We start from the raw sequence: 56,857 nt of genomic DNA, 5'->3' as shown, positions 1-56,857 counted from the left end.
CTGATCCGGCTGGTCTCCAGCCGTTCCGCGATCACACTCGGCCCCGCGCCGTCCGCCGCCAGCAAGACGGCGCGCAGGCGGAGCGCTCGTCCCATGGGCAGCGTGCGTTGGCGCAGGTGTCGGTGAATCTCACGACGTTGCTCCTCCAGGACCGTCAGGGGCGCGGCGGGTCGGCTCATGCATGGAGCATACACCAGCCATCGTTAAGTATCAATACATTTCGGACATTGCACTAGCTTATCGGGTTAGGGGGGTGGCGGACATTTTCGGCGGCAATGAGAGGCCATCCGGGTTTTGGGGTCGATTTGAGAAGGTGAGCATCGTGAAGTTGGACCTGCGGCCACCCCATGCCCTGATGGGCCGTGGGGGCAGGGGCGAGAATGCATAACGATATGCGACACTACGCCTCGTTTCAGCCGACCATCGCCTTCGGACAGTGGCGACCGGGTCCCGTGACCCCGAGCGAAATACAGCGGGAACGGGTGTCAGAGTTCATTGACCGTCTTGACTGTCTGTTGGCTGTGTGGATCGCTGAGGCGATCCTCGAGGGCCCCGACGGGGTGGGGGAAGGAGAAAACCCTACGTCCGTCTGGCTCTCTCGCGCATCGGGATTGGAAGGGTGGTACGTGGGGAAGAAAATACGGTAGGGCACAGTCAGAGGGCCAGCGCCATACCTGAGCGGGTGACACCGGCGCCTCAACTGAAGGAACGGGAACCAATCGCACCGGGAGAAGGAGGAGACAGATGATTGCAGCCAAGGACTTCAAGAAGTATCGTGGCGTGGTTGAGCAAGCTGTCGCCGCCCTCGGCCGGGATGATGTTGGTGTGGGGAGCATCGAAGTCACCGGCGACGATACGTTGATCGTGACCTTTTCGCGGGGAACATACGTACATACAGCGCACATTCCTGTCGGGGCGCTTGGGGGTCAGGAGAGCGCCAATGCTGCCGTCAATGTTGCGCTGCTAGGGCTGAGCAAGCGGATCTCGCAAGACGTGCTCTCGAAGGCATCACGGTGATCCCGGCGATGAATATTGCACCCGTAGCCTGTTGGCGGGGGCGCTCGACCCGGCGCGTCCTTATCGGGATACTGATCCTCGGCGGTGTGCTGGTAGCGGGAGCGCTCGCTGAAATCATCTCGCGTCCATACGACTGATTGGGGATTGTAGGAGCGCACCGACCCGTTCGGCCCGGGGGCGAGCTATCGCATTTCTCTGCCCTCAATCCGCGTGATCGCAAAATATCCCAGTCCGCTGTGGGGGAGCAGTGGGAGGAGAATTTTCCTTGCATAGAGCTCGGCTTCCTCTTTCGATTGGGCAACCACGCGGACGAGGATCGCCAGCAGCCCAAACCCACTGAGAATGTCAATCAGGCGATCGCCCAAGTCCTGACGCAAATTGACCATTGCGTTCGGAATCGCAGGTGACGGATATTCGTGCCGGACTTCGAACCGTACTCGCCACTGCTTGTCGGGCGGCATCTTCTCGGGTTTGTGCTGTGGCCGCTGCATGGAATCACCTCTCAGGTCGTCGAGGAGATTGGAGCAAGATCGGTGAGATCTGAGGTTCCGCCGTGGGTGGTACACGCAGGATCTCCGAGATCAGGGGTCGTCTTCAACCCTGTTCGGCCGACCCTGCGTGTATTTTTTCCCCTTAAAGCGGCGAGACAAACCTGGGAAGTCCGCGGTTGACGCGACGATTGCCGAACCATGCGCCCGGGTTTCTCTGCGGCAGAGAGATGGTCGTATCTTCGAGCGAATGGATCCGAGGGACACCCGTGCATCTCCGATCTGTGGGTGGGCAGGCGATTGAGAGGGGGGGCGCCGACTTGCGTTTCTGCGATCTGCGAAGCGTGTCCGGAGCTTACCGAACAGGATGACCTACCCGCGCGTTACGTGTTTAGCCACCTATGCCACCGGGGTAAGATGTTAGTGTGCCAGGTACGTTTAGGCGTGAGATCTACTGGCGTCCGGGGCAGGGGCGTCGAGATGAGGTGATCACCCCGTGAAACGTATTGATGCGGTGCTGGCTGCCGTGGTCACAAGTGGCGCCATCGCGGTGTCTATGCCTGGCGTACTTCAGGCGACCACGCTCAAGAGCGTCCATGACCCGCTGAGCCGGTTTATGATTGCTGTGCCGGCCACCTGGAATGTCCAAACCTCTACGTCCACCCGGGCCGCGGCCGTGACGGCGAAGGCGCCCGCCGGGTCCGGAGGGCTCCCCGACAGCGTCGACGTGATTGTTCAGGACACATTTTCGCCGCTTTCTCCTCAGGCTTGTGTTGGGGAAGCGGACACGGTGATGCGGTTCTCAATCCATAGGTGGACGACAATTCAGCAGGGACCAACCACGATCGGAGGGTTCCCTGCATACGCCCGATCCTACACGTGGCGCGCTCCGACGGGGGAGCAGCGACGCAGCATTCAGAGCTGCGTGACCATGGGTCGACGGGCGTTCATGATCGTTGGCACGACCGCAGACCGCCCGGAGAATGTGCAGCGGGATCTGCCTCAGCTGCAACAGATCATGGATACGTTTCGCCCGATCTCGTCGACGCTTCCCCAAGCGCCAGCAACGCGCTCTTTGGGAGGGAAATAAGATCGGGACGCCCCCACGAGGAATCGGGGGAAACGTTGGGAAGGAGTTGATGTCGTTTCCCCCACATGCATTCCGGACCCGAACGTCAACTCTCGTCGTTTCCCGTGCACTCCCCACTGCGGTTAAACGAGATTGTGAATTCGCGGTCATTTAGCCCGCGGCGCCAACGCAAGCGAAACCGCCGCCTCCCGCGATACCGTGTGGCACCTCCGCCCCTGGGCAGTCTGCGACATGAGTCGCGGCGCCCGAGCTCAATTCCCACCTGAACGCAGATTTGATGCACACGTCACCGCGTAGAGCGTTCCCGGATCAACCCGAGACGGCTCTTGAGGGGCGGTGAGTCGACGTCGTCTGTTTCCAGGTCTGTGGCAGTGTCATGCGGGGTATCTGCAGTACAAGAAGGAGGTGGTGACGAATGCAACGATCCATCACTTTCGTGACGTTACTTGTGTTCGCAGCGCTACTCATTGTGCCAGCCGGCGCTCAACCCGCGCCTTCGATTCGGATCGTCTCTCCGCGGAATAGTGCCACTGTGTCTGGGAGCCAGATGGTCATCGAGGCCAGGGTGCAGAACTTCGATCTTAATCCGGGTGCGATTGGAAAACCTGCCAAGCCGGGGGAAGGTCATTGGCACGTTTATGTTGATGGGAAGCTCGCTGGGCTTTCCGCCGATGAGGTCGTGTCCATTCCGAATGATACCTTTCCCATCCTTACCGCCGGGAAACATATCATCAAGGCGGAATTGCACAACAACGATCATACTCCGGTGGCGGGTGCGGCGAGCTCAGAAATCACCATTACCATCCCTCCGAAAAGCGCCATGCACTACGTTCCGACTTCCGGGCAACCGGGAATTAAGATCCTCGTCCCGCATAATCACTCTGCGGTGAGCGCGTACCTGATCGTGTGGGTCAAGGTCAAGGGATTCAAGGAGAATCCGGTCGCCATGGGGACCGCGGCGAAGGCGGGGGAGGGCCATTGGCGGCTCTACGTGGACGGCAAACTCGCCGGCATCTCGGCATCGAATGTTGCCGATGTTCAGCTTACGCGCGGCAAACACACGTTGAAAGCCGGTCTCTACAACAACGACCATACGCCAGTGCGGGGGGCATTGAGCGATCAGGTCGCTGTTTCGGTGCAGTGAAGTGTTGGGAGTGCTTCTTTGCCTCGGCACCCCGCTGCTCATGGGTTCGCCATCGGGACTCGCGCGTGCAGCGAGCGCTCTTCGAGACCGGCTGAATGCCGCCCTTAGAGGAAGCCATGAGTGCCGGGGGTGCGACGTGAGCAAACGGGATGCGGGGGAGGACGGTTAAGGAGATAGCCCCCAACTTCGCACGTGCTGTGCGACGATCCGGAACATCACCCGGTCCTGCGGCATCACTCCACCTCCCCACCGGTGCCGGAGGTCCGGGTGGTACTTTTCCAGAAGCGCTTCGACCAGCGCCTGTTGCTCCGTTGACTCAGGGAGGAACTCTGCGTATCCACGGATGATGACGCCTTGATTGTCCGATCGTGTCCCGGAATCCGCGACCACGCAGACCCGGCGATCGCGCCGGAGATTCCTGACCTTCTGGGTGGCTGTCTCGCTGATCATCGTCAGGGTATTCACCCGGTGCAGGAACCACACCGGCGTGGCAAGGGGAGAGCCGTCCGGCTGGACCGTCGCGAGCACAACGACTTCCTTTGTCGCGAGAAACCGGTGAATGTGTGCGTCACCCAGCTGTTCAGCCACCATTCTCCCTCCCCGACCGAGGCGTGGGTAAACTCCCAAACTCGCTCTACCCCGCGGCGCGCCCATTTACAACTTTGCCGCAGATCGATGCGCGCTCATTTCGGGATGTGCCGCCCCTCCAACCTTCAATGTCCCGCCGGTGTGTCCACGCTGGAATGGTGTCCCCCGCCGATGTGTGTACATCATGTCCGTTCCTTGCACGGGATTCGTCTTGATCGTTGAGAGACCTTGTGGCGGCGAAAATCGCCCACTTTCCGTAGAACATTGCATTCACACTGACCAGTGCCGGGCAATTCCTGGCGGCGCCGGTTTGGTCTGTCAGCGCATGCGTGCGGCACACCTGAGGTCTATCCGGCCTGCGCGTGGGGCATGTTTCTTTTGGCCGCCATGATACAATACGGGATGAGCAAGACCCAAGGAGGGCCGCGAATGACAAAATCGTTGATGACTGTAGTGGCCGTCGCCCTGCTCTTCGCAGCGTTAGCGCCCGGCGCGCTGGCGCAGACCCCGTCTACGCCTCCACCTGCGCAACCGGCCCAGCCGTCCCAACCAGCTCCGCAGCCGAGCCAGTCAGCGCCTGGACAGGCGCCGCAGGCCCCGGCGGCCCCCGTTCAGGTGCCGAGTTATTTTGTCGGGCCGACGGTAACGCACCCCACTGGCGGGCGGTGGCCGGACGTCACGGGTCTCCAGCCATACACCCCAGAGACAAACGGCATGTCGCTCGCCGGGTTTCTGCGCTACTTGACGTTTCAGCAGACCGGCATTTGGATCTCCCAGGACGACGCCGCGCGGGTTGTCAGGCAGGAAGAGTCGCAGTAAGACGACCGTCCAAAACGGCGTCCCCCGTCACCCAGTGGTGGCGGGGGGCGTTTTCATTTCGCGCAGGTTGGGAGAACCCCGGCGCCCCCGGGTTCCGCGAATGGGTTCGACAAGCACGCCGAGCCCTGAGCCGACCCGAACCCGCTTGAGGCGAAGCCTGCGAAGTTTCGGGATCCGTCATTCCCCCGGCACACCCCACCGGCGTGTGAGGGAGATGGGGCTCCGCGATCGAGATCTCACTTCCCGACCCCGGCCCACCAATGTCGCGGGTGATCGAACGCGGTCCCGCGTCCCCCCTGGGAGTTTGTTCACCGCGTCCTGCTTGCGACAATCTTCCCGAAATCCGCCCGTCTAAAGCTTGGGCGTTGAGGGCAGTCACACGGGTACACCAGTGCCATCACACGTGCCGCTGTGTGGTAGAGGTGATCCAATGTACCACCTCAAGGACAGGGTGCTTTCCGTGGCGTTACTGCTTCTGGTCGGCGTCACCGTCGCGCGAGCAGACCCGTCCCTCAGCGTCCGCGCGCTTATCCAAGACCCCGAGCAATTTGATGGGAAAATCGTCACCGTGACGGGGACCGTGAACGACTACCAAGAGCGAATGTCTAAAGCGGGAAACCCGTACACCACGTTTCGCCTCGCGGATAGAGCGGCTACGGTGGCGGTGTTCGCCTGGAACCATCAGGGGCTCTCGAACGGGGATAGGGTGCAGGTCACCGGTACGTTCGAGAAGGTCAAGCGGGTGGCCGGTTACACCTTCGGCAACGAGATCGAAGCCAACCGCATCGAGGGGCTCAAGTAGACGCGTCTTCGCGGGTATGAGGTCGAACGCCCCCGAGCCAATCGGTCACGCCATTCGCCCCCGCGGCCGTCCGGAAAGTGCGGTCCTGGGTCCGGTCGCAATTCTCCCCCGCGCGTCCCTGCGCCAGGAAATGGCACTGTGCCGTTCGGCCAACGAAGTGCCGTAGTGCCGCCGGGCACACTCGGTAGAGCAGAAATCATCGCCTTGTTCAATAGCGAGCGGTGGCCTGGGCCGACCACATCCCTTGCACGGTTCACGGCGCATTTGGATGCCTCCCTCGTCGCTGTTCAACCGGTCATCGGCCGCTCACGAGGAAGAGGGGGTGGGTATGAACCCACCCCCTTCCCGGCCAAGACCTTGCGTCGGCTGTTTGCGCTATTAGAGCGTCAGCACTTGCGAACGTAGGTTGCGCGTCCCCGGGCGATCTCCGGGTTCCTCTCGATCTACCCGAGCACCCGGACGTTGGAGGCTTGTGGCCCCTTCTGCCCAGCGGTCTCTTCGTACTCGACCTTTTGGCCCTCGTTCAGCGACTTGTACCCGTCGCCCTGGATCGCGCTGTAATGCACAAACAGATCCTTCGTGCCGGAATCTGGGGTGATGAATCCATAGCCTTTCTCCGAATTGAACCACTTGACCGTTCCCACTGCCATGCCGCACCTCGTCATGATCCGTGCTACCAACCGACTTTTCAGCCTGCTGATGCCCGTACAGTATGACATATAAAAGGGGCAAACGCAAAGGGTTCCTGGCCCTATGGGGCCCCCGCAGGGGCGCGGGAGGGGTACGCGTCCAATAGCGCCTGGAGGGTGCGGCAGGCTCCGTGGCTCGTGAACCTCAGTTCGGCTCCCCCTGGCTTCTTCGACACGACGCCCGAGATGCCCCAGAGCCGCTGGATCATCGATTTGATCCCCGTGAGGATCTCCGGACTACCGTACCATACACACCGATCGTCCTTCCGGCCGTTGGGTGAGTGCGGCGGTTTCCGGCTCCCATCCGCATAGCCGCGGATGAATGGGCCGGCTAACTCCTTGGGAAGGTCGTCGAGTAGCGCGGGGTCGTCGCCCTGGAGGGCCGAGGGGACACCCCATGGAAACAGGGCCTTGCACAGTGCTTCGTCTCGCAGGTAGACCTGCCAGCCGAGGATATTGCTGCGGCAAAACTCGTACCGCACATGATCGGTCGCGAGGTCGGCGATCAAGGTTTCGATCGAGTCGCGCGACTCCTCGCCCAACGTGACGACGAGGGTGAGGGAGGAACCCTGGCCCCAGATGTGGCCCGCCGCCGTGAGGAATCCGAGCCAATACATTTGGACGTCGGCGGGAGCCATTCCCGGTTTCTCCCGGTGAGTTTGAAGGAGATCTGCGGGATCGGACAAACGAGGATGATCGACCCGGGCGAGCATTCGGCCCACCGTGGCAATGGGGAGTCCCTGCACCTCGGCGATTTCGGCCGGTGTTTTGCCTTTGCGGGCAGCGGCACGAATGCGAAGGGTTCGCTCGCGCCATTCGGGATCCGGCCCGTTCGGGCCTCGCGTCCGCATGCGTCTAGAGTCGGCCCCGGAAGACCGACCGGGCCCGGGTTCGATTTGGGGAGCGCGTCATCGGCCATCTCCTGCACATGCGCGTAGTTTGGCGTCAATGGGGCGGCGGTCTGCCTCGAGACGACCAAGTAGAGCGGGGTACTACTGCAGTGTAACATTCCGCGCGTGGACTGTCGAATCGGATCGCCGTCGCGGGCACCAACTGGCGTTGCATGATATACTGAAACCACTCGAGGTCAAGGGAGCGTGCCCAATGGCCCGCCCGAACTATTCCAGTCTTAAGCGGACGAAGGAGCTTAAGCGAAAGGCGAAGCGGGAGGCCAAGTTAGCCCGCAAGCACGCCCGGAAAGTTACCGGAGACCAAGGAGACCCTGCCGCAGGCTCCATTCCCGAAGACCCATCGCCCGTGAGTGCGCCCGGGACCGATCCCTCTCAGGGGACGCCCGGATAACCCGATCCCGCGGCCTGCCGACAAATTATCTAGGCAGGCGATTTCACTTCGAGGGTGCAGCTCGTCTGAGGTAGCCCCCGCCACTACGTTCCGGTGGCCTTTTCAACCTCCGCGATGATCGTGTCCCGCTGCTCACGGGTTAGATGCAGCCTTGCCCAGGTTGCCACCGCCGAGAGCCACGCCCGCCGGGTGGGAAGGACCCCCGCGATCAAGCGCCCCGCCCCGCGGAGGTTGAGGGGGAGCGCGATCCGGCGCACCCGGAGACCGGCAACGACCCCGGTAAAGGAGCAGACGCCGTGGGCGCACGCGTAGCTGCCGAAGGCGAAGGTTGCCTTGTGGGTGGTAAGGGTTAACACGCCCAGGGATGAGGTCCCCCGGAAACTTCCAATCACCGGGACCCCTCCGAACCGCCCCGCCACGATCCCCGAAGTGAACCAGGGTGCCGGGACTGAGTCCGCGGCGAGTTTATATGGAAGCGCTACCGTCGGCGCCCCGCTCGCGGGTACCGCGATGGCCAGGACGAGGGTGATTGCCGCTAGGGTGTGTCGCATCGCGACCTCCTGCTTCATGTGTCATTTCCGCGCCTCGCACTCACCTTTGTGTACTATAGTTACCCAGATCAACACGCTCCCTGACCGGAGGTTTTCCTCCCGTCGTCCCCCTGAATGATTGCCGGCGGGTTGGGGGAATTCCGTGCGAGGATTTCGTCGCGAAGGGGGTTGGCGCGCGGGGGCGGAAGACGCCATGAGAGTACGGGGGCGCGGAGGGGGGGATCGTGGAAGGGCCTGGCCACTCTGCAGCACGACGGTCGGTCATCCTGGATTGTGATCCCGGTCACGACGATGCACTGGCGATCCTGCTCGCGGCGCGGCACTTCGATGTGCTGGGGGTCACGGCGGTTGCCGGGAACGTGGACGTTGAGCGAACGACGCTCAACGCGCGGCGCATCGTTGATCTTACCCGGCTCCCCATCCCGGTGGCCCGTGGGTGCGCACGTCCGCTGGCCGGGGAGCCCAGACACGCCCCCGAGATCCACGGCCAGAGTGGATTGGATGGGTACGAGTTTCCTCCGCCCCGCGCGCGGCTCGACGGACGCCATGCGGTGGAGTTCCTCATCGACACGGCGCGCGCCCACGATGGGGTGACCCTGATCGCCACCGGTCCGCTGACCAATATCGCCGAAGCGCTGCGCCGGGCCCCGGACCTGATCCAGCGAATCCGCGAGATCAGTGTGATGGGGGGGTCCGTCACGCTCGGGAACGTGACCCCGGTCGCCGAGTTCAATATCTGGTTCGATCCGGAAGCGGCGGACGCGGTGTTCCGCAGCGGGATCCCGCTCTGGATGTGCGGGTTGAACCTCACCCGCCAGGCCACGGTCGACGCCCCAATGATCGAAGGCCTCGCCGCTCTCGGGACGCGAACGGGGGAGACCATCGCGGCGCTGCTCCGTTTCTACCTTGAAGGAGTCCGGCGGTCGACCGGAGCGGCTGTGGCCCCCCTGCACGACCCCTGTGCGGTGGCTATTCTGCTGGAACCGGCCCTGATCTCGTGGGTCCCGATGCACGTCGTGGTGGAGCGCGAAGGGGAATACACACGCGGCATGACGGTCTGCGATGCGCGGCACGTCCCCGCATTCAACCCCACGGCCGCGATCGGCGGCTCTCCCCGTGGCCTGCCCCCGAACGTCCGGGTGGCCGAGGCGCTTGACGTGCCGGGGTTTGCCCGGCTGCTCAACGACGCGCTGGCAGCATTTCCCTAAGAGGAGAAGACACCACTGCCGGCGTACGGCCGGAGGAGGATTGCGGATGAGCGAGGCGGGGCCTCTGACCATCGTGATCACCGGGGCGGCGGGGGGGATCGGGCGCGCGACCGCGTAGAGATTCGCGGCGAGCGGGGCGCGGATCGTCGCCGCGGATCTGCAGCCTCCAAAGGAGACGGCCGACGCGATCGCATCGCAGGGCGGCCGGTGCGTTCCGGTGGCGGCCGACGTGGCAGATCGCGCTCAAGTTGAGGCGATGATCCGGACCGCGGTCGAGCAATGCGGCGGGGTGGACGTCTTGGTGGCGAATGCCGCGATCGGGTTCCCCGACCCGTTTCTGACGATCTCGGAGGAGAATTGGGACCGGGTGCTCTCCGTGAACCTGAAGGGCGCCTTCCTCTGCGTACAGGCAGCGCTGCCCCATATTCTGCGCCGCCGGGGATCGGTGGTGCTCGTGTCATCGATCGCCGGACGGCGAGCCAGCCTCACCAACGGTGCCCACTACACCTGCTCGAAGTACGGTGTGATCGGCCTGACCCGGCATCTCACCGTGGAATTGGCGGGGATGGGGGTTCGCGTCAACTGCGTCTGTCCGGGTCCGGTTGAAACCCCGTTGCTCTCGCGTGTCATGACGCCGGACCAGCGGGGGGCGATCGCACGTAAGACCCCGCTCGGACGGATCGCTGAGCCGGAGGACGTCGCCGACGTGGTCGTGTTTCTCGCCGGGCCGGGCGCCCGCCATATGCACGGGGCGATTGTGGACGTAAACGGCGGTCTCTACTGACGTCGATCCGGTGCCCGCCGAACCCCACGCCCATTGGCGCGGGCCGGCACGGTACCAACGTCGTTGGCGTTGCGCGGTTCGACGTTCGCCGCGCGACCCGAGGGCGACCGCCAGGAGCTACGGCTTGGGCGGCGGCAGAACGCCGGTGAGAAGCCAGCGCACCTTCGCGTGCAAGTCGTCCATATCGGGGATCCAGAAGCTCAGCGGCATCCGCATGATCGCATCGAATTGCGTGGCGGGGTGGCCCTCGATGGTCTGGGCCGAAACGGCATCCGTGGCGAGGTGGTCGACCTCATGGGCCCACCCCAGGAGATCCTCGCTCGTCAGGTCGGTTCCGAGGTCGGCACGTGCCGTCGAAATGATCTGCGGCAGCCGGACCCACACCGTTGGCCGATGGACCGCCTGAAGTGCCGCGCGCACGAAATGCTGCTGGCGGCGGATGCGCCCGATGTCGCCTTCGGGATCGTTGCGGAATCTGACGTACTGTTCCGCCCGCGGCCCATCCAGCACCTGGGGTCCGGGTTGGAGGTTAATGAAGAGATGCTGCTCCCGGTCATTGTAGAACATGCGCTTTTCTACGGTGAGCGGGACCCCGCCGATCAGATCGACGAGGTGGCGCATCGCGGGGATGCTGAAGACGAAGTAATGGGCGATTGGGATGTTGAGGAGCTTGACGACGGCGGCGCGGGTTCGACCGATGCCGCCCGTCGCGTAAGCGTGGACGAGCTTCGTGTACCCGATCCCTTGAATGACGACGCCGGTGTCGCGGGGGACGCCGAGGATGCGGGCCTGTTGGCGTGCCGCATCCCACTGCACCACCATGATGGAGTCGGTTCGGTGCAGATCCTGAGTCAGTCCCACGATCAGGAACCGATCGCTCCCGTGCGGGATGGCTGACCGGGGGGGTGCCCCGGTGCCCCTGGCCGATGGGCCGGATGGGGCCGGGGTCGGCGCCCGCATCCCCCCTCGCGTGGCGACCAGGGTGAGCAGCAGGACGCCAAGGAGCAACGCTCCACGGCGGTTCAACCCGCGGCGCCCCCACGAGCGGACCGGGCCAAACCATTGAAGTTGTCGGTGGAACCTCGGCATGAACCCCCCGGGGTGGACCCTTCGGGAGAGACCGTGGACCGGCGTGACCCCCCACTTCCCTCCCAGTGTTTACCCAGTTTTCCCCACAGCGTTCGCTAAACGTTGGCAGGTTCCCTTGAGATCGTGCGAGCAGGAGCCCCTCGGGCGGGGCTGGAAACAGTCAAGCGCCCCCAGCGTGCCGCCGCAGTTCATCGTGTGTCTGGGGGACAACGGGTGAGGGGCATCGCGCATGGCGTTTTCGGCGATCGGACGGTCGCTCCCGCGGGTCGATGGGGAGGAGAAAGTCACCGGTCGTACACATTTTGTCGCGGACGAGGAGATGCGCGGGCTGCTTCACGCCCGTCTTTTTTTGAGCCCCTACGCGCACGCTCGAATCCGTCGCCTCCCGGTCGCCGCCGCGCTGGCGGTGCCCGGGGTCGTCGCGGTGATCTGCGAGCAGGATCTGCCCTTCGGGGACGCGGTACCCAACGCGCGCGGACGCTATCTGCTCGCGAAGGGAGAGGTGCGATTTGTCGGCGAGCCCGTCGCCGCCATCGTCGCGGAGAGCGAGGCGGCGGCGGCGGACGGGTTGGAGCGGCTTGCCGCCGCTGCGGAATTCGGCGCGCTGCCTGTGTTGATCGATCCGGTCGCTGCGGCCGACCCCGCATCTCCGCTTGTGCAGCCCGATCTGGCGGGAAAGAGCGGCGAGGCGAGCCTCCACGCGGCGCTCAAGGTCGACGAGGGTCCGGCGGACCAGAGGCCCAGCAACGTCACGAGCCGGGTTCGATTCGCGCGCGGCGACATCGACCGCGGGCTGCGCGAGGCAGACCTGGTGATTGCGCGGTCGTTCCGGACCTCGGTGATCCACCAAGCCTATCTCGAGCCTCACGCCACCATCGCGGATTACGATTCGGCGGCGAGGCGGCTTACGGTGTGGACGGCCACCCAGGCGCTATTCTACTCACGCGAAAACGTCGCGCAGGTGCTCGGGCTCCCGGAATCGGCCGTGCGCATCGTCCCGATGGCGGTCGGTGGCGGCTTCGGGGCTAAAATCCTGCTCCTGGAACCTATCGCCGGGGCGATGGCGATGGTGCTGCGGCGGCCGGTACGCGTCGTGCTGACCCGTTCCGACGAGTTCCGGACCGCCACGCCCGCGCCCCAGTCGGCTCTGGAGGTTCGGGTTGGCGCGCGCCGAGACGGCTCGGTGACCGCGATCCAGGCGCGCCTCCTCTTCGACGCGGGCGCGCTCCCCGGCGCGCCGCTGAACATCGCTGCGTTGATGCTCGGCGGCAACTACCAAGCTCCCCACCTGGATATCCAGGGGCGTGAGGTCCTGACCCACAAAGCGCCGGTCGGCGCCTATCGGGCCCCCGGCGCTCCGCAGGCGGCGTTTGCCCTCGAGTCGGTGATGGACGATTTGGCACGCTCGCTGGGGCTCGACCCAATCGAGTTCCGGATCCGGAACGCCTCCCAGGGCGGGGACCCCATGCCAAACGGTGACTCCTGGCCGCGGATCGGGCTCCGCGAGGTGCTCCGCGCCGCGCAGGAGACGCCGCTCTGGCGCAATCGCGACCGCGGCGGCCGGGGGGTGGGGGTCGCGGCCGGGGGGTGGCTCGGCGGTCTCGAGCCGGCGAGCGCCTGCGTGAAGATGAACCCCGATGGCACCGCGCAGGTCATCGTTGGCTCGGTCGACATCAGCGGGACGGCCACCGGGCTCGCGCAAATCGCGGCGGAGATGCTCGGGCTTCCGGTGTCACGAGTCCGGGTGGTGGGGGCCGACAGCGACAGCGCGCCGGCTGCCGGGATGTCCGGCGGGAGCAAGATTACCTACACGGTGGGCTCGGCCGTGGTCAAGGCGGCCGAAGAGGCGCGTCGTCAGCTCCTGGGGTTGGCGGCCACACAACTCGAGGCGGCGGAAGCGGATCTGGAAGTCGTCGACGGCGCGGTGCGCGTCCGCGGCGTCCCCACGCGCAGCGTTGCGGTGGCCGAGCTCGTGAAGCTCACCTCTGGTTTTGGCGCAGCTCATCCACCGCTGTTCGGCGTCGCTTCCGAAGCGATCGTCCAGCGGGCGCCGGCGTTCGGCGCGCATGTGGCCCGCATCCGGCTGGACGCGGATTCGGGTCGGGTGCGGGTTGTCGACTACGCCGTGGTCCAAGACGTCGGGCGGGCGATCAACCCAGCGGCGGTGCGGGGCCAGATTCACGGGGGGGTGGCGCAGGGGATCGGCTGGGCCCTGCTCGAGCGGATGATCTACGACGAGAACGGATCGGTCGCGACCGGGACGTTCCTCGACTACGCGCTCCCCCGCGCCGCAGACGTCCCGGCGATCGAGGTGACCCTGGTGGAGGTTCCGTCGGAGCGGGGTCCCTACGGGGCGAAGGGGGTGGGGGAGCCTCCCGTCGTGCCGGTGGCCGCCGCGGTGGCGAACGCCATCATGGATGCCAGCGGCGCCCGCGTCGAGGAGTTGCCGATCGTGCCCGAAGCCGTCGTGGCGGCCCTGCGGCGAACGTCGTCACCGTGACCCCGATTCGGGTCCAAATCGCCGTTGTGGGCGGCGGTCCGGCCGGGCTCGCCGCCGCGGGCGAGGCGCGGGCCGCGGGGGCGCGCGTGCTCCTGATCGAGGAACGTCCCGTGCTCGGCGGACGCGCGGTGATCGTCCCCGGCGCGCGGGGGCTCGCCGAGGGACTGATGCGCGACCTCCGGTCGGTCGAAGTGTGGAGGGGGAGTACAGTCTGGGGGATCTTCGGCCGTTCCCTGGCCGTGCTGCGCGCCGGGCGGACCCGCGAGGTCGCCGCCGACGCGATCGTCCTGGCCCCCGGAGCCCACGAGTGGCTCGTCCCCTTTCCGGGGTGGACGCTGCGGGGGGTCCATACCCTGGAGGGGGGTTGGGAACTGGTCCGCGCCGGCAAGGTCGATCCGGCCGCCGGACCTGCCGTGGTCGTCGGGGGAGCCGACGCGGCCACGCTCGCGACGCGAATGTCCGAGCGAGGGACCCAGGTCCTGATGGTGAGCGCAGAGCGCCCGAAGGGACTTCCTCAGGAGATTCCCGTTATTCCCGGCCCCGTCGCCGGGGCGAGAGGGGAGGAAGCGCTGGACCGGGTGGTGCTCGCGGACGGGACCGAGCACGAGTGCCGGCTGCTGTGCGTGGAATCTCCACGCGAGCCGCTCACGGATCTGGTCCGGCTCGCGGGGACCCCGTGCGTCTATCATCCCAGGCTCGGCGGATTCGTCCCGCGATATGATCGGACCCTGGCGCTGCACGGCCCCACCTCCGAGATCTACATCGCCGGGGACGGCGGAGGCGTGGACACGCCGCGCGCGGCGGCGGAGTCGGGGCGGCTCGCCGCGCGGTCCGCCCTCCGCGGGCTCCATCTCCTTCCCGATCCCGAGGCGAAGATCGAAGAATCCTGGGGTCAGCTCCGGGCGATGTCGGCGTCCCTGTGCGCAAGGGCGCGGGAATCGATCGTGATCGGCGCAATGCCCGACGCGGTCGTCGAGCGCTGGCAGGGACCGCCTGAGACCGTGGTGTGTCCGTGTCAGGGCGTGACGCTGGCGGCGCTGCAGGCCGGGCTGGACGACGGCGCCCGGACGCCCGACGAGTTGAAGCGGTGGACCCGCTGCGGGATGGGGGTGTGCCAGTGGCGGCGGTGCGGTCCTCCGGTCATGCAGTGGCTCAGCGGAGCGCTGGGGGTACCGATCGGGCAAGTGCCGTTACCTCGGGTGCGCCCGCCGGTTCGCCCGATTCCCCTGTCCGCTCTTGCCGGCCCTGACGGCGAGGCCGCGGCTCGGCCCGGGGTCGATGGCTGAACCGTCGACCTTCGACGTCGGCATCCTGGGGGCGGGGGTCGTCGGATGCTCGATCGCCTATCATCTGGCGCGCCGCCAGGTTTCCTGCATCCTCCTCGATCGCGAAGGGCCGGGAGGAGGAACGTCGTCCGCCACCTCCGCGTGGGTGTGGGTTCACACGAAGGCGCCCGCCGCCTATGCTCGAGCGAACTTGCGCAGCGCGGAGCGCTTTCCGTCCCTTCAGGAGGCCATCGGCCCTATTGAGTACCTTCGGACGGGGGGCCTCGCTCCCGCACTGACCGAGGAGGACGCCCACACCGCCGGGGTGCTGGTGGATCGTCAGACGGCGGCCGGGATCGAGGTGCGCTGGCTTCCGCGCGACGAGGTCCTGCGGCGGGAGCCGGCGCTCTCCCCCGGCATCCTGGGCGCGACCTATTCGCCACTCGACGGCAGCGTGAATCCGTTCCTCTTGGTGCGGCGGTTGTCAGCCGCGGCGCGTGCCCACGGGGCCACCGCCTGGTATCACTGCGGCCATGTCTCCACCCGCGCCCTCGCCAATGGCTTTCTCCTCGAGAGCCCCCGGGGCGAGGTCGAGGTGCGCTCCTTGGTGCTGGCGGTGGGGCCGTGGGCCCCGCAGATTGGTCGGGAGATCGGTGTCGCGATCCCCATCCACCAGGTGCGGGGTCACGTTCTGGTAAGCGAAGCCCTGCCCCCGCTACTTCGTCACACCATACACGGCGCCCGGCAACTGGTCACCGGAGAGGTCCTCTTCGGTTACACCCAGGAAGAGGTGGGCATGAGCCGGGAGGCCGCCTTGGACCAGATCAGGCAGGTCGCGCGTGCGGGCGTCCGGCTGCTTCCACCGCTCGGGACGGCGCGGGTCATCCGCGCCTTCGCCGGGATCCGGGCGGTTCCGGACGATGGGTTGCCCATACTGGGAGCGGTGCCTGGTGTTGACAACTTGTTCGTGGCCGCAACTCACAGCGGTGTGACCCTCTGTCCGTTGATCGGGGAGGCGATGGCCGCGGTGGTCGTTGGCGAGACGCTCCCCGAGGACCTCCGGGGGTACACGCTGGAGCGCTTCGGGGAAGCGGGGGGGTCCCTCGGGGGAGGCTTTGCAGGCAGGATTCGCGGAGGTGCCGTGGTATAAAGGGATCGGAATCAGGGCAACCGGCCCCCGGGGGAGGAAGAACGAGCGTATGCCAAAGGGTACTGTGAAATGGTTTAATCGAGAGAAAGGTTATGGATTTATTACGCCAGAGGAAGGAAAGGACGTGTTCGTTCACTACACCGGGATCGCCGGGGAGGGCTTCCGCAACCTGGAGGAGGGCCAGATCGTCGAGTTTGAGATTACCCAGGGGCAAAAGGGGCCGCAGGCCCAAAACGTCCGAGTCGTCGGTTAACTCCACCCTACATTCAACCCGTTCATCCCATTCGTGGCGATTGAGGACACCGGAAGCGCCTCTCCGGTGTCCTCGGTGTTAACCAGGCTTTCGTTCTTTGGCGCTGTTTGATTTTTGACCAAATTCGGCTGAATATCAGATATATCCCACGATTTTCCATCAGTACTCATCCTGGCTCCATATATTGCCATTCCTCGCTTTCAGTCATCTGCTGGTGCGCTGTCTAGAGGCCTCAGAGGCCTGGTAGCCCCATAGGGGATTGCACCTACTATACAGCCATGCTAGATTAATTCGAGGGAGTTCATACATGCCAGGTGCATCCACAAAATCGCGCGTGCGGCGGCCTAGTTCGCCGCGTCGGCCCAAATCTTCGGCCTCCCGGGACAAATCCGGCGCCAGACGGCGGCGGATTGTCAGAAATCGCCCGTCGCCGAGGACCCGAATCAAAGTGGTACGATCGCGGTCCACAGGAGCCCGCCGATCAAGGCCGTTGCCCGCCCCTGAGTCCCTGAGCGAACGAGTGTTCACCGGTAGCTTAGAGCGCAGCCTTCGAGACTACCGAACGGTCTGGGAGGCGTTGGCGAAACGATGAAATACCTTACGGTTGAACAGCTAAAGACGGTTAACCAGCGCATGATCCATGCCACGGGAGGACTGTACCTCGCGGGGGAGCAAAACGTGGTTTATCCCCCGAGCCTGGACTCGCTCGTAAACTTCGTCCAGACCCGGATCGCCCTGCGCCCCCAACCGTCGGTGTGGGACATGGCGGCGTTCTATCTGGACCGGCTGACCCGAGACCAGGTCTTCCACGATGGCAACAAGCGCACGGCGCTCGAGGCCGCCAGGCTCTTTATTGAGGGAGCCGGCTACCGGCTTAGCTTGACCCCGGCCCACGAGTCGGTCGAGTTCATCACGAACGTTGCCCGGGGGACCTCCACCCGCGACGGCATCGCCGTATGGTTGCGGGCGCACTCGAAGAAGCGATAAGCATCGGGGCAGATTAGATGCCCACGTTCCCGCTCGGCGAAACAACCCTTGACGCAGAGGGGCGTGGGCGTCATGATTGTGGTTAGTTACAAAAGGAGGTGATGCGGATGGATCATAGTAGACGCTCCTCGCTGTACCGTCCGATCTGCCGCCAGTATTCGCAAAGCGAGGTGGTGACCGGGTAGCGCGTTCGCCTACACCGGCCGTCGCCCACGCTGCGGCTCAGCTGGACGTCGACGGTACGGCTGGAGGGCAGACCAGCGCTTTCTCTGCTCGCAGATCCTTAGGAAGCGCGTAAGAAACGATCGATCGGAAACGCACGTGGACGCGGAGGGGCCTCTCGCACGCCGAGGGGCCCCTTCCGATTATGGCGCGTCCGCGCTGGGAACACCCGGCCACAGATCGTCCTCGTTCAGATAGACGAGGTCGAAGAGCATCGTCCCCCGGGTCCAGACTTGCGACGTCCGCACCGCCCGCGCCAGCCGATTGGGTGCCCCGTCGTACAGGGAGACCAGGAGTGAACCGACAACGGGGGTGGCTCCCTGGACCAGCGAGGTTGCGAGCCACGCCCCTCCCTCGATGCTGGTTTCGGGGTTGGCGTGCTGCGCGCGTGCGTCCCACACGGTGATCGGGCGGTAATAGAGGCCGATCATGAGGTAGTCGAGGAGGGGTGCCAGGCCGGACCGCACCCACTCCGGGCCGATCCAGGGGTAGGGGGGGTGCACCTCCGGACTGGCCCAGTTGACCCCTTCTTCGTAGTACACGGGATACCAGGCGCCGACATACATCCCGACCGCCATCTGCGGTTTCAGCGAGTGGACCATCCCGGTCACGGCGCGTGTAAACGTCAGGATCGAGTGCGCACGGTACCCCAGCCATTGCCGGTACAGCCGGCCGGGCACGCGCTTGACCCAGTACCCGCTCGCCTCATACGCGTAGATGTCTTGCGGCCAGTGTGCCACGGGGTGCCCCACGAACGCCTCGAAGCGCGCCCGGCTGAGGGGGGAGAAGTCCTCGGTGATGTCCTGGTACCTTGTTCGGTCCAGGATGATGCCGTCCAGGTCGTACCGGGTCACCAGTTCATAGATCACCGCGAGCTCGTACCCGTAGACCCGCGGATCGGCCGGGTTGGCGAACGCGAAAATACTGTGCGCCGCGGACGGCACCATCCGGACCTCCGCCGGGCCCAGGGTGACCGCGGCCCCCACGGGAAGGGCGCGCGCCAGCCAGCGTGCCGCGTCGCCGTGCGCGGAGAGCACGTACCCGTGGCGTGGGATGGGGGTGGGGCCGGGATCGGCGGCGCCCGCCGCGCGGTCTCGCGCATCGGTGACGTGTCCCCCCTCTACCGCCACCTCGACTCCCCAGCGGGAGGAAGGGGCGGAGGGGCCGGAGGCGGGGGTGTAGAGCACGAGCGCGTTCGCCTCCCGGGGAACATCTACTCCGGCGAGTACGTAGGATGTTCCATCGGGCGCCAGAATCGATCGCGTGCCGAGGTACGCGGTGGCCTGCCACTCCGGGTGCGCAAAGGCAGGCCCCACGCCGAGCGGTGAGTAGCCTTCGCCAAAGGTGTTCACCGCGGCGTCGACGCGCATCCCGCGCGCGTGAGCTTCTCGAACGATCGTACCCAACATATCGTAGCCGTGCGGATACCACTCCGTCGGCGGCGGGTAGGCCGGGGGGGCCGAATGGGGGATTGGCGACGTATCGATGGTGGGCGCGAACGCGCTGGGATAGGTGACGTATCCCCAGGCGTTCTTGGCCTCGGGGATGACCACATCGACCCCAGCGGCACGCGCGCGATCGAGGGTACGCTCCACACCGTCGACGGTCGTGAGGATTCGAAGATTGGCCCCGGGCTCCATCCACAACGCAAGACGGGGAGGGGTGTGGCGGGCCGCCGCCACCGGCGTCGCGGCCGTCGCGAGGTCGACCACGAGGAGGGCCACGACCAGGATGCTTCCGAATTGCATCGGCATGCGCATGGAGAAGCATTCGCAGGTCGGAACGCAGCTCCTCTCCCCCCTTGCAAACATCCGGCACTCCAGATTAGGATAGAGGCTGTTCGCTTGCGGCCTCCTCCCTGGCATTCCTGCGATCCGATCGCGGTTTGGCCGGGGCATTTCAGGCCGCGCGAAAGGGAGTCAGGATCGTGATCCAGGCCGACTCATTGTCCCGCAACTACGGCGAGCGCTGGGCGATTCGAGACGTGTCGTTCCAGGCGAAGCCAGGCGAGATCCTTGGATTCCTGGGACCGAACGGAGCGGGGAAGACCACGACGATGCGGATTCTCACCGGGTTCCTCGCCCCCACCGCGGGGCGGGCGACCGTGGCGGGATTTGACGTGGTGCAAAAACCCCTCGAGGCCAAGCGGCATTTGGGGTACCTGCCCGAGACCGTGCCTCTCTACGACGACCTGACCACCCGTGAGTACCTGCGGTTCGTGGCCAGGCTGAAGGGGGTGGAGCGGCGCCGGGTCGACGCGGCCGTGGACCGGGCGATCTCGCTCTGCGCGGTCGCCGAGGTCGCCGATCGGCTGCTCCGCAACCTCTCCCGAGGGTACCGCCAGCGGGTAGGACTGGCCCACGCGATCGTGCACGACCCCGACGTGCTGATCCTCGACGAGCCGACGTCGGCGATGGATCCGCGCCAGATCGTTGAGATTCGAAACGTCATCAAAGGCCTGCGCGGGAACCACACCATCATTCTCAGCACCCACATCCTCCCCGAAGCGACCGCGGTGTGCGATCGGGTGATCATCATTAACCAGGGCAGCATCGTGGCCGTCGACACCTACGAGCAGTTGGCCGCGCGGCTTCGACGATCGGAGAAGACCCTGGTGCGGGTCGCCCGCCCCGACGGCGGACTGAGCGGGCGCCTCGCGGCGCTCCCGGGAGTGGTGCACGTCACCCACGGCGCCGCGAAAGGGGAGGTTATCGTCGAAGCGGCCCTGGGCAAAGACCTGCGCGAGACGATCGCCCGGATGATCGTTGAGGCGGGGGTGGGCCTGTTGGAGCTCCGTCCGTTGGCGATGAGCATGGAGGACGTGTTCTTGAAGTTGGTGACGCACGAGGAGGCGCCGGAGGATCACCGCACATGAGGGGGACGTTGATCATTGCCCGCAAGGAGCTCCGGCAGCTGTTCAGCTCACCGATCGCCTACGTGGCGCTCGCGATGTTCTTTGTCATCATGGGGTGGCTGTACTTCTCGTTGGTCGGGGTCTACACGTTGCAAGTCCTGCAGCTGCAGGGAACGCCGCCGCCGGATTTCAACCCGACACGGATCATCTTCAGCCCGCTCTACGGCGATACGGTGTTCATCTTGATGCTGCTCGTGCCCGTGCTCACCATGCGGCTGGTCTCCGAGGAGGATCGGGCCCGCACCATGGAGTTGCTGGCGACCTCCCCGGTCACGACCACGGCGATCGTGTTGGGGAAGTACCTTGCGGTCCTCCTCCTCTTCGGCGTCCTCTTGGCGATCAGCACGTACATGCCTCTCGGTCTCGCGTTGATCGGGCGGTTGGATTGGGGATTGCTCGCGGCGACGTATCTCGGGCTGGTGCTGCTGGGAGGGGCGATGCTCGCCATCGGATTGTTTGCCTCGACCCTCAACGAAAACCAGATCGTGTCCGCCGCGATCGGATTCGGGCTACTGTTGATGTTCTACGTCCTGGGCTTCGCTCAGCAGAACTCCAGCACGGGGGTGCAGCAGGTCCTCTCCGCGTTGTCGGTCTCCTCACACTTCCAGAACATGGCGACAGGGGTCATCGACACGACGGATATCGTCTTCTTCCTCAGCCTGGGAGGATTCTTCTTGTTCCTGGGGATCCTCGCGCTCGAGTCCCGGAAGTGGAGGTAGGGCGATGCAGCGGCGCAACACCCTGTTGACGGCCAACGCACTGGTCTCCGCGGTGCTCATCGCGGCCCTTCTCGCCGCCTTGAACTACCTGGGAAGCGAACACCACACGCGCTGGGACTTGACCGCAACCCGCGAGCACTCGCTCTCGCCCCAAACGATCAAGGTGCTCCGATCCCTGCCCGGTCCGGTGGACGCGGTGGCCTTCCCCAACGCGGACACGGCGTCGAGTTACCGGCAGTTCCTCACCATCTATCAATACTACTCGAAGAACTTCCAATACCGGATCGTGGACCCCGATCGCAATCCCGCGGACGCCCAGAAGTACAAGATCACCTCCTACGGGCAGATCGTCCTCACCCGCGGGAAGGCCTCCTACACCGTCGATTCGGACACCGAGGAACAGCTGACGAACGGGCTGCTGCATCTTCTGCAGACGTCAAAAAAGGTCGTCTATGCGCTCCAGGGCGAGGGCGAAGCCCCGCTCGATGACTTTACCCGGAACGGGATGGGGACGGTGAAGCAGGCGCTGACGGGTAAGGGGTTTGACGTCAAGCCCCTGCTGCTCGTTCAGACCGGCCAGGTGCCGGACGATGCGAACGCGGTGGTGGTCCCTTCGCCCACCCGAGACTTTCTCCCTCAGGAGCGGGACGCCCTCGACCGGTACTTCGCGAACGGGGGGAAGCTACTGATCTTGATCGATCCCCAGACGCCCTCGGGGATCCGGACATGGCTCGAAACCACCTTTCATGTTGCCGCCCCCGGCGGCGTCGTCATCGACCCCGTCTCCCGGCTCCTGGGCGGGGACCCGCGGGTTCCGATCGTCACCCAGTATCCGTTCAACGACATCACGCAGAACTTTACCGTCGCCACCGCGTTTCCGCTGAGCACCCCGCTGGCCCCGCAGGCCAAAACGCTGGGACTGACGGTGACGCCGGTCGTGAAGAGCTCGGACGCGAGTTACGTCAAAGTCAATCTGAACACCGACAACCTCCGGTTCGAACCGGGGACCGACGTCAAGGGCCCGGCCACGCTGGCGGTTGAGGTGGCCCCCGCGCCCAGCGCCCCCCCGACCCCCGCCAAGAAACCGGACGCGACCGCGTCCGGACCCCAGCCGCCCGCAGCGGCGGCCCCCAAGGGATCGGCGGTGATTTTCGGCAACAGCGCGTTCATCCGAAACACCTACATCGGACTGGTGGGGAACCGTGACCTCTTTACGAGCGCCGTGGCGTGGTTGACGCAGTCCGGCGACCTCGTGAGCATCGCCCCGCGCACCTCCCCCTTTGACGCGTTCATCATCGCGGGGACCCAAGGGCGCTACCTGTTTTTGGGCAGCGTGGTTGCGCTTCCGCTTGCCCTCCTGCTGCTTGGCGGCACGGTCTACTTTAGAAGGAGAAGCCTGTGAGCCCCCGGATCACGGTTGGCCTTGCCGTTGCGCTCGCCATCGTCATCGGATACATCTTCCTCGTCGACCGACCGCAAGCGCAGCGGGCGGAAGAGGCGAAGCACCTCGTGCAGCTGGCGAGCAAGGATATCACCACGATCGCCCTGGTCTCTTCCAAGGGCCAGGTCGAGCTCTCCCGCCGAGACGCCACCCACTGGGAGCTGACCCGTCCGATCAAGGTCCCGGCGGCGTCCTTCGCGGTGAGCGGCCTGCTCGACACCATCACGGGTGTCGTGCCGACGCAAACGCTCGGCACGGGGGGTGACGTTCATGCCTACGGACTCGACGCCCCCACCGCGCAGATTACGCTCGGCGCGTCCAAGGGACAGACCGTTTCGCTCGAAATCGGCAAACCCGCTCCGGTCGGGTCGGTGTCGTACGCGCGCGTGCAGCCGGGGGGGAAGATTTATGAGATCGACAGCTCCACCCGGGATGCCTTGGCCAAGTCGGCGACCGACCTCCGTCAGAAGACGGTCGCGGACTTCGCGAACGCCGACGTCCAGAAAGTCCGAATCGTCTCGCCGACCGGGACGCTGGTCGTCGATCGGCTGGGCCCGGACCGGTGGAAGATCGAGGGCCCGCACGCATGGCCGGCCGACGATTTCAAGGTGACGGACCTCTTTTTCCCGCTCACGACCACCGAGGCCAAGGTGTTCCACGACGGGACGACGGACCTTTCCGCCTACGGACTGGATCACCCCGCGGTGACCATCGATGTGACGGTGAAGGACCATCCCGAGCCGCTGCGGATCCTCCTCGCCCAGCGGGGGAAGATCGCCTACGCGGCGGCCGCCGGCTCGCAGGCGGTCCTGGAGCTCGACGGTTCGATCGTCGGAAAGGAGACCCCGGATGCGCTGTCGCTCGTCAGCCGGCGACTCCTTCCATACAATAGCCAGGACCTCACCAGCCTCACCTGGCGCCGCGGCGCCCAAACCCTGGCCGTCCGGCGCCAGGGGCCGGGCTTTACCGGCGGCGGGCTCTCCGACGCCGACATCTCTTCTTTGTTCTCGACCATGAACCTCACCGATGCCGACAAGGTGGAGCCCCTCGCCTCGGCGCCGTCCGGGACACCGGCGTTTGAGATTCAGACCGACGGTGCCGCCGACGCGCAGTTTCTCGTGCAGGTGTACAAAGAGCCGAAGGGCGGGTGGCTCGCCACGGATCCGGCGCTGGCGCTCCAGTACCACTTGGCCGCGAACGCCTTCGACAGCCTCCCGGGCTCGGTGAAGACGTTCCTGGGGCTCGCTCAGCCGGTGAAGCCGACCCCGCAGTCAGGCGCCCCGACGAAGACGGCCCCGGCCCCGGCGGCTCCAAAGAAGAAGTAGCCCGCCGCTTCACCGCGGCGGGGAAATTGGGAAGTTGCTGACAAGCGCGAGGCCGCTCGGGGTGATGGCGAGGACCGTGGGCGTGGGCAGGACGGGCGATCCTGCGGCGGCCTCCGGCACGATGGCCAGGACGCGTCCCCCCCGCCAGGCTCGGGCGAGCGTATCCCCGTTCACGAACTCGACCGGCCTGTCGATGTAGTAGTCGGCGAACTCATTGAATGCCCCCAGGACCAGCACCTGAGCATCGGCGACCGGGATGGCGTTGATGATCCGCGCGAGCGGTCGCCACGGTGAGATCTGGTCCCACGTTCGGGCCAGCATCGCCATCGCCAGCCCGTAGGCGAGCAGCGTCATCGCCGCCAGCACCACGATCGCCCTCCGCGGACGGCCCAGAAACGTGAGGGCCGCATAGCTGGCGAGCGCCAGAGCGAACGGTGGGAGGAACGCCCAGAAGAGCGGGGCGTAGTGTCGAGACTCCTCGGGAAACTTCCAAAAAGGGACGACGGCCACGACGCCCAGCAGCGGCAGGGCCGCGGCGAGCGAAACCGCGGCCGCCTGTTTCGCCCACCGGGGCTGGCCCAGCGCGTGCCCGGCCAGCACCGCGAGCGGGGGAAAGACCGGGAGGATGTACCGGCTCGATTTGTCTCCCAGGGAGAGGGACAGGAACCCCAGCACCACGATGACCCACAGCGTGCAGGTCCAGAGCAGGGGTTCCTCGCGCCTGGCTGCCCACCCGCCCCTCAGCGCCGGCCACAGCCACCCGGTCCACGGAAGGAATCCGAGGGGGACCAGCAGCACGTACGCCCCGAACCCGGCCCACCAGGGTACCGTGGTCGGCGAGGTCTGCACGTGATGGAAGTACCGTCCCACGCCGAGGGTGCCGCCGAGAAAGAAGGTGTCGGCAAACGGTCGGCCCTGGCGGAGGATCCCGATGACGAACCAAGGAGCGGTCAGGCCGAGGAAGACGAGGACCGCGAGGATGGCCACGGGGAGCGGGCGGGGGGGGAGACGGGGGCGGTCGACCATGAGGTGGGCGCCGACGATCAGCACCGGCATCACCAGGCCGGCGAGGCCGATCGACAGCACGGCGCAGGCCACCGCGCACGAGGCGAGGACGGCAGCGGCGCCGGGGGCTCCGCGCTCCCACCGAAGGAACCCGTAGACGGCCAGCGTGACGAAGAGCGTGAGCGGAATGTGTTGCTCCGGGACAAGGCTTTGATAGAAGAACTGCATCGTCGTCAACAGAATGAGGGCGGAAAGGAGCGCCTGAGGCCGGGGCAGGGCGAGGCGGGCCAGCGCGAACGTGGTCAGCACCGTCGCGATGGCGAGGCCGATGTGCCAGACCCGGAGGACCCACTCCCCGGTGCCGAACACCGCCATGCAGGCGCTCATCAGCCAGAACGTCATGGGCGGTTTGTCCACGACCGGCATGATCCGGTGATGGAGGGTGAGCCAGTCGCCCGAGGCGAGGATGTTCTTGGCGATCTTCCCGTAGAAGGCGGTCACGCCGTCGGTGAGGGGCAGCGGCATCCCGGCCAGCAGCACAGTCCCCCCTGCCAGCAGGAGCCAAAGGGTCCAGGCCGGGGCGTGGCGATCTTCAGCGGACACTCGACGGCGCTTCGTCGGGATGCCGGCGGTCTCCTGGTGTTGCGAGCGATCGGCGCCGCAAAAATCGTCGCCAAGGCAGGACGGCGCCGCCGAGCGGCGAATGGATCGGTTGACGCAGACGTTGCAGCATCGGACGGGTCGCCGAATGTGCTCACCCAGACATCGTCGTTTCCTCGGTTGGCTGGTGTTCGTCTCATGCCTCGGTCTCGCCGGTCGGGGCCTGGCGCAGTCGCTCCCGGCCAACTGGCCGGCGGTGCTGTTCTCCTCAGGCTTCACCGTCCCCGTCGCCTCGGGCGTGCTCTACAGCCACTTCGGCCTCACCACGACGGACGGACCGCTCGAAATCCACCACCTCCGGGTGGACCTTAACAACCCCACGGTCCGCGTGACCACGGCGCTGGCCCACGACCGGTTGATGAGCGATGATGAGACGACCTCCTCGCTCGTGCTGCGGAACGGGGCGATCGCAGGCGTCAACGCGGACTACTTTGATATCGGCGGGTCGGGGATCCCGCTCAACATCCTCGTCCGCGACGAGGGGTTGCTCCGCAGCCCGTGGCGGTTCGTGGCCCTGGCCATCGGGAAGGACGGGACCGCCCGCATCGTCCGGTTCCGGTGGACCGGGACCGTCGCGCTGCCCGAGACCGGAGAGACGCATCCCCTCGACGGCTACAATAGCGCGTTGCCGACGGACGGGGTGGTCGCCCTCTCCGACGTGCGCGGGTTTGGCGCTCCCCCGCCGGATTCGGGCGTGCGACAGATGGTCGTGGAGCTGAGTCCGGCCGACGATTCCAGCCCCTTGCTCGTGAAGCCGGATTCGGTGACGCCTCTGGCCGGGTCGGGCCTGCCCGATTCGGGCCGGTACTTCGTCAAGCAGGTGTGGCCGCAACAGGCGTTCTACGCGCCTTTCCCCAAGGGCGAGGTCATCCTTCTCGGCCGGGGGAGCGGTGCGGATTGGCTCACGCAGAAGCTCACCGCCGGCGCGGTCGTCCAGCTGAACCTGACGACGGATCCCGACTGGCGGGACTTCCAGGGGATCATCGGGGGCGGGCCGGTGCTCGTGCAGAACGGGCAGGTGGTCGACGACCCCGATGCCCCGTCGCCGCAGGAGCGCGACCACCGCAACCCGGTGATCGCCGTCGGCATCGCGCGGGACGGCCGCACGCTCACGTTCGTCGAGGTCGACGGCCGCCAGCCGAACCTCAGCATCGGGCTCACCCGGCCCCAGTTCGGCGCCTACATGCAGTGGCTCGGTGCCTACCAGGCGATGGCCTTTGACAGCGGCGGATCGGCCACCCTCGTCGCCCGGCTTCCGGGGCAACCCGCGCCGACCGTCGTCAACTCCCCCTCCGACGGCCGGGAGCGCCCGGTCGCCGATGCGCTGCTCATCCAGAGCACGTCCGTGCCCGGTGCGGCCGTCAGGCTCATGGTTAACGCCAACCAACCGCTGTACCTTTTCGCCGGGGCGGCGGCATCCCTGCTGACGATCGGTGTCGACGCGCAGGGCAACCCGGTGCCCCCGCCGGAGCCGCTTCAGGTCTCGGCGCTGCCGCCAATTGCGACGTACACCAACGGGGTCCTCACCGCGGGCACCGCTCCCGGCGACGGTGTGCTCCAGGTGCAAAGCGGACCGGCAGCGGGATCGGTCCGGGTTGTCGTGGTGAATCGCCTGAGGCGCGTCGTGGTCAGCCCGGAGTCGGTCACGCTGGTCCCGGGCGCCGGATGGAGTTTCGCGCTCTCGGGACTCGACGCCGAGGGCCACCCGGTGATCTTGCCGACCGCTTCCGGAACGTGGGTCGTGAACCCGCCCGCCCTCGGCACCATCGCGGCGCCTGGAGAGTTCGTCGCGGGGGACAGACCCGGGAAGGGGACGATCAGCGTTCACCTCGGCGGTGTGGCGGCTCAGGTGCACGTCGCGATCGGGAGCGCCGCGCGGCCTGTGTCCCAATTCGATCGCGGAGACTGGGCGTTTCGTGGGTACCCGGACAGCGTCACCGGCTCGGTTGCCCTGGTCACCGCCCCCAGTCATGCGCATCGTCCATCCGCGGAGCTGGCGTTCCGTCTCGATGGGCCGACCACCCGAGCGGCGTACCTGATGACCCGACTCGGCCTCACCGGCACGCCCACGGGGATGACGCTCTGGGTACATGGCGATGGGAGCGGGGTCTGGCTCCGGGGGACGTATGACCAGGCCAGCGGTCCCCCCGGCACCGTCACCTTTGCACGCCGCGTGACCTGGGTGGGATGGCGCTCGGTGACGGCCCAGCTGCCCGCGGGGCTCACCTACCCGATCACGTGGACGTCGTTTTACGTCGTGGAGACCGATCCGACCCGCGCCCCGCACGGCGTGCTCTACCTCAGCAGCCTCCGGGCGATCTACTCGCAGGGCGCCGGCAAGTAGCGCGCCCCACCCGGGCCCTCCGCAGGGGGGGCCGCGAAGACCGTCGAACACCTCGACCGAGATTTTGACACCCGGCGCCGCCCGGGTTTCCTCTGATTCATTCGACCCCGACCGCCGGATGGTGTTCCCACGGTCTATCGCGAGCGCGATCATGGCACTCATAGGAGGTGTGGGGACGCGCACCGTTATCGCCGTGGGGTTGATCCTCGGACTTGGGCTGACGGGGCCCATCCGTGCGCTCGCCACGCCTGACGAAGACCTCAAAAACGCCGTGGAGGCGTACAGCCTCGGTCACCTCGCTCAGGCCCGCATCGTGCTCGATGCTCTGGAATCGGACCCCGGCGTCAACGGCGGCCGGGCGGCCTATCTGCTCGGGATCATCAACCTGCAGATGGAGAAGTTTGCGCTGGCCGAGTCCGCGTTCAGCGAGGCCGAGACGAAGCTCCCCGTCCTTGCCGATCACGCGATCTACTACCGGGCGGTGGCCGCGTTTCACGCCGGTGATTACAACGCCGCCGCGCAAGAGTTTCAGGATCTCTTGACGCGATTCGCCACGAGTTCGCTGCGCGGCCTCGCGCTGTTCTGGGAGGCCGAGAGCCTCTGGGGCATCCATGCCCCCGACACGCCGGACGCCTTCCATCGATACCTGGAGGCGTACGGGCAGGGGGCCCACGCCGCGCAGGCGTGGTTCGACATGGGCGAAGCGCTGTTGCAGTCCAATCGTTGGGCGGAGGCGGCGCAGGCGTACCGCCGGGTCCGCTGGGGATTCGAGGGCAGCCCATTCTGGAAGCCGGCGTGGACCCGTCTGCAGGCCCTGGCGGCGGTCCATCCTCTGCCGTCCGACACCACCCCCCCCGAGGTGTTCTACGGACGCGCGCTGGCCGACATGGGCGGGGGAAACTTCGCTCCGGCGCGGGCCGAGCTCCAGCGCGTGCTCGGCATGCCCGACGGTTGGCGGGTCGCGGACGACGCCCTGTACCAGCTCGGGGTCATGGCGTTCCAGAGCGGCCATCTCGATGACGCCGGCTCCGACTTTCGCAGGGTCGTGAACCTCCATCGATCGCACGGCGACGACTCGCTGTACTATCTCGAGCGGATCGCGTTGCGGCGGGATCGCGAGGGCGACGCGCTGGCAATCGCCCGAGAGCTGATCAAGGACTATCCCGGCTCCTCGCTCGCTCCGCGGTCCCTGTTCGCGATCGGGGAAGTGCGCCAAGATCGGGGGGCGCTCGGCCCGGCGATGGGGCTTTTCCGCGAGGCCGGGGAGCGGTTCCCCGGCACCCTGTGGGGGCAGCGGGCGTTGTGGGCGGTGGGGTGGGTGCGGTTCCGGTCGCACGAGCTCGGCCCCGCCCGCTCCGCCTGGATGCGCGTGGCCCAGGAGCGGGGCGGGGAGGCCGCCCCCGCGGCGCTGTACTGGGCGGGGCGCGCGGCCGAGGCGCTCGGGCAGAAGGACCAGGCGCAGGATGGGTACCGGCGCGTCGCCGCCGAGTACCCCGATTCGTATTACGGACAGCGGGGAGCGGCGCGGCTCAACCAACCGATCAGGGCGACCGTGACGCCGCTTGCGGATCCGCCTTTGGGAGAAGTCCCGTCGTTCGACAAGTTTCGCGAGCTGGACGCGCTCGCGCAGATCGATGACGCGACGATGGAGTTGACCGCGGCCGCGGCATCGGTCCCGTCGAAGTATCGTGAAAGCATCGGGGCGCGCCTCAGCCAGCGCTACGCCCAGCAAGGCGATGTCGGTCGAGCGATTGCGATGGCCGAGCAGGTGCGCGACGCCGCCGGTGGCTCCGGACGCGGGCTGCCGCTGCTGCTCTGGGAAGGCCTATACCCGCAGGCGTTTTGGGAGACCGTGACGCGCGCGGCCGGGCGAACCGGGGTCGATCCCTATCTCGTGGCGGGGATCATCCGCGAGGAGAGCCGGTTCGATCCCAATGCCGTCTCACCCGCCAACGCGTATGGACTGATGCAGCTGCTGCCGGGAACGGCGAAGGGCGCGGCCCGTCTGGCCGGGATGCCGGCGCCGGATCTGCGGGGACTCGTTGACCCGCAGACCAACATCTCGTTGGGGGCCGTGGTGTTGGAGGAGCTCCTTCACCTGTTCAACAGGGTCGATCTGGCCATCGCCGCCTACAACGCGGGCCCCGAGGCGGTCCGGGGCTGGGAGGCGCGGCGGGGCGTGTTTGACCCCGATGCGTTTGTCGAGGAGATTCCGTACACCGAAACCCGGTTGTACGTGAAGACGGTGCTCCAGTCCGCCGGCATGTACCGGTGGCTCTATCGGGACGGTCACCCCTCGGCGACCCCCTAACCCGTGAGCGTCTGTCGGCACTGACAGCTTCTTCTCTTCACGTCGATTTGGGGCATTTCACAGCGCAGGACCGCGCGCCGGCGGCGGCGTAAGCATTGTCGTCGCCGCGTGGGCGGCTCCGTCCGGCTGGCGGTCGGCATGATTCGGTCCTGACCCGATCGGCTTTCAAACCCGGCGTGGTGCTGTCCAAGGTCTCCGCCTCCACCCCGTGCGGCCGGCTGAACCGGGCGGTGCAAGATCCGCCCGCCATCCATAGGCAGAGGAGCACTCGCATGCCCGATCGCCGCATCGCGCCCCACGGTTCGTGGAAATCCCCCGTCACCTCAGACCTGATCGTATCCCACACGGTTGGGCTCGGGGAGATCGCCGTCGACGGCGAGGACATCTATTGGGTGGAGACGCGCCCGACCGAGGGCGGCAGGAGCACCGTTGTCCGCCGCACGCCGGACGGGCGGACGCAGGATGTCGTCCCCCCCCAGTTCAACGCCCGCACCCGCGTGCACGAATACGGCGGGGGGGCGTTCCTCGCCGCGGGAGGGACCGTGTACTTTTCGCATTTTGGGGACCACCGTCTGTATCGACGGGCCCCCGGGGGGGCCCCCGAGCCGCTGACCCCCCCCGGGCAGTGGCGGTACGCCGATGCGATCATCGACCGGCCGCGTGAGGGCCTGGTCTGTGTGCGCGAGGACCACACCGATCCGGCGCGCGAGGCGGTGAATACGCTCGTGCGAATCGACCTGCGCCGTCCCTCTGCGGGGCGCGTGCTCGTCTCCGGCAACGACTTTTACTCCAACCCCCGCCTCAGCCCCGACGGGTCGCGATTGGCTTGGCTCACCTGGCGCCATCCCAACATGCCCTGGGACGGGACCGAGTTGTGGACCGCGGAGGTCCGGGACGACGGGGGATTGGGGCGGAGCGAGTTGATCGCGGGGGGCGAGCGGGAGTCGATCTTTCAGCCGGAGTGGTCGCCCGACGGCGTCCTCCACTTTGTCTCCGATCGGACGGGGTGGTGGAATCTCTACCGGTGGCGTGGCGGGCAGGTCGAGCCGCTGTGTGGCATGGCCGGGGAGTTTGGGACGGCGCAGTGGGTGTTCGGGATGTCTACCTACGGCTTCGACGGCCCCGGCCGCATCATCTGCGCCCACAAGGCACGAGGGATGTGGCACCTGGGGGTGTTGGACGCGGCGCGTGGTGGACTCGAGGCGATCGAACCGTCCTTCTCCGAGGTGTGGAGCGTGCGCGCCGGGCCGGGATACGTCGTCCTGGGGGCCGGGTCCCCGAGCGCCGCCACGGCGATTCTTCGGATCGATCTGGCTTCCCGTCGAACGGAGGTGCTGCGCCGTTCGGGGGAAATCACGGTCGATCCCGGATACCTCTCTCTGGCGGAACCGGTCGAATTCCCGACCGAGGGTGGGCAGACGGCGCACGGGTTCTTTTACCCCCCGCGCAACCGGGACTTTGCGGCGCCCGACGGCGAGAAGCCCCCGCTCCTGGTCCGGAGCCACGGCGGCCCGACCGGCGCGGCCTCCGCCACGCTCGACCTGGGGGTTCAGTACTGGACCAGCCGGGGCTTCGCCTTCCTCGACGTGAACTACGGGGGTAGCACCGGCTACGGCCGCCGGTACCGCGAGCGGCTCAACGGGGAATGGGGCGTGGTCGACGTGGATGATTGCGTCAACGGCGCGCGGGAGATGGTGCGGCGCGGGCTGGTCGATGGCACCCGGCTGATCATCCGCGGGGGGAGCGCGGGAGGGTACACGACCCTGTGCGCGCTGGCGTTTCGATCCGTCTTCAAGGCGGGGGCGAGCCACTTCGGCATCGGCGACCTCGAGGTCTTCGTGCGGGACACCCACAAGTTCGAGTCCCGCTACCTCGAGCGGTTGGTCGGCCCCTACCCCGAGATGCGGGAGCGCTACCGCGAGCGGTCGCCGATCCACTCCGTCGATCGGATTGCCTGCCCGATGATTCTCTTCCAGGGGCTCGACGACAAGATCGTGCCGCCGAATCAGGCGGAGCTGATGGTCGCGGCGCTCAGGGCGAAGGGACTCCCCGTGGCCTATCTGGCCTTCGAGGGAGAGCAGCACGGGTTTCGCCGCGCGGAGAACATCAAGCGGGCGCTGGACGGTGAACTGTACTTTTACTCGCGGGTGTTTCGATTTTCGCCGGCGGACCCGATCGAGCCCGTCCCCATCGAGAACCTGTAGCCCGCCCCGGCGTCCCGGGGCGGGGCGGCACGCGGCGCGTCGATCGTCACGGGCACACGGGCGTCAACGGGGAGCCGATCCCCGTCACCGCGTGAGCATCCGGTGCTCCCGGTTCGCCGCGGTGCTCGTCGCAGCGGGGAGCGGGTCGAGCAGGTGCGCGGTGTTCCCGCGGTGGTTTGGACCGTGTCCGCGGCGCCGGCGGCGAGTGGTCCGCCTGCCGTCAGATCGCCGCGGCGGCCGGGGCGTGTTGCTCCATGAGCGCGTGCAGGCAGGCCGTGAGACCGGCGCCGAGGGGCAGGCGGATGCCGGCCACGGCACATGCCATCTCCATTCCGCCGATGGTGGCGAGGACCTCAAGCTCGTTGAGGGCGCCGAGGTGCCCGATCCGGAACGCTTTTCCTTTGAGGCGGCCGAGCCCGGTCCCGAGCGCGAGGTTGAGGCGGGCCGCCCCCGCGCGCACCACGGCGTCGGCGTCCGCGTGCTCGGGGACGAGCACCGTGGTCAGGCTGGGCGAGGAGAGCACGGGGTCGCGGCACAGGATGGACAGCCCGGTGGCCGTGACCGCCCGGCGGACGGCTCCCGCCAGGCGGCGGTGCCGGGCGAAGACATTGGGGAGCCCCTCTTCCAGAAGCATCCGGACCGCCTCGCGCAGACCGTAGAGCAGGAGCGTCGCCGGCGTGTAGGGGAAGTACCCGCGCCGGCTTTCCTCCAAAACCGGTCGCCAGTCGAAGAAGTACCGCGGCGTCGTGACCCGCGCGCTCGCCTCGATCGCCCGCGGACTCGCGCACAGGATCGCCATCCCAGGGGGCAGCATCAGCCCTTTCTGGCTGCCGGTGAGGGCGACGTCGATCTCCCACTCGTCGAAGCGGAGATCCACGCTCGCCAGGCCGCTGACGGCGTCGACCAATAGCAGGGCGGGATGTTTCGCCGCGCGCATCGCTTCCCGGATCGCTTTGAGGTCGGAGGTGACCCCGGTCGAGGTTTCGTTGTGCACCGCGAGGACCGCCTTATACGTCCCCGCGGCGTCCTGGGCGAGCAGGTCGTGCACCAGCCGGGGCGGGATGCCGTCTCCCCAGGTGAGATCGATTTCGTTCACCACTGCCCCCAGCCGCCGGGCGACCTCAGCGTAGAGGTGGCTGAAGTATCCGTTGTTGAAGGCGAGCACCCGGTCGCCCGGGCTGACGGTGTTCACCAGGGAGGCTTCCCAGGCGCCGGTTCCCGACGCCGGATAGAGGACGATCTCCCCGCGCGCGGTCTGGAAGACCCGCTTCAGCCCGGTCAGGATCTCGGCGACGAGCGGCGGGAGCTCAGGTCCGCGATGGTCGGGCACGGGGCGGTCCATGGCCCGGAGGATCCGATCCGGGACGTTGGTCGGGCCGGGGATCTGCAGGAAGTGACGGCCTGGCATGGGCGCGCTCCTCTCTGCGTCGTGACCGCTATGCCCTTCGAAGCACGGCCGCCGTTTCCCTTGGGGGGAGGGGAAGGCAGCGGGCATCCAAGCCTCGAAGACTGCGCCATGACCGATGGATCGGCGCGCCCCGGCTGGTATCCGGGGTATGCGCTCGACCTCGACGGCACCGTGTATCTCGGCGACACCCTGCTGCCCGGCGCGGCGGAGACGATCGCCGGGCTCCGGGCCGCGGGGAGCCGGGTGGTCTTCCTCTCGAACAATCCCCTGCGCTCCCGGGCGGCGTACGCTGATCTGTTGACCGCGCTCACGATTCCGACGTCCGCCGATGACGTGCTGAATTCTTCCGGGGTCATGGTCGAGTACCTGCGCAGTCGGTTTCCCGGCCGGCGCTTGTTCGTGATCGGGGAGCCGTCGTTTCTGGACGAACTGCGGGCGGCGGGGTTCTCCCTGACCGAGGAGGCCGGCCGGGTCGAGGTCGTGGTCGCCGCGTTCGACCGGGGGTTTGACTACCGCAAATTGCAGATCGCGTTCGACGCGATCAGGGCCGGCGCCCGATTCGTCGCCACCAACCCGGATCCGTACTGCCCGGTGCCAGGGGGAGGCCTGCCGGACTGCGCCGCCGTGGTGGCCGCGATTGAGGCCTCGACGGGAGCGAAGGTGGAAGAGGTGGTGGGGAAGCCCTCGCCCGTGATGGCCCGCGCCGTCCTGGCCCGCCTCGCCCTTCCGGCGGGGCTGACGATCATGGTGGGCGACCGGCTGTCCACCGATGTGGCGATGGGCGTCGGCGCCGGCATGCACACGGCCCTCGTGCTGACGGGTGCGACCCGACGGGCCGACCTCGCCGGCGCGGCCGTCCGCCCCGAGTTCGTGCTGGAGGACCTCCGCGGGCTGCTGCCCACCCCCACCCCGGGAAGGGGGCCGCGTTGAGCGGGCGGGGGACGGGCAGGGACGCGGGGGATGCGGTGCGGCGGCGGGCCCGTGCGCGGGGCCGCCGCGATCTCCTGGGGGCCCTCGCCTACCTCCTCCCGTCGCTCGCGGTCTTTGCCGTCTTCGTCTTTTACCCGCTGCTGAAGAACGTCCAGCTCAGCCTCTACGAGACCAGCCCCCTCGGAGGGTTGGGGTTGTTCATCGGCGGCAGCAACTACTCCCAACTGCTGCAGGATCCGGCGTTCCTGAACAGCCTGCGCGTCACCTTTCTCTTCGCGCTGTACACGGTTCCCGCCGGCATCGTCCTGGGGCTGCCGCTCGCCATGCTGGCCAACCGGAAGATTCGGGGGGTGGTCGCGTACCGCACCGCCTACTCGTTCACGATCGCGGTGAGCATCGCGGCGGCGGCACTGATCTGGGAATGGCTCCTGGATCCGAACGTCGGCATGCTCAACTACCTCCTCGGCCTCATCCATCTGCCGAAGGTGGGATGGCTCACCGATCCGCGATGGGCTCTGATGGCGGTGGCGGCGACGACCGTCTGGAAGGACCTCGGGTTCAATGTCGTGGTGCTCCTGGCCGCCCTCCAGGGCGTGCCCGACGAGTTGACCGAGGCGGCCCGGATCGATGGGGCGGGCCGGTGGGGGGTGTTCCGGAACGTGGTGATCCCGGCGATCTCGCCCGCGTTGTTCTTTGTCGGCGTCGTCGCCACGATCGGCGTCCTGCAGTCGTTCGGCCAGGTGAACATCCTCACCCAGGGCGGGCCGGTGGAGGCGACGAACGTCATCGTCTACTCCATCTACCGAAATGCGTTCTTCAACTTCCGGTTCGGGCTGGCGGCGGCGCAAGCGATGCTGCTGTTCGTCCTCGTGCTGATCCTCACCGCGGCGCAGTTCACCGTGTTCGAGCGGTTCGTGACCTACCAATGACCCCGGGGTCCCCGCCGGTGACGGACCGCGGCCCCGCGGGCGCTCGGGCCTCACGGCGCTCCTGGAAGCGGACCGCGGCGGAGTGGGGACTCAACGCGCTGATGCTGGCCCTCGGCCTGATCGTGTTGTTTCCTCTCCTCTACGCGGTGGCGACCAGCCTGAAGACTCCGGCCGAGGTCAACCAGTACCCGCCGTCCCTGTGGCCGCGCACCTTCGACTTCGCGAATTACTCCGACGCCTTGCGGGCCGCGCCGATCGCGCGGTTCCTCCTCAACTCCTTCATCCAGTCGGGAGCGGTGACGGTGGGAGAGCTGGTCACCGCGGCGCTGGCGGCGTTCGCCTTCAGTTACATCGAGTTTCCCGGGCGCCAGGCGCTGTTCTTCCTGTTTCTCTCCACGCTGATGATCCCGGGCGAGGTCACCCTCATCCCCAACTACCTGACGATCCGGAGCGTGGGATGGCTCGACACCTATCCGGCCCTCGTCGCCCCGTACCTGGCGACGGCGTTTGGGACGTTCCTCCTCCGCCAGTTCTTCCTCTCGATCCCGCGAGAGCTCTGGCACGCCGCGCTGATCGACGGCTGCTCGCGGCGTCGATACCTGGCGACGATCGTGGTGCCGCTCGCGCGGCCGGCGTTCGCGACGCTGACGATCTATGCCTTCCTGTCCACCTGGAACCAGTACCTGTGGCCGCTCTTGGTCATCAACTCGCAGCAGATGCGGACGGTGCAGATCGGCCTGGCCCTCCTGCAGTCACAGGAGTCGGTCTCCTGGAGCCTCGTCATGGCGGGGATCGTCATGATCGTCGCCCCGACGGTGTTCCTGTTCCTGATCGGCTACCGGCACGTGGTGCGGGGCCTGACGGCGGGGGCGGTCAAAGGGTGAGCGGCCCCCCGAGGGGGTGGCAGGGGAGCCGTCCGGCGGCGGGCAATGGATCCTACGACGCCAACGGCGCGTAGGCCTAAGGGTAAGCCTCACTCAGACGGAGGTGGATGATGACACGCACGCGCATGACCAGACGTCACTTTCTCGCCGCGGCCGGGACGGTGGGGGTCGCCGCCGCGGGCGTCGGGCTCGCTCCGGCCGTGGTGCGGGCGCAGGCGCCGACCCGGATCGTCTTCTGGCACTCGATGGGCGGCAACCTCGGGGAGACGGTGGTCAAGGCGTTCGTGGACCGGTTCAACGCCTCGCGCACGGACATCCAGGTGGAGGCCCAGTTCCAGGGATCCTACGACGACGCCGTGAACAAGCTGCGCGCCTCGATCCAGTCCACGGCGGTGCCGGCGGTGGCCCAGGTGTACGACATCGGCACCCGGTTCATGATCGACAGCAAGGGGATCGTGCCGATGCAGGACTTCATCGATCGCGAGAAGTTCAGCCTCGCCCAATTCGAGCCGAACATCCTCGCCTACTACCGGGTGGGAGATCGTCTCTACTCGATGCCGTTCAACACCTCGAGCGCGATCCTATACTACAACGTCGATATGTTCAAGAAGGCGGGGCTGGACCCGAAGCAGCCCCCGCGGACGTTTGAGGAGATCGACGCGGCCGCGCGGAAGTTGGTCCAGAGCGGCACAACGAAGTCGGGGATCACGATCGCGATCTACGGATGGTTCTTTGAGCAGCTCCTCGCCCGCCAGGGCGCCCTGTACGCCAACAACGGCAACGGTCGGGATAAGCCGGCCAGCGAGGTCGTCTACAACCGGGAGGAGGCGGGGGCCCGCATCCTGGACTGGTGGGCGGGAATGGTGAAAGACGGGATCGCCACCAACCCGGGGCGGCCGACCGCGGCGAGCCAGCGCGCGTTCGTCGCTGGCCAGACCGCGATGACGGTGGACTCGACGGCGGTGCTGGCGAGCCTGCTGCGGGGGGCGGCGGGCCAGTTCGAGGTGGGGACCGGGTACTTCCCCAAGCCCCCGGCGGCGAAGACCGGCGGGAGCATCGTGGGCGGGGCGTCGGCGTGGATCCTGAAAAACCGGCCGGAAAAAGAACAGCAGGCCGCGTGGGAGTTCGTCAAGTTTATCAGCGCGCCCGCGCAGCAGGCGGCGTGGTATGTCGGCACGGGGTACTTCCCGATCCGCAAGGACGCGTACCGCGAGCCGGTGGCGCAGGCCGCGCTGGCCGCCCACCCACAATTCCTGACCGCGATCAGCGAACTGCGCAGCAGTCCGATCAACCGCGCGACCCAGGGAGCGCTGCTCGGGGTGTTCCCGGAGGCGCGGCAGAAGTCCGAGGAAGCGATCGAGGCGAGGGTCCTCGGCCGGAAGTCTACCCGGCAGGCGCTCGACGACGCGGCGCGGAGCGTCGACCAGGCCATCGCCGTGTACAACCGCACGATGGGAGTCGCCTAAGCCCCGGTTGCCATGCCGCATCCCCTCCCGCGGCACGAGGGGGCCGGGCCCGGCCCCCTCGTGGCGGCGATCGACCAAGGGACGACCGGGACCCGATGCATGCTGTTCGACGAGGCCGGCCGGCCGGTGGCGGGCGCCTACGAAGAACATTCGCAGCTGACCCCTCAGCCGGGATGGGTGGAGCACGATCCCGAGGAGATCTGGGAGAAGACCGTACGCGTGGTTCGCGGCGCGCTCGCGCGCGCGGGGGGGGCGGCGGGCCGTCTCGCCGCCGTCGGGGTGACCAACCAGCGTGAGACGACGGTGCTGTGGGACCGGCGGACCGGGCGGCCGCTCTACCGCGCGATCGTCTGGCAGGATACGCGAACGCGCGAGGCATGCCAGGCGCTGATCGCGCGGGGGGTGGAGCCCGCCGTGCGGGGGCGCACCGGGCTGCCGATCGCGACCTACTTTTCCGCGCTGAAGGCCGCCTGGATCCTCGAGCACGTGCCGGGGGTGCGGTCGCACGCGGAGCGGGGCGGGGTCTGCTTCGGCACGATGGACTCGTGGATCATCTGGTGGCTCACCGGGGGTCCGGCGGGCGGGGTGCACGTGACCGACGCGACGAACGCCTCGCGCACCATGCTGATGGACCTCCGAGCCCGGGCGTGGGACGACGAAATGCTCCGGCTCGCGGACCTGCCGCCGGCGATCCTGCCCCAGATCCGGCTGAGCAGCGAGCGGTATGGGGTCACGCTCGCGGACGGCCCGTTCGGCGCGCGCGTCGCGGTGGCCGGAGACCTGGGGGACCAGCAGGCCGCGCTCGTCGGGCAGACCTGCTACCGGCCCGGCGACGCGAAGAACACGTACGGGACGGGCTGCTTCCTCCTGGCGCACACGGGCGACCACCCCGTGGCCAGCCGCCACGGGCTCCTGTCGACGATGGCCTATGCGCTCCCGCACGAGGTGGCGTTCGCGCTCGAGGGGTCGGTCGCCGTCGCCGGCGCGGCGGTGCAGTGGTTGAGGGATAACCTGGGCTTGATCCGGACCGCGGCGGAGACCGAAGCGATCGCGGCGAGCGTGGCCGACGCGGGCGGCATCTACTTCGTGCCGGCGTTCTCCGGTCTCTTCGCGCCCCACTGGGACATGGATGCCCGCGGCGTGATCGTCGGCCTCACCCGCTACATCACCCGTGCGCACCTGGTCCGCGCCACGCTGGAGGCGATCTGCTATCAGACCCGGGAGGTGCTGGAGGCGATGGAGCAGGACGCGGGCATCCGCCTCTCCGGCCTCCGGGTGGACGGGGGGGCGTCGCGCAACGATTTCCTGATGCAGCTCCAGGCGGACATCCTGGGGATCCCCGTGATCCGCCCCACGGTCAGCGAGACCACCGCCCTTGGCGTCGCCTACGCCGCGGGGCTGGCCGGCGGGGTGTGGGGCTCGCTCGACGGGTTGCGCGAGCAGTGGGAAGTGGACCGCCGGTTCGAGCCCACTTGGTCGGCCGCGCGCCGCGAGGCGGGGTACGCGGGATGGCGGCGCGCGGTGGCGCGCACGCGGGGATGGGTGACGTCCGAGCCGGGAACGGCCTGAGGAGGGGGACGCGTGGGACTGGTCAATCCGTTTGCGCAGGCGGGGCGGTGGTACCGGGGCATCTTTCACTGCCACACCACGAACTCCGACGGGGGGCGGTCCGTCGACACCCTCGTCGCCTGGTACGGCGAGCAGGGGTACGACTTTGTCGCGATCACCGATCACAACCAGCTGACCCCTCCCCCCGCCGGGGGACGCGCGCGGCCGCTGCTGGTCCCGGGGACCGAGGTGGACGTCGGCCGGTCCCGGGCCGGCCAGCCCTACCATCTCGTCGGCATCGGCCTGCGGGAGATGGTCGATCTCCCGCGCGACGTGGCGGCGCGTTACCGGCTCCCCGTCCAGGACGTGATCGGCGCGCTCCGCCGGGCCGGCGCCGTCGTATTCGTCGCGCATCCCTACTGGAGCGGGCTGGTGTTGGACGACCTGCTGCCCTTGGAGGGGATCGCCGGGATCGAGGTGTTCAACGCCAACACCGAGATCGAGATCGGGAAAGGGTACAGCGGGGTGCACTGGGACGACTGTCTGAGCCTCGGCAAGCCGCTGCTGGGAGCGGCGAACGACGACGCCCACTGGCGCCTGCGGGACTTCGGGCAGGCCTGGACGATGCTGCGGGCGGAGACGCTCACGCCGGAGGCGGTGGTCGGCGCGCTCGGGGCGGGGGCGTTCTACGGGTCCACGGGGCCGGTGCTGGACGACGTGACGTTCGACGGGCAGACAGCGACGGTGCGCATCGCGCCGCCGGGAGCGGCCGAGGTGAGGTTTGCCTGCGATCACCGGTGGGGGCGGCGGGTGGTCGCGGACGGATCGCCCCTCACCAGCGCGACCTACGCGCTCCTCGGCCGGGAAAAGTTCCTGCGCGTGGAGGTCACCGGGCCGTCGGGCGGCCGCGCGTGGACAAACCCGTTGTTCCTCGCCCGATGACGGCGAGCGACTTCTCCAGCGGGGCCGCCGCGCGGCGCGGCGCATCCAAAACGCCGCTCGGCACCGTGTAGAGCATCACCCCGCCCGCGCGGATGGGCGGCGTGCCCAACGCGGAGAGGACCTGCGGCCACCGCCCCGCGCTCCCGCCCACGACGATGACCGTCCGGACGTCATGCGCCCGGAGAAACGAGATCAACCGCCTGCGGTCGGCCGGGGTGAACTCGCGAGCGTAGAACCCCCTGACGATCGGCCAGCGTTTGAACTCCCGGGGAACGATCGGCCCCAGGTACCCCTCCGCCATCCGGAAGTACATGCCGGTTTGCGCCTGCCACAGCATGCTGTTGCCGATCGGGCCGTAGGGGAAGATCAGGATGTTTTCCCCCGGCGCGAGGTACCGTTTGTAGAGTCCCTGCGTGAACAGCGGGGGCGTGTCGAGATCGGAGGTCGTGCTGGCCAGCCCCAAGTTCGGCAGCAGGCTGAGGACGGTGAGCGGAACAAGCGTCCACGTTGCCCAGCGCGGGGTCTCGGCCGCCCGCGTCCACAGGGCGGCGATGAGGGCGGCGATGAGGAACGCGTAGACGGTGACCCGCGCCGGCAGCGCGTGATTGATGATCGGCAGCCCCGTGAGCAGGGCCCACGGCAGCGGGAGATGCAGGTCGCCCAGGTGGAGATCGGGTCCCAGCGACGCCACGCAGATCAGCCCGAACAGGAGTACCAGGAACTTCACGGCGGGGGCGCGCCAGCGGCGGACGCCGTAGAGCCCGACGATGGCGAGCAGCGGGGCGCCCAGATACGCGGTGCGCTCGTCGAGGTGCTGGGGCCGCACGCCGGTGATCGCCTGGTAGAGATGCCCGCCGAGATATGTGACCGGGGTGGGGATGAGGAAGGTGTGCAGCGGGGCCGCGTACCGCGCCGGCGGATACAACGGCGTCCGCGGAAACCCCTGCGCGAACACGTAGTACAGGTACGGGCTGAGGGCCACCGCGGCCAGCCCATAGGCCAAGGCGATGTGGAGGCCGGTGGCGCGGAGGCGCGGCCGCATCTCGCCCGGCAGGATCCAGTACCCCGTCCCCATGGCGATCACGCCGAGGAGGGTCATCGTGGCGAAAATTTCGGTCGAAAACGAAAACTGCATCACCAGCGCGAGCGCCATCAGCGCCGTGAACGCCCGCGGGCTCAGCGTGTCGTCCAGCCGCAGCCGCACCAGGTAGACGCACCCGGGGATGAGGAACGTCAGGACGAGGTTGAGGTGGCCGAGCATGTGGCCGAGTTCGTAGGTGGAGAATCCGAACAGGTACCCGCCGAGCACCGCCGGCCAGAAGGCCCGCGTGATGTGGCGGCACAGCAGGAACGCGCTCCACGCCGCCAGCGGGGGGGCGAGCAGGCAGAGGATGTTGTACGCCACCACCGGCCCCGCGGTCAGCGTGATCGGTGCGGCCAGCAGGCTCGCCCCGGGGATCCCGGTCGCCCACGCCAAGTTGAAACCGCTCGGAGCCCAGACGACCTTCGGCAGGAAGGGGTTGAGCCCGTGGGCGAGCGCGAACGGCCACCAGACGAGATACCACATGAAGGCCGATGGGTCGTGCGGGTTCCCCGTCGCGCCTCCGACGTACGCGCGTGAGAGGTTCCCGAGGATGGGCAGCCCAAAGTAGAGGACGGAGACCAGGGCGTAGGCAGAGAGCGCAGCCAGGGCTTGGACCTTCGGGTCCCGGCAGGCGCGCGCGGGCCACATCTTCAGGAGTGGGGGGTCGGCCGCCCCGCCCCCGGCGGACCCTGGGCCGCGGTCACCGCGCGCACGAACCCTTCGGTGATCGACTCCGGCATCGTGATCGCCCGGCCGACGACCACCGCCCACGCCCCCGCGCCGAACGCCTCGGCCGCGTCGTCCGGCGTGCGGATCCGCCCTTCGGCAACGATGGGGAGCGAGACCCGGCCGGCGAGGTCCCGGACGAGCGCGAGGTCCGGCCCGGCGATCTGCCGGCTGTGCGGGGTGTACCCCGCCATGGTGGTGGCGACGAGATCGGCGCCCGCCGCTTCCGCGGCGATGCCTTCCTCCAGGGTCGAGACATCGGCCATCACCGGGACGCGGCACTCCGTGTGAACCCCCGCGATGAGCGCCGCGAGGGAGTCCCCGGCGGCGTTGCGTTCTCTGGTCGCCTGCACCGCCACGATGTCGGCCCCGGCCCGAGCGACGGCGCGCGCCGTGTCGAGCGTCGGGGTGATGTAGATCGGGGACGAGCCGCGCACCTTGTAGAGGCCGATGATGGGAACCGCGACCGCCCGGCGGGTCGCCGCGACGTCCTCCGGGCCGTCGATGCGCACCCCGCCCGCCCCGCCGCGTTCGGCGCATTGCGCGAGGGCGGCGATGATGGCCGGATCGCGCAGAGGGCTTCCGGGCAGCGCCTGGCAGGAGACGATCAGGCGGCGGTGCAGCCGATCCACGAGGTGGGACGTCACGCCGCGCTCCGCAGTTCCCACGTCGCGGCGAGCAGCGCCAGCCGTTCGGGCGTGGGGCGGACCCCCGCGGCGCGCATCGCCAGCAGCAGCGCGCCGACCGCCGGGGCAAATCGGGGCGGCACCAGCACCGCCCCGGCCGCCCGGGCGGCGATGGCCGCCTTGAGCGGGGCGAGCAGGGTCGGGCCCGCCTTGAACACGCCGCCCACGGCGGCGACCGCCACCGTCCCATCGGGCCAGGTCAGGCGCCGGATGACCGCGGCCGCGATCCCGGCGAGCCCCTCGGCGGCGTCGTCGACGAGGGTCCGCGCGACCGGATCGCCGTCCGCGGCGGCGGCGGTCACGGCGGAGGCGAGGGCGGCGATCTCCGACCGCGGCACCCGGCCCTCGTAATAGCGGAGCGGGATCTCGCCGAGGTCGGCGCCAAACCGCTGCGGGATCATGGTCTCCAGCACGGTGGGACCGCCCGTTTCATCGCGGGCGCGCAGCGCCGCCCGCACGCCGCCCAGTCCGAGTGCGAACCCGCTCCCCTCGTCCCCGAAGAGGTATCCCCACCCGCCGGCCCTCGCCTCCCGGCCCGACGGATCCCGGCCCAGCGCCACCGACCCGGTCCCGGCGATGACCACGACCCCCGGCCCGCCGGCCAGCGCGCCGGCCAGCGCCACGGCCGCGTCGTTGTCGATCTGCGTGATCCGGGCCGTGAGGAGGGACGAGACCACTCGCCCGAACACGCGCGCCGGTTCGGAGTCGCGGTTGATGCCCGTCATCCCGAACTGCGCCGCGTCGAACGCCGACGGCGAGGCTCCCGCCGCCGCGAGCGCGTTCCCCAGCGCGCTCTCAATGGCCGCGCGAGCGCGCGCCTCCCCGCCGGGGGCCAGGATGTGGTTGCTGGGGCCGCCGTGGCCGATGCCGAGGATCCGTCCGTCGCGGTCGCACACCGCGCACGTCGTGCTGGTGGCGCCGCCGTCAACGCCGAGGAAGTACTCCATGGGGCTGGAGCATGTTTCGAGACTCCGGACAGCCGATCCTCCCGCGCCGCGCGCGCTAGCAAAGCGCCGCGGCGATCGCGGCGGCGATCTTGGGGCGAAGCGCTAGGATTTCCGTGCGGTCCCGTCCGAGATGGATCGCATTGGTCAGGAAGACGATCACCAGGTCGTGCGCGGGATCGATCGCCAGCGCCGTGCCGGTAAACCCGGTATGGCCGTACGCGCGAGGGGAGAGGGCCGCTCCCCACCACCCGTCGGTCCCGGCGAGCGCCCACCCCAGCCCGCGGGTGCCGGTCGGGGTCCGGCGCACGGTCGCCTCCCGGACGAGATCCTCCTCGAGGACCGTGCCGCGGGGGCCGCGTCCGCCCCCGAGCCACATTTGCCCGTACGCGGTCAGATCGTCCGCGGTGCCGAACAGCCCGGCGTGCCCGGAGACGCCCCCCATGGCATGGGCGTTGCTGTCGTGCACCTCCCCCCAGATCAGAGCGCGGCGCCAGGTGTGCCGTCGTCCCTCCTCGCCGACCATTGCCTGTTCGGTCGCGGTGCCGTCCTCTGTCGGGGCGATGCGGCCGCGCCGCGCGGGGAGGGGGCGGTACGTTGTATCGTGCATGCCGAGAGGGGTGAAGACGCGCTCGCGCGCGAGCGCGTCCAGGGGCTTCCCGAGCGCCCGGCGCGCGACCTCTCCGAGCAGGATGAATCCCAGGTCGCTGTAGACCGCCTGCGACCCCGGTGAGGCGTCCGCGGCCATCGCCGCCGTCCGCGCGATTACGGCGTCGTAGCCGGACGTCTCGAGGTAGAACGGGATCCACGCCGGGAGGCCGGACGTGTGGGTCAGCAGGTGCCGCAGTGTGACTGCCGACGCGGCGGACTCGGGCAGGTGGGCGGCGATGGGGTCGTCGAGCCGCAGGCGGCCTTCGGCCGCCGCCTGGAGGATCAGCGGGGTGGTGACGACCACTTTCGTGAGCGACGCGAGGTCGTAAATCGTCTCGGGCGCGGCGGGCTGCGGCCCGGGGACCAGCGTGCGGGCTCCGACCGTCCACCGGATGACCACCTCGCCGCCGCGGGAAACCTCCAGGACCGCGCCCGGATAGGCGCGTCCGACGCCGTCCTCGAGGAGGCGCCGGATCGGGGCGAGGGCTCCGGCCGGCGAGGCATCGACCCGGTCGTTCACGCGGACCCCCCGGGCGCCCCGGGCGGCCACGTAAACTTCCCGAGAATCGCCTCGTGGCGCGCGCCGGTCACTCGGGGGAGGTTCCCGGGGATGCCCATCAGGCTGGCGTGTCCGAGAAGCGCGAACGCGATGGCCTCCTTGGCGTCCGAAGGCACCCCGAACTCGTCGATCGGCCGCACGTGCAGCGGGGCTACCGCCGCGGCGAGCCGACGCATCAGCGTCGGGTTGTGCACGCCCCCGCCCGAGGCGATCACCTCCTCGACGGGGTGACGGGGAAGGACAAAGCGGCGGATGTTCGCGGCAATAGCCTCCGCCGAAAACACGGTGGCGGTGGCCAGGAGGTCTTCCGGGGGCAGGGCTCCCCAGCGGCCGATCAGGTCCTTGAGAAAGGGGCGCCCGAACTGCTCGTGTCCCGCCGCCTTGGGCGGAGGAGCGGAGATAAAGGGATGCCCCATCAAGTCCGCCAGCAGGTCCTCACGCACGCGCCCGCGCGCGGCACGCGCGCCGTCGCGATCGCACGGCTCGCCGTAGAACGCTAGGGCGAGGCCGTCGAGCATCATGTTGGAGGGCCCGCAATCGAAGGCGTACACGTCGTCGCGCCGCGCGCCGGGGGGGAGCACCGTGAAGTTTGAGATCCCCCCGAGGTTGAGCGCGATGCGCCCGGTGGGGCCCCCGAGCAGCAGCAGGTCGGCGTACGGCACAAACGGCGCGCCGGTCCCGCCCGCCGCCATGTCCGCCGCGCGGAAGTCCGCGACGACCGGCCGGCCGGTGCGTTCGGCGATCACCGCGGCTTCGCCGAGCTGCATCGTCGCCGCCCGGTCCCAAGGATCCGCTGGGTCGGGCACGGCGACGTGGGCGACGGTCTGTCCGTGGGAGGCAATGAGGTCGACCGCCGGTGCGGCCACCCCGGCGACGCCGATCGCCGCCACCGCCGCGTCGGCAAAGAGTTCGCCGAGGAGATAGTGCAGCGATGCCGTCCGCTGGGTCGTCGCCGGTTCCGTGAACAGATCGACCACCCGACGCCGCACCTCGGCCGGATACGGCGTCGTCTTCCAGCCGCGGAGCGCGACGGCGGGCGGCTTCCCCACGCGGTCGGTGACGGCGACCACGGCCGCGGTGATGCCGTCGGCCGACGTGCCGGAGATGATGCCGACGATCTGCTTCGTTGGTTTGGCCCGCAGGCGGGCGAAGAGATCGGAGGTCACGGGCGCTCGCCCCCGATCGCCCGGCGGACGCTTCCCCCCGCCCGCGCCAGCCGATCGGCCGCCGCGGCCGCGTCGAGTTTTGCCGCCAGCATGATGATCGCGACCGGCACCCGGCCCTCCGCGCGCGCGAGCGCCTCTTCCGCCTCGGCCGGCGTCGCTCCCGCGGCCGCCTCCACGATCCGGACCGCGCGCCGGCGCAGCTTGTCGTTGCTGGGACGCAGGTCCACCATCAGGTTCCCGTAGACTTTGCCCAACTGCACCATCGCGAGGGTGCTGAGCATGTTGAGGACCAGCTTCTGGGCGGTGCCGGCCTTGAGGCGGGTGCTGCCGGCGATGACCTCGGGCCCAACGAGCGGCACGATCGCCATGTGGCAGGCCGCCTCGAGCGGGGAGGAGGGAGCGCAGGCGAGGGCGATCGTGGCCGCCCCGCGCGCCCGCGCCCGGCGGACCGCCCCCAGCACGAACGGGGTGCCCCCGCTCGCCGCGATCCCCACGACGATATCGTCGGGACCCACCGACCTGGCGTCGATTTCCCGCTCCCCGCCGCGCGTGTCGTCCTCGACGCCCTCCGCGGCCTGGGCGACCGCGCCGGCCCCCCCCGCCAGCACGGCCTGGACCAGGTCGGGCGGGGTGCCGAACGTCGGCGGACACTCGGCGGCGTCGAGCACCGCGAGGCGGCCGCTCGTCCCGGCGCCGACGTACAGCAGCCGTCCGCCGCGGCGGAGCGCGTCCGCGATCCGGCCGACGGCCTCGGCGATCTGCGGGACGACGGCGGCGACGGCCGCGGGGACCTCGCGGTCCTCCGCGTTCATCAGCCGCGCCTGGTCGAGCACCGGCAGGAGGTCCAAGTTTCGCGTGCGCGGGTTGATTGCTTCGGTCGCCGGGCCGTGGTCGGTGGCCATGCCGTCCTCCTTCCCCGTCCCGTCCCTCAGACCCCGAGGCGCGGATCGAGCAAGTCTCGGAGGCCGTCTCCGAGCAGGTTGAATCCGAGCACGATGCAGGCGATCACGGCACCCGGAAAGACGGCGGTCCAGGGGGCGATCGCCATGAACCGGCGGGAGTCGGCGAGCATGTTCCCCCACGACGGGGTGGGGGGCTGGGTGCCCAGCCCGAGGAAGCTCAGCGCGGACTCGGTCAAGATCGCCAGCGACAGGCTGAGCGAGATTTGGACGATCAGCGGCGCGCCGATGTTGGGGAGGATGTGGCGCGCCAGGATGCGGCGCGTCCCGGCGCCCATCGCTCGGGCCGCTTCGACGAACTCCAGCGCGCGTGTCGCGATGACGCTGGCGCGCGTCACCCGGGCAAACTGCGGGGTGTAGACGACACCGATCGCCACCACGATCGTCCATACCGCCGTCCCCGCGACCGCCATGATCGCGATCGCCAGCAGCACCGCGGGAAACGCGAAGATCACGTCCATGATCCGCATCAGCACCCCATCGAGCCACCCGCCGAAATACCCGCTGGCGATGCCCGCGGCGCCCCCGACGAGCAGCGCGAGCCACACCGACGCGAACGAGACGGCGAGCGACACCCGCGCGCCGTAGACGAGCCGGCTCAGCAGGTCTCTTCCGAATTGGTCGGTGCCGAAGGGGTACGCCCCCCCCGGAGGCGCGAGCAGAGCCTGAGAGGCCATGGTCAGCGGGTCGTGAGCGGAGATCACCGGCGCGGCCGCCGCCGTCAGCACGTACGCGCCCACGATGGCGGCGCCCGCCACCGCCACGGGCGCGCGGAAGAAGCGCGCCGCCAAGCCCGGTCGCGGCCGCAGGGGGGCCGGCGCGCGCGGCCGGGTCCGCCCCGCGGCGGCCGACGGGCTCATTCGTACCGTACCCGGGGGTCGACGTACGCGTACAGCAGGTCCACCACGATGTTCGTCAGGACGAAGAGCAGGGCGATAATGAGCACCACCCCCTGCACGACCGGGTAGTCGCGCTGGCTGATGGCGTTGAGGGCGAACCGGCCCATCCCCGGCAGCGCAAACACCTCCTCGATGACCACCGTTCCCCCGAGCAGATAGCCGGCTTGGAACCCCACCACCGTGATGACCGGGATCAGGGCGTTGCGGAGGGCGTGCCGGTTGATCACCAGGTGCTCGCGCAGCCCTTTGGCGCGCGCCGTGCGTACGTAGTCCGCGCCGAGCACCTCGAGCAGTGAGGAGCGCACGAACCGCATGAACACGGCAGCGAGCACCACCCCCAGCGAGAATGCCGGGAGCACCATCACGGTGAGGTTGCCGATGGGGTTCGCGAAGAACCGGACGTAGATGCCGATCGAGGCGATCGGGAGGATGCGGCCGGGCAGGAAGAGCAGCAGCATCGTTGCCAGCCAGAAGTTGGGGATGCTCAACCCGACGAGTCCGCCGATGCGGATCGCTGCGTCGGCGGCACTTCCGCGCTTGAGCGCGGACGCGATGCCCACCGGAAGCGCGATCGCGAGCGCGAAGACGAGGGCCAGCGCCGTCAGCTCGGCGCTGACCGGGAGCCGGGTCAGGATGTCCGGGAGGACCGCCCGGCTGGTGCGCAAGGAGACGCCGAAGTCTCCCCGCAGGACGCGGCCGATCCAGTCGACGTATTGGAGCGGGAGCGACTTGTTGAGCCCGAAGAGGCGCCGGAGCTCATCCATCTGGGCGGGGGTCATGGCGACCTGGGTCCCCAGAAACATCTGGATGGCGTCCCCCGGGATCATGTGGATGAGGAGAAACACCACCACCGAGACCCCCCAGAGGACGGGGAGGAGGGTGAGGAGCCGGGTCGCGATATAGGCGATCACGCGGCCCGGCGGCCCGTCATCGCTCGATCGAGGTCTGTTCCAGGTAGTTGAGCGCCCCGGTCGGGATCAGGCGAAACCCCTTGACGTAGGGCTGCAACACCTGTGATTCGTAGGGGGCGTAGAGAAACACCGCCGGGGCCTTTTCCACCAGCGCCTTCTGCAGATCGTCGTAGATCGGTTTGCGCTCTGCCGCCGCCACGTGCACCCGGCCGCGGTCGAGCAATTTGTCGATGCCCGCGTCCTTGAAGAGGAAGTTGTTCACCGCGCCGGTGCTGTAAAACGTGCGGTAGAGGAACCGATCGGGGTCGGGGTCGCCGCCCCGCAGTTCGACCATCGTGTCGAAATCGCGTTTGACCCAGCGATTGATATAGGTGCCCCATTCGATGTTCTCGATCGTGGGGTTGAGGCCCACGGCGCGCAGCTGGCTCTGGATGACCTGCGCCACCGCGAGGCCGCCCTCGTAGGTCGGCGAGGCGACGATCTTGAAGGCCGCCCCGGCGGCGCCCGCGTCCTGCAGCATCTGCCGCGCCCGGGTCGGGTTCGGATGGTACTCGGGGAAATCGCCGACCGGGAGCGCCCAGAGCTTGTCCGGCGCCGGGACCGGGCCGCTCACCTCGCCGAGCCCGAACTCCGCCGCCTTGACGATCGCCTCCCGATCAATGGCGTAGGCGATCGCGTCTCGCACTCGCGCATCGGTGAACGGCGGGCGCGTGGTGTTGAACGAGAAGATCCGCAGATTGAGGCTGGGAACCTGCAGCACCGTCAACCCGCGGTCCGCCTGAGCTTGTTTGACCACGCTGCCGTCGGAGATCGTCGCCATGTCGACGCTCCGATTGCGAACGCCGGCCAGCAGCGACGCCTGCTCGGGGATGATGCGAAACACGACCTCATCGACCTTCGGCAGTCCCCGCTTGAAGTAGTGGGGGTTCTTGGTGAGCCGCATGAAGTTATCCGGCACCCACTCCGCGAGCATGAACGGGCCGGTCCCGGCCTCCGTCTTCTGGAGGTCGCCCGACTTCTCCACCGCCGTCTTCTCGACGATCGCGGCGTTGCCCGAGGCCAGTCCTGAGAGCAGCGAGGCCAGCGGGTACTTGAGGCGAATGCGCACCGTCTCGCGGTCGGCGGCGGTGACGCTTTCAATCGCGTCGAGGTACGACCGCCCCGGCGAGGCCGTCTTTGGATCGAGGATCCGTTCGATCGTGAAGACGACATCGTCGGCGGTCATCTCCTGCCCGTCGTGGAACTGGACGCCCTTGCGGAGGTGGAAGACGTAGGTCCGGGCATCCGGCGTGTCCCAGGATTCCGCCAGATCGCCCACCACCCTGAGGTTGGCATCGTAGGTGACCAGCTTGTTATAGAGCAGGTCGATGCGGCGGAATGAGGAGAAGGCCGTCACCTTATTCGGGTCCAGCCCGACGACCTCCTGATCGACGCCGACGGTGAGGGTGGTCTTGCCGGCCGCCGCCTGAGTGGTGGATACCGCGGCGAGCGCGCCAACCCCCGCCGCCAGCGGCAGCACGAGGAGCAGAGCGAGGAACCGCTTGAGTGACATCGAGCACCTCCCTTATGCGTCTCGGTCCCGAATCGGGCCGAGCGTCTTGCGGTAGACGATCTCGGTGATGCCCCGCCGCACGTAGTCGATGATCTCGCCGACCCGCCGGTACCCGCGACCCTCATAGAACCGTTGGGCTCCCGCGTTCTCGGTCGACACGAGGAGGAACACGTTCGGCCCCTGCGCAAAGATCGCGGCTTCCACGGCGTCCATCAGCCGGCGACCGATCCCGCGTCCCTGCGCGTCTGGGGCGACCGCGACCGTGCGCACGTAGCCGCTGTGCACGAACGTTCCCCGCAGGGTGTAGATGACGAATCCGACGGCGCGCCCGTCCTCCTCGGCGACCAGACCCCAGCAAGTCCCGCCGAAGACGTCCGCGAGCCCGGCCCGCGCCGCCTCCGCCGTTGTCACCCCGTACCGCGCCATCAATGGGAGGTCGAGCATGATGGCCGCGCAGGCGTCCCCATCGGCCTCGCGCATCGGCCGGATCGTCACGGTCCCCTATTCTCCGGGGAGCGGCGGCGGGCCTCCCGCACGCCGCGGTCCGACCGCCGCGCTTAGCGCGGTCGCGGTCGACCGACCATCGGTCTGTGCGGCCACCGGATCGCCGCAGGAGGTGACGCGCGCGGGCCGAAAGCACCGGGGCATGATCGTTTCCGCCGGGACCGTGTTCGCCGCGGACAGGGACCTGAGCCCCGGACACGTCGTGATCGAGGGGGGTCGCATCGCCCGGGTCGCGGCGGGACGTCCTCCGGAATCCGTCGAGCACCTGGCGTTTCCGGACGCCACGCTGATTCCCGGCTTTATCGATCTGCAGGTCAACGGAGGAGCCGGCGTGGACTGCATGCGGTGCGGTCCGGAGGCGTACGCGCTCCTCGGCCGATATCTCGCCGCGACCGGCGTCACCGCGTATCTGCCGACGGTCATCAGCGCCCCGCTCGAGGAAATGCGCAGCGCCATCGCCGTGGCCGTAGCAGCCGCGCCTCGTCGGGGGGCCCTGCCGCAGATCTTGGGGGTCCATCTGGAAGGGCCCTACCTCAACCCTCTGCGGCGCGGCGCGCACCGCGCGCAGGACCTCCGTCATCCCTCGATCGCCGAGATCGAAGAGTTTCACCGGCGGGGCGGCGGCCTGCTCCGGATCGTCACGCTGGCTCCCGAACTTGAGGGAGCCGATGCCCTGGTCCGGTGGCTCGCCGCGCGGAAGATTGTCGTGGCGATCGGGCACACCGATGCCACCGCCGAGGAAGTGGTCGCCGCCGTCGGCTGGGGGGCGCGTATGGTGACGCACCTGTTCAACGCGATGCGGGGGTTCCACCACCGCGAGCCGGGGACGGCCGGAGCGGCGCTGCTGACCCCCGCGCTGATCGTCGGGGTGATCGCCGACCTCATCCACCTCCATCCCGCGACGCTGCAACTTGTCGCGCGGGTGGCCGGGCCGGCCCGGATCGCCCTGGTGACGGACGCGATCGCGGCGGCCGGAATGGGACGCGGGAGCTACACGCTCGGCCCTCAGACCGTCGAGGTCCGCGACGGCGTCCCGCGGCTCGCCGACGGGACGCTTGCGGGGAGCGTGCTGGCGATGGTGCGGGGCGTCCACAACTTCGCACGGGCGGGGTCGATCGGCCTGAGGGACGCGGTGCAGGCGGCGAGCCTTGTGCCCGCCCGCCTGCTGGGCCTCGGCCGGAAGGGCCGGATCGCGGCCGGCTGCGACGCCGACCTCGTCGTCTTGGACCGGGAGGGGAGCGTGGCCCTCACGCTGGTGGCGGGCGAGGTGGCGTACCGGCGGAACGTCCCGGCGTGATCCCTCCGGGTTAGGCGGGTCGCTGCGGCGCGCGGACGACTTGGAGGACCAACTGGGTCTCCGTCGATTCGACCACGGCGATCGGGATCCCATCGAGGGCCTTGAGGTCGAGCCCGGCGAAGGTCCGCCCTCCAAGGGCAACGTCGACCGTCGCCACGCCGCCGCTGTAGGACCGCAGGCGGATCCCCTGGACGCCGGGGATCTGGGATAAGGTGTTGACGAGTTTGGCGGCCTCTTTAAATGAGGTGACGTGGCGCACCGTGATCACCCCCTCGCGCTGGGGGGATCCGGCGGGGGGGAGTTCGTCGGCGCCGGGAGGGAAAGGGGTGGGGGGGATGTCGACGGTATGAGGGTCCCGCTCCTCCCCGTTCTTGCTCCCCCGCCTTTTCAGCCAGTCGGCCTCCGCGCCCTTGAGCCCCGCCATCAGCCGGCGGAGCGCAGGCAGAAGCTCTTGCTGCACGCCCGAGTGCAGCTGTGTGACCGTGTCGAGCGTTTCGACGTGCCGCTGGACCAGCAGCTTCAGGCCCTGGGCGTACTCCTCTCGCTCCGCCTCGAATGAGGTGGCCTTCTCGGCGAGCGCCGCGGCGTGGGCTTCCGCGGCGCGCTTTATCTCGATGACCATCTGTCGAGTCTCGGCGATCGTCCGGTCCGCCGCCGCCTGCAGCTCTTCCATCCGCGCGGCGGATTGCTGGGCGATCCCGGTGAGTTCCTCGTGCGCCTGCGCGCGGGCGGTCCGCAGGGTGTCGTCTGCCGCCGCCTGCGCGCGCGCCAGTTCACCGTTTGCCGTGACGCGCGCTCCCTGAATGATCTCGTCCGCCGCCAGTTGGGCCGCCTCGATCGTCTCCTGGGCGTGAGCCCGCGCGGCCTCGGTGATCTCGACCACCACCTGCTCGGCGCTGAGGAGGTCGGTCGCCAACTTCCGCTCGCGCTGGTGGTGGAGCGCGATCTGCCTCTGCGCCGACGCCACTTGTTTCTGCAGGATCAGGATGCCGCCGGACGCTCGCTGCGCTGATGCGAATGGTGCGACCCGCGAGCGGATCGCCAGGCCGACTGTCGCCCCCGCTCCCACCAGGGCGGCCGCCACCCGGGCGAGGCCTCGCGTGAGGGCCTGGAGGGGCGTCAAGACGAATCGACGCCAGGCCACTGCTACCGGCCGCCGCGGGGAAGGCATTGTTTCCACTATGGAGTAGCATACCCCCCGCCTCTTGAGGTTAGACTCCTCGGACGATCGGGCGCCCGGCTCCCCGCCCGCGATCCGCTCCTGCACCCCGCGGCGGGAGACCCGCCTCCGAGCGGCGCCGCACTGCGGGCGGATGCGGAGTCCGCCGGTCGCGCGGAACCGTTCACGCGCGGTGTGCCCCCTGCCCGCGAGCGGATGGCGGCCACGTGACTCCCCGGCGCACCCACCCGGCTCGGGAAAAGGCCGGGTGACATTGATCAAAAATCCGAACAATCGACCTTCCCCATTGACAAAGCCTTCGGGATTTGGTAAAAAATGGCTAAATATCCGGCGGAGATCGTGCCCGCCCGATCAGCTTGTTCGGCCCGACGGAACGGTCGGGCGCAAGAGGGAGTGTGCCTAGGGTTCCGCGGCTTCCACAAGCGGCCGGCCCGGACCGAGCGGCACAGGCGGCCTAAGCGGCGCCACACCTTTGGGATAAAAGCCCGAGGGAGGGGTTCCTCTCATCGAAGAGGATCGCTCTCTCGGGCTTTTGCTATACGCGGATATCGGCGGGGAGGAGTCGTGGTATGTCCGGTCTTTATCACCCACGGTTTGAGCACGATAGCTGCGGGGTCGGGTTCGTGGCCACGACCGGGGGCCGGAGCTACGCCATTCTCGAGCGCGCGCTCGAGGCGGTCGCCAACCTCACCCACCGCGGCGCGGTGTCCGCCGACGGCAAGACGGGCGATGGGGCGGGGATCCTCACCCAGATTCCCCATCGCCTGCTCGCCTCCGACCTGCAGCATCTCGGGGTCCGTGTCGCCAGGCACTCGGATCTCGGGGTCGGCATGATCTTCCTGCCGATGGCGTCCGGCCGGCAGGCCCGGGCGAGGGCGATCATCGAGGAGACCATCATTAAGGAAGGGCTGGTCCTCTTCGGTTGGCGGAAGGTGCCCGTGGCGGTCGCGGCGCTGGGGGGCGAGGCCGCCCGCACCCGGCCGCAGATCGAGCAGGTGATGATCGGCCGTCCGGAACGGTTGGGCCCGGTGGATTTCGAACGGCTGCTGTACCTCGCCCGCAACGTAATCGAGCGGCGGTGGGCGGCGGAGCGCATCGACGACGCGTACATCTCCTCGCTCTCCCACCACACCGTTGTCTACAAGGGGATGTTCATCGCCCCGCAGCTCCCCCGGTTCTACCCGGACCTCCGCGACCCGCAGTTCGAGACGGCCCTCGCCGTGTTCCACCAGCGGTACAGCACGAACACGTTCCCCAGTTGGCCGCTGGCGCAGCCCTTCCGCCTGCTCGCCCACAACGGCGAGATCAACACACTGTGGGGCAACGTCAACTGGATGCGCGCCCGCGAGGCCGATCTGCGCTCTCCGTTCTGGCGGGAGCGAATGCGCGACCTGCTGCCGGTGATCCAGGCGGGCGGAAGCGACAGCGCGATGCTTGACAACGTTCTGGACCTCCTGGTCCATTCCGGTCGGGACCTGCTCCACGCCATGATGCTGCTCGTGCCGGAGGCCTGGGAGACCGTCGCCGATATGCCCGAGGCCCTGCGGGCTTTTTACGAGTTCCACGCCGGGCTCTCCGAGCCGTGGGACGGGCCTGCGGCCCTGGCGTTCACCGACGGCCGCGCGGTGGGAGCGGCCCTCGATCGGAACGGGCTGCGCCCGGCACGGTATACGATCACCGACGACGGACTGGTGGTCGTGGCGAGCGAGGTGGGGGTGATCGACCTCGACCCGGCACGAGTGGTGGAGAAGGGACGGCTCGGCCCGGGCCGGATGATCGCCGTGGACACGGCGGCGGGGCGGATCCTGACCAATGACACGATCAAGGCCGAGCGCGCCGGGCGGCGTCCCTACGCCGCCTGGCTGTCGGCGGGACGACGGCGGCTCGAGGAAGTGGCGCAGGAGGATGAGGCGGCGGCCGGCGGCGCCGACCGCCACGCAGCCCTGGCGCGGGCGCTCACCGCCTTTGGGTACACCCAGGAAGAACTGCAGCGGGTGCTCCAGCCGATGTGGAAGGACGCGGCGGAGCCGGTGTGGTCGATGGGCGATGACACGCCGCTCGCCGTGCTCTCCGCCCGGCCCCGCCTGCTCTACGACTACGTGAAGCAGCGGTTTGCCCAGGTCACCAATCCGCCGATCGATCCGCTTCGCGAGCGGCTCGTGATGTCGCTCCGCACCCTGCTGGGGGTCCGGCCGAACTATCTCGAAGAAACCCCCGAGCACGCGCGGCTGATCGAGCTGGAGAGCCCGCTCCTCACCAACGCGCAGCTCTCGGACCTGCGCGCGCTCGAGGGCGCCCGGACTCGAACGCTGCCCGCCGATTTCCCCGTCGCCCAAGGGGGGGAGGGGTTGGAGCGGGCGGTCGTCCGGCTCTGTGACGAAGCCGTCTACCACGTCGAGGAGGGGGCCGTCCTGCTCATCCTCTCCGACCGCGGCGCGGCTGCCGCGTCCGCGCCGATCCCGATGCTCCTCGCCGTCGGGGCCGTGCACCAGGAGCTCATCCGGCGCGGCCTGCGGATGCGGGTGAGCCTGATCGCCGAAACCGGGGAGGCCCGCACCGTTCACCAGCTCTCGGCCCTGGTCGGGTTCGGGGCCAACGCCGTCAACCCGTACCTCGTCTATGAGTTGATCGCCGACGAAGCGGAGCGCGCCGGCCGCGCGCCGGTCGACGCCCTCGCCGGATATCGGAAGACGATCGAGTCGGGGCTGCTCAAAGTCATGTCCAAGATGGGGATCTCGACGGTCAGCAGCTACCACGGCGC

46 protein-coding genes and 1 pseudogene are annotated in these 56,857 nt (G+C 68.4%); 27 read left to right on the top strand and 20 right to left on the bottom strand.

Annotated features, from left to right (window positions below; all coding sequences use genetic code 11):
* The first annotated feature begins 744 nt into the window (after positions 1 to 744).
* The gene (locus VKV57_10865; GenBank protein HLW60408.1) at positions 745 to 1,017 is read left to right on the top strand and encodes a hypothetical protein; all 273 of its coding nucleotides are present in this window, start codon (positions 745 to 747) and stop codon (positions 1,015 to 1,017) included.
* A 182-nt stretch (positions 1,018 to 1,199) separates the two neighbouring features.
* On the opposite strand, the gene VKV57_10860 is transcribed toward VKV57_10865, so the two are convergent.
* Entirely contained in the window at positions 1,200 to 1,508 is a 309-nt protein-coding gene (locus VKV57_10860) for a hypothetical protein (protein HLW60407.1), read from the bottom strand.
* A gap of 493 nt (positions 1,509 to 2,001) precedes the next feature.
* Between VKV57_10860 and VKV57_10855 the strand changes: the two genes are divergently transcribed.
* Entirely contained in the window at positions 2,002 to 2,595 is a 594-nt protein-coding gene (locus tag VKV57_10855; GenBank protein HLW60406.1) for a hypothetical protein, read from the top strand.
* 547 nt (positions 2,596 to 3,142) lie between these two features.
* Entirely contained in the window at positions 3,143 to 3,739 is a 597-nt protein-coding gene (locus VKV57_10850) for a hypothetical protein (GenBank protein HLW60405.1), read from the top strand.
* Between the two features lie 165 nt (positions 3,740 to 3,904).
* Here the strand turns inward: VKV57_10850 and VKV57_10845 are convergent, their stop codons facing one another.
* Positions 3,905 to 4,327, bottom strand: a complete 423-nt coding sequence (locus tag VKV57_10845) for a pyridoxamine 5'-phosphate oxidase family protein (GenBank protein HLW60404.1) — start codon at positions 4,325 to 4,327, stop codon at positions 3,905 to 3,907.
* 429 nt (positions 4,328 to 4,756) lie between these two features.
* Here VKV57_10845 and VKV57_10840 point away from each other — a divergent pair, with 429 nt between their 5' ends.
* Together VKV57_10840 and VKV57_10835 are read left to right on the top strand one after the other, a co-directional pair.
* Positions 4,757 to 5,146 (top strand): hypothetical protein, encoded by a 390-nt coding sequence (locus VKV57_10840; protein ID HLW60403.1) that lies wholly within the window; start codon positions 4,757 to 4,759, stop codon positions 5,144 to 5,146.
* 430 nt (positions 5,147 to 5,576) lie between these two features.
* Complete coding sequence (locus VKV57_10835) at positions 5,577 to 5,948, top strand: OB-fold nucleic acid binding domain-containing protein (GenBank protein ID HLW60402.1); 372 nt, start codon at positions 5,577 to 5,579, stop codon at positions 5,946 to 5,948.
* A 443-nt stretch (positions 5,949 to 6,391) separates the two neighbouring features.
* Here the strand turns inward: VKV57_10835 and VKV57_10830 are convergent, their stop codons facing one another.
* The 3 genes from VKV57_10830 to VKV57_10820 form a co-directional block, all read right to left on the bottom strand.
* Complete coding sequence (locus tag VKV57_10830; protein ID HLW60401.1) at positions 6,392 to 6,598, bottom strand: cold-shock protein; 207 nt, start codon at positions 6,596 to 6,598, stop codon at positions 6,392 to 6,394.
* 101 nt (positions 6,599 to 6,699) lie between these two features.
* Entirely contained in the window at positions 6,700 to 7,275 is a 576-nt protein-coding gene (locus VKV57_10825; protein ID HLW60400.1) for a hypothetical protein, read from the bottom strand.
* A gap of 747 nt (positions 7,276 to 8,022) precedes the next feature.
* A complete protein-coding gene (locus VKV57_10820; protein ID HLW60399.1) occupies positions 8,023 to 8,490 on the bottom strand; it encodes a hypothetical protein in 468 nt (155 codons plus the stop codon).
* A gap of 224 nt (positions 8,491 to 8,714) precedes the next feature.
* Here VKV57_10820 and VKV57_10815 point away from each other — a divergent pair, with 224 nt between their 5' ends.
* The gene (locus tag VKV57_10815; GenBank protein HLW60398.1) at positions 8,715 to 9,698 is read left to right on the top strand and encodes a nucleoside hydrolase; all 984 of its coding nucleotides are present in this window, start codon (positions 8,715 to 8,717) and stop codon (positions 9,696 to 9,698) included.
* A gap of 130 nt (positions 9,699 to 9,828) precedes the next feature.
* Positions 9,829 to 10,482: pseudogene (locus VKV57_10810) on the top strand (SDR family NAD(P)-dependent oxidoreductase).
* A 117-nt stretch (positions 10,483 to 10,599) separates the two neighbouring features.
* Here the strand turns inward: VKV57_10810 and VKV57_10805 are convergent.
* Complete coding sequence (locus VKV57_10805; GenBank protein HLW60397.1) at positions 10,600 to 11,571, bottom strand: LCP family protein; 972 nt, start codon at positions 11,569 to 11,571, stop codon at positions 10,600 to 10,602.
* A gap of 229 nt (positions 11,572 to 11,800) precedes the next feature.
* Here VKV57_10805 and VKV57_10800 point away from each other — a divergent pair, with 229 nt between their 5' ends.
* From VKV57_10800 to VKV57_10780, 5 genes are all read left to right on the top strand, one after another.
* Positions 11,801 to 14,071: a xanthine dehydrogenase family protein molybdopterin-binding subunit gene (locus VKV57_10800; GenBank protein HLW60396.1), complete on the top strand. Its 2,271-nt coding sequence runs from the start codon at positions 11,801 to 11,803 to the stop codon at positions 14,069 to 14,071.
* Positions 14,068 to 15,357: an FAD-dependent oxidoreductase gene (locus VKV57_10795; GenBank protein HLW60395.1), complete on the top strand. Its 1,290-nt coding sequence runs from the start codon at positions 14,068 to 14,070 to the stop codon at positions 15,355 to 15,357. Before VKV57_10800 ends, VKV57_10795 begins: the two co-directional genes overlap by 4 nt.
* Entirely contained in the window at positions 15,350 to 16,486 is a 1,137-nt protein-coding gene (locus VKV57_10790; protein HLW60394.1) for an FAD-binding oxidoreductase, read from the top strand. The genes VKV57_10795 and VKV57_10790 overlap by 8 nt, the downstream gene beginning before the upstream one ends.
* A gap of 49 nt (positions 16,487 to 16,535) precedes the next feature.
* A complete protein-coding gene (locus VKV57_10785) occupies positions 16,536 to 16,739 on the top strand; it encodes a cold-shock protein (GenBank protein ID HLW60393.1) in 204 nt (67 codons plus the stop codon).
* A 588-nt stretch (positions 16,740 to 17,327) separates the two neighbouring features.
* Positions 17,328 to 17,726, top strand: coding sequence for a type II toxin-antitoxin system death-on-curing family toxin (locus VKV57_10780; GenBank protein ID HLW60392.1), 399 nt, complete (start codon positions 17,328 to 17,330; stop codon positions 17,724 to 17,726).
* A gap of 365 nt (positions 17,727 to 18,091) precedes the next feature.
* Here the strand turns inward: VKV57_10780 and VKV57_10775 are convergent, their stop codons facing one another.
* Complete coding sequence (locus tag VKV57_10775) at positions 18,092 to 19,696, bottom strand: alpha amylase family protein (GenBank protein HLW60391.1); 1,605 nt, start codon at positions 19,694 to 19,696, stop codon at positions 18,092 to 18,094.
* A 179-nt stretch (positions 19,697 to 19,875) separates the two neighbouring features.
* Here VKV57_10775 and VKV57_10770 point away from each other — a divergent pair, with 179 nt between their 5' ends.
* Genes VKV57_10770 through VKV57_10755 form a run of 4 tightly spaced genes read left to right on the top strand, consistent with a single transcriptional unit; the run spans position 19,876 to position 24,347 of the window.
* Complete coding sequence (locus tag VKV57_10770; protein HLW60390.1) at positions 19,876 to 20,823, top strand: ATP-binding cassette domain-containing protein; 948 nt, start codon at positions 19,876 to 19,878, stop codon at positions 20,821 to 20,823.
* Positions 20,820 to 21,581: an ABC transporter permease subunit gene (locus VKV57_10765; protein HLW60389.1), complete on the top strand. Its 762-nt coding sequence runs from the start codon at positions 20,820 to 20,822 to the stop codon at positions 21,579 to 21,581. The genes VKV57_10770 and VKV57_10765 overlap by 4 nt, the downstream gene beginning before the upstream one ends.
* 4 nt (positions 21,582 to 21,585) lie before the next feature.
* Positions 21,586 to 22,983 (top strand): GldG family protein, encoded by a 1,398-nt coding sequence (locus VKV57_10760; protein ID HLW60388.1) that lies wholly within the window; start codon positions 21,586 to 21,588, stop codon positions 22,981 to 22,983.
* Entirely contained in the window at positions 22,980 to 24,347 is a 1,368-nt protein-coding gene (locus VKV57_10755) for a DUF4340 domain-containing protein (GenBank protein HLW60387.1), read from the top strand. The genes VKV57_10760 and VKV57_10755 overlap by 4 nt, the downstream gene beginning before the upstream one ends.
* A gap of 9 nt (positions 24,348 to 24,356) precedes the next feature.
* On the opposite strand, the gene VKV57_10750 is transcribed toward VKV57_10755, so the two are convergent.
* Entirely contained in the window at positions 24,357 to 25,955 is a 1,599-nt protein-coding gene (locus tag VKV57_10750; protein HLW60386.1) for a glycosyltransferase family 39 protein, read from the bottom strand.
* A 184-nt stretch (positions 25,956 to 26,139) separates the two neighbouring features.
* Here VKV57_10750 and VKV57_10745 point away from each other — a divergent pair, with 184 nt between their 5' ends.
* The 3 genes from VKV57_10745 to VKV57_10735 all read left to right on the top strand — a co-directional run bounded on the left by VKV57_10745 (position 26,140) and on the right by VKV57_10735 (position 32,871).
* Entirely contained in the window at positions 26,140 to 28,356 is a 2,217-nt protein-coding gene (locus VKV57_10745; protein HLW60385.1) for a phosphodiester glycosidase family protein, read from the top strand.
* A gap of 151 nt (positions 28,357 to 28,507) precedes the next feature.
* Positions 28,508 to 30,667: a transglycosylase SLT domain-containing protein gene (locus tag VKV57_10740; protein HLW60384.1), complete on the top strand. Its 2,160-nt coding sequence runs from the start codon at positions 28,508 to 28,510 to the stop codon at positions 30,665 to 30,667.
* Positions 30,668 to 30,939: 272 nt separating this feature from the next.
* On the top strand, positions 30,940 to 32,871 hold the full coding sequence (locus VKV57_10735) for a S9 family peptidase (protein ID HLW60383.1): 1,932 nt from the start codon (positions 30,940 to 30,942) through the stop codon (positions 32,869 to 32,871).
* Between the two features lie 220 nt (positions 32,872 to 33,091).
* Here the strand turns inward: VKV57_10735 and VKV57_10730 are convergent, their stop codons facing one another.
* Positions 33,092 to 34,279 carry an aminotransferase class V-fold PLP-dependent enzyme gene (locus VKV57_10730; GenBank protein ID HLW60382.1) on the bottom strand — a complete coding sequence of 396 codons (1,188 nt, stop codon included), beginning with the start codon at positions 34,277 to 34,279 and terminating at the stop codon, positions 33,092 to 33,094.
* Positions 34,280 to 34,387: 108 nt separating this feature from the next.
* Between VKV57_10730 and VKV57_10725 the strand changes: the two genes are divergently transcribed.
* From VKV57_10725 to VKV57_10700, 6 genes are all read left to right on the top strand, one after another.
* A complete protein-coding gene (locus VKV57_10725; protein ID HLW60381.1) occupies positions 34,388 to 35,209 on the top strand; it encodes an HAD-IIA family hydrolase in 822 nt (273 codons plus the stop codon).
* Entirely contained in the window at positions 35,206 to 36,138 is a 933-nt protein-coding gene (locus VKV57_10720) for a sugar ABC transporter permease (GenBank protein HLW60380.1), read from the top strand. Before VKV57_10725 ends, VKV57_10720 begins: the two co-directional genes overlap by 4 nt.
* Before the next feature lie 17 nt (positions 36,139 to 36,155).
* A complete protein-coding gene (locus VKV57_10715) occupies positions 36,156 to 37,022 on the top strand; it encodes a carbohydrate ABC transporter permease (protein ID HLW60379.1) in 867 nt (288 codons plus the stop codon).
* Positions 37,023 to 37,129: 107 nt separating this feature from the next.
* Entirely contained in the window at positions 37,130 to 38,488 is a 1,359-nt protein-coding gene (locus VKV57_10710) for an ABC transporter substrate-binding protein (GenBank protein HLW60378.1), read from the top strand.
* Between the two features lie 12 nt (positions 38,489 to 38,500).
* Positions 38,501 to 40,057, top strand: coding sequence for a glycerol kinase GlpK (glpK, locus tag VKV57_10705; GenBank protein ID HLW60377.1), 1,557 nt, complete (start codon positions 38,501 to 38,503; stop codon positions 40,055 to 40,057).
* Positions 40,058 to 40,069: 12 nt separating this feature from the next.
* Complete coding sequence (locus VKV57_10700; GenBank protein HLW60376.1) at positions 40,070 to 40,978, top strand: CehA/McbA family metallohydrolase; 909 nt, start codon at positions 40,070 to 40,072, stop codon at positions 40,976 to 40,978.
* Here the strand turns inward: VKV57_10700 and VKV57_10695 are convergent.
* Genes VKV57_10695 through VKV57_10650 form a run of 10 tightly spaced genes read right to left on the bottom strand, consistent with a single transcriptional unit; the run spans position 40,923 to position 51,610 of the window.
* The gene (locus VKV57_10695; protein HLW60375.1) at positions 40,923 to 42,710 is read right to left on the bottom strand and encodes a hypothetical protein; all 1,788 of its coding nucleotides are present in this window, start codon (positions 42,708 to 42,710) and stop codon (positions 40,923 to 40,925) included. The genes VKV57_10700 and VKV57_10695 overlap by 56 nt on opposite strands.
* Before the next feature lie 2 nt (positions 42,711 to 42,712).
* On the bottom strand, positions 42,713 to 43,435 hold the full coding sequence (locus VKV57_10690; GenBank protein HLW60374.1) for an N-acetylmannosamine-6-phosphate 2-epimerase: 723 nt from the start codon (positions 43,433 to 43,435) through the stop codon (positions 42,713 to 42,715).
* The gene (locus VKV57_10685; protein ID HLW60373.1) at positions 43,432 to 44,421 is read right to left on the bottom strand and encodes a BadF/BadG/BcrA/BcrD ATPase family protein; all 990 of its coding nucleotides are present in this window, start codon (positions 44,419 to 44,421) and stop codon (positions 43,432 to 43,434) included. Before VKV57_10685 ends, VKV57_10690 begins: the two co-directional genes overlap by 4 nt.
* A gap of 55 nt (positions 44,422 to 44,476) precedes the next feature.
* Positions 44,477 to 45,589, bottom strand: coding sequence for a serine hydrolase (locus tag VKV57_10680; GenBank protein HLW60372.1), 1,113 nt, complete (start codon positions 45,587 to 45,589; stop codon positions 44,477 to 44,479).
* Complete coding sequence (locus VKV57_10675; GenBank protein ID HLW60371.1) at positions 45,586 to 46,794, bottom strand: anhydro-N-acetylmuramic acid kinase; 1,209 nt, start codon at positions 46,792 to 46,794, stop codon at positions 45,586 to 45,588. Before VKV57_10675 ends, VKV57_10680 begins: the two co-directional genes overlap by 4 nt.
* Positions 46,791 to 47,696 (bottom strand): N-acetylmuramic acid 6-phosphate etherase, encoded by a 906-nt coding sequence (gene murQ / locus VKV57_10670; GenBank protein ID HLW60370.1) that lies wholly within the window; start codon positions 47,694 to 47,696, stop codon positions 46,791 to 46,793. Before murQ ends, VKV57_10675 begins: the two co-directional genes overlap by 4 nt.
* Before the next feature lie 26 nt (positions 47,697 to 47,722).
* On the bottom strand, positions 47,723 to 48,613 hold the full coding sequence (locus tag VKV57_10665; protein ID HLW60369.1) for an ABC transporter permease: 891 nt from the start codon (positions 48,611 to 48,613) through the stop codon (positions 47,723 to 47,725).
* Entirely contained in the window at positions 48,610 to 49,563 is a 954-nt protein-coding gene (locus tag VKV57_10660) for an ABC transporter permease (GenBank protein HLW60368.1), read from the bottom strand. Before VKV57_10660 ends, VKV57_10665 begins: the two co-directional genes overlap by 4 nt.
* Before the next feature lie 16 nt (positions 49,564 to 49,579).
* Positions 49,580 to 51,115, bottom strand: coding sequence for an ABC transporter substrate-binding protein (locus VKV57_10655; GenBank protein HLW60367.1), 1,536 nt, complete (start codon positions 51,113 to 51,115; stop codon positions 49,580 to 49,582).
* Between the two features lie 12 nt (positions 51,116 to 51,127).
* On the bottom strand, positions 51,128 to 51,610 hold the full coding sequence (locus tag VKV57_10650; protein ID HLW60366.1) for a GNAT family N-acetyltransferase: 483 nt from the start codon (positions 51,608 to 51,610) through the stop codon (positions 51,128 to 51,130).
* Positions 51,611 to 51,731: 121 nt separating this feature from the next.
* On the opposite strand from VKV57_10650, the gene nagA reads away from it, so the two are divergent.
* Positions 51,732 to 52,916, top strand: a complete 1,185-nt coding sequence (nagA, locus tag VKV57_10645) for an N-acetylglucosamine-6-phosphate deacetylase (GenBank protein HLW60365.1) — start codon at positions 51,732 to 51,734, stop codon at positions 52,914 to 52,916.
* A gap of 10 nt (positions 52,917 to 52,926) precedes the next feature.
* On the opposite strand, the gene VKV57_10640 is transcribed toward nagA, so the two are convergent.
* The gene (locus VKV57_10640) at positions 52,927 to 54,060 is read right to left on the bottom strand and encodes a hypothetical protein (GenBank protein ID HLW60364.1); all 1,134 of its coding nucleotides are present in this window, start codon (positions 54,058 to 54,060) and stop codon (positions 52,927 to 52,929) included.
* 605 nt (positions 54,061 to 54,665) lie between these two features.
* Here VKV57_10640 and VKV57_10635 point away from each other — a divergent pair.
* Positions 54,666 to 56,857: glutamate synthase central domain-containing protein (locus VKV57_10635; protein HLW60363.1), on the top strand; the 2,192-nt coding region annotated here is incomplete at its 3' end.

The organism is bacterium (genome assembly GCA_035307765.1).
In the GTDB taxonomy this organism is placed as follows: domain Bacteria; phylum Sysuimicrobiota; class Sysuimicrobiia; order Sysuimicrobiales; family Segetimicrobiaceae; genus Segetimicrobium.
The sequence above is the reverse complement of the archived record's forward strand: the minus strand, read 5'-3'. Positions and strand labels throughout refer to the sequence as shown.

What these genes read in the sequence shown, in the direction of transcription:
- VKV57_10865 (HLW60408.1), top strand. Translation starts at nt 745, where the DNA reads ATGATTGCAGCCAAGGACTTCAAGAAGTATCGTGGCGTGGTTGAGCAA.
- VKV57_10860 (HLW60407.1), bottom strand. Translation starts at nt 1,508, where the DNA reads ATGCAGCGGCCACAGCACAAACCCGAGAAGATGCCGCCCGACAAGCAG.
- VKV57_10850 (HLW60405.1), top strand. Translation starts at nt 3,143, where the DNA reads ATGGTCATCGAGGCCAGGGTGCAGAACTTCGATCTTAATCCGGGTGCG.
- VKV57_10840 (HLW60403.1), top strand. Translation starts at nt 4,757, where the DNA reads ATGACAAAATCGTTGATGACTGTAGTGGCCGTCGCCCTGCTCTTCGCA.
- VKV57_10835 (HLW60402.1), top strand. Translation starts at nt 5,577, where the DNA reads ATGTACCACCTCAAGGACAGGGTGCTTTCCGTGGCGTTACTGCTTCTG.
- VKV57_10830 (HLW60401.1), bottom strand. Translation starts at nt 6,598, where the DNA reads ATGGCAGTGGGAACGGTCAAGTGGTTCAATTCGGAGAAAGGCTATGGA.
- VKV57_10825 (HLW60400.1), bottom strand. Translation starts at nt 7,275, where the DNA reads ATGGCTCCCGCCGACGTCCAAATGTATTGGCTCGGATTCCTCACGGCG.
- VKV57_10820 (HLW60399.1), bottom strand. Translation starts at nt 8,490, where the DNA reads ATGCGACACACCCTAGCGGCAATCACCCTCGTCCTGGCCATCGCGGTA.
- VKV57_10805 (HLW60397.1), bottom strand. Translation starts at nt 11,571, where the DNA reads ATGCCGAGGTTCCACCGACAACTTCAATGGTTTGGCCCGGTCCGCTCG.
- VKV57_10800 (HLW60396.1), top strand. Translation starts at nt 11,801, where the DNA reads ATGGCGTTTTCGGCGATCGGACGGTCGCTCCCGCGGGTCGATGGGGAG.
- VKV57_10790 (HLW60394.1), top strand. Translation starts at nt 15,350, where the DNA reads ATGGCTGAACCGTCGACCTTCGACGTCGGCATCCTGGGGGCGGGGGTC.
- VKV57_10785 (HLW60393.1), top strand. Translation starts at nt 16,536, where the DNA reads ATGCCAAAGGGTACTGTGAAATGGTTTAATCGAGAGAAAGGTTATGGA.
- VKV57_10780 (HLW60392.1), top strand. Translation starts at nt 17,328, where the DNA reads ATGAAATACCTTACGGTTGAACAGCTAAAGACGGTTAACCAGCGCATG.
- VKV57_10775 (HLW60391.1), bottom strand. Translation starts at nt 19,696, where the DNA reads ATGCAATTCGGAAGCATCCTGGTCGTGGCCCTCCTCGTGGTCGACCTC.
- VKV57_10765 (HLW60389.1), top strand. Translation starts at nt 20,820, where the DNA reads ATGAGGGGGACGTTGATCATTGCCCGCAAGGAGCTCCGGCAGCTGTTC.
- VKV57_10760 (HLW60388.1), top strand. Translation starts at nt 21,586, where the DNA reads ATGCAGCGGCGCAACACCCTGTTGACGGCCAACGCACTGGTCTCCGCG.
- VKV57_10740 (HLW60384.1), top strand. Translation starts at nt 28,508, where the DNA reads ATGGCACTCATAGGAGGTGTGGGGACGCGCACCGTTATCGCCGTGGGG.
- VKV57_10735 (HLW60383.1), top strand. Translation starts at nt 30,940, where the DNA reads ATGCCCGATCGCCGCATCGCGCCCCACGGTTCGTGGAAATCCCCCGTC.
- VKV57_10730 (HLW60382.1), bottom strand. Translation starts at nt 34,279, where the DNA reads ATGCCAGGCCGTCACTTCCTGCAGATCCCCGGCCCGACCAACGTCCCG.
- VKV57_10725 (HLW60381.1), top strand. Translation starts at nt 34,388, where the DNA reads ATGACCGATGGATCGGCGCGCCCCGGCTGGTATCCGGGGTATGCGCTC.
- VKV57_10710 (HLW60378.1), top strand. Translation starts at nt 37,130, where the DNA reads ATGATGACACGCACGCGCATGACCAGACGTCACTTTCTCGCCGCGGCC.
- glpK (HLW60377.1), top strand. Translation starts at nt 38,501, where the DNA reads ATGCCGCATCCCCTCCCGCGGCACGAGGGGGCCGGGCCCGGCCCCCTC.
- VKV57_10695 (HLW60375.1), bottom strand. Translation starts at nt 42,710, where the DNA reads ATGTGGCCCGCGCGCGCCTGCCGGGACCCGAAGGTCCAAGCCCTGGCT.
- VKV57_10685 (HLW60373.1), bottom strand. Translation starts at nt 44,421, where the DNA reads ATGGAGTACTTCCTCGGCGTTGACGGCGGCGCCACCAGCACGACGTGC.
- murQ (HLW60370.1), bottom strand. Translation starts at nt 47,696, where the DNA reads ATGGCCACCGACCACGGCCCGGCGACCGAAGCAATCAACCCGCGCACG.
- VKV57_10665 (HLW60369.1), bottom strand. Translation starts at nt 48,613, where the DNA reads ATGAGCCCGTCGGCCGCCGCGGGGCGGACCCGGCCGCGCGCGCCGGCC.
- VKV57_10655 (HLW60367.1), bottom strand. Translation starts at nt 51,115, where the DNA reads ATGTCACTCAAGCGGTTCCTCGCTCTGCTCCTCGTGCTGCCGCTGGCG.